This is a genomic window from Haloarchaeobius salinus (assembly GCF_024464185.1).
Taxonomy (GTDB): Archaea; Halobacteriota; Halobacteria; order Halobacteriales; family Natrialbaceae; genus Haloarchaeobius; species Haloarchaeobius salinus.
This window is the reverse complement of the sequence record NZ_JANHAU010000002.1, coordinates 661545-716734: the sequence shown is the minus strand read 5'-3', so window position 1 is coordinate 716734 and position 55190 is coordinate 661545. Positions and strand designations below refer to the sequence as shown.

General features: G+C 66.9%; 53 protein-coding genes and 1 tRNA gene (2 of these 54 cut by a window edge). 21 read left to right on the top strand and 33 right to left on the bottom strand.

Features of this window, described 5'->3' with window-relative positions; all coding sequences use genetic code 11:
- The 11 genes from NO345_RS10245 to NO345_RS10195 form a co-directional block, all read right to left on the bottom strand.
- On the bottom strand, positions 1 to 2729 hold the 5' portion of the coding sequence (locus NO345_RS10245; protein WP_256298902.1) for a type I restriction endonuclease subunit R. 235 nt of this gene lie to the left of the window's left edge; 2729 of the gene's 2964 nt are visible here — the first part of the coding sequence; the start codon lies at positions 2727 to 2729; its stop codon lies beyond the left edge, outside the window.
- A 2-nt stretch (positions 2730 to 2731) separates the two neighbouring features.
- On the bottom strand, positions 2732 to 4012 hold the full coding sequence (locus NO345_RS10240; RefSeq protein ID WP_256298900.1) for a restriction endonuclease subunit S: 1281 nt from the start codon (positions 4010 to 4012) through the stop codon (positions 2732 to 2734).
- Positions 4009 to 5571, bottom strand: a complete 1563-nt coding sequence (locus NO345_RS10235) for a type I restriction-modification system subunit M (RefSeq protein ID WP_256298899.1) — start codon at positions 5569 to 5571, stop codon at positions 4009 to 4011. The genes NO345_RS10240 and NO345_RS10235 overlap by 4 nt, the downstream gene beginning before the upstream one ends.
- 93 nt (positions 5572 to 5664) lie before the next feature.
- Complete coding sequence (locus NO345_RS10230; protein WP_256298897.1) at positions 5665 to 6213, bottom strand: TATA-box-binding protein; 549 nt, start codon at positions 6211 to 6213, stop codon at positions 5665 to 5667.
- A 362-nt stretch (positions 6214 to 6575) separates the two neighbouring features.
- Positions 6576 to 6680, bottom strand: a tRNA-Gln gene (locus NO345_RS10225).
- Positions 6681 to 6853: 173 nt separating this feature from the next.
- Positions 6854 to 7288, bottom strand: a complete 435-nt coding sequence (locus tag NO345_RS10220) for a metal-dependent transcriptional regulator (RefSeq protein ID WP_256298895.1) — start codon at positions 7286 to 7288, stop codon at positions 6854 to 6856.
- 10 nt (positions 7289 to 7298) lie between these two features.
- Positions 7299 to 7793: a ferritin-like domain-containing protein gene (locus tag NO345_RS10215; RefSeq protein ID WP_256298893.1), complete on the bottom strand. Its 495-nt coding sequence runs from the start codon at positions 7791 to 7793 to the stop codon at positions 7299 to 7301.
- Positions 7794 to 7895: 102 nt separating this feature from the next.
- Positions 7896 to 8339: an HIT family protein gene (locus NO345_RS10210; protein WP_256298891.1), complete on the bottom strand. Its 444-nt coding sequence runs from the start codon at positions 8337 to 8339 to the stop codon at positions 7896 to 7898.
- Positions 8340 to 8435: 96 nt separating this feature from the next.
- The gene (gene sufD, locus NO345_RS10205; protein ID WP_256298889.1) at positions 8436 to 9689 is read right to left on the bottom strand and encodes a Fe-S cluster assembly protein SufD; all 1254 of its coding nucleotides are present in this window, start codon (positions 9687 to 9689) and stop codon (positions 8436 to 8438) included.
- Positions 9690 to 9691: 2 nt separating this feature from the next.
- Positions 9692 to 11122 (bottom strand): Fe-S cluster assembly protein SufB, encoded by a 1431-nt coding sequence (gene sufB, locus NO345_RS10200; protein ID WP_256298887.1) that lies wholly within the window; start codon positions 11120 to 11122, stop codon positions 9692 to 9694.
- A 24-nt stretch (positions 11123 to 11146) separates the two neighbouring features.
- Positions 11147 to 12058, bottom strand: a complete 912-nt coding sequence (locus NO345_RS10195; RefSeq protein WP_256298885.1) for an ABC transporter ATP-binding protein — start codon at positions 12056 to 12058, stop codon at positions 11147 to 11149.
- 278 nt (positions 12059 to 12336) lie between these two features.
- Here NO345_RS10195 and NO345_RS10190 point away from each other — a divergent pair, with 278 nt between their 5' ends.
- Entirely contained in the window at positions 12337 to 14535 is a 2199-nt protein-coding gene (locus NO345_RS10190; RefSeq protein WP_256298883.1) for a histidine kinase N-terminal 7TM domain-containing protein, read from the top strand.
- A 48-nt stretch (positions 14536 to 14583) separates the two neighbouring features.
- Here NO345_RS10190 and NO345_RS10185 read toward each other — a convergent pair whose 3' ends face one another.
- Positions 14584 to 17373 (bottom strand): DNA-directed DNA polymerase, encoded by a 2790-nt coding sequence (locus NO345_RS10185; protein WP_256298881.1) that lies wholly within the window; start codon positions 17371 to 17373, stop codon positions 14584 to 14586.
- Positions 17374 to 17516: 143 nt separating this feature from the next.
- Between NO345_RS10185 and NO345_RS10180 the strand changes: the two genes are divergently transcribed.
- From NO345_RS10180 to NO345_RS10170, 3 genes are all read left to right on the top strand, one after another.
- Entirely contained in the window at positions 17517 to 17699 is a 183-nt protein-coding gene (locus tag NO345_RS10180) for a DUF7331 family protein (RefSeq protein ID WP_256298879.1), read from the top strand.
- Between the two features lie 61 nt (positions 17700 to 17760).
- On the top strand, positions 17761 to 18147 hold the full coding sequence (locus NO345_RS10175; RefSeq protein ID WP_256298877.1) for a DUF7322 domain-containing protein: 387 nt from the start codon (positions 17761 to 17763) through the stop codon (positions 18145 to 18147).
- 24 nt (positions 18148 to 18171) lie between these two features.
- On the top strand, positions 18172 to 18600 hold the full coding sequence (locus tag NO345_RS10170) for a DUF7346 family protein (RefSeq protein ID WP_256298875.1): 429 nt from the start codon (positions 18172 to 18174) through the stop codon (positions 18598 to 18600).
- A 5-nt stretch (positions 18601 to 18605) separates the two neighbouring features.
- Here NO345_RS10170 and rad50 read toward each other — a convergent pair whose 3' ends face one another.
- The 3 genes from rad50 to NO345_RS10155 all read right to left on the bottom strand — a co-directional run bounded on the left by rad50 (position 18606) and on the right by NO345_RS10155 (position 23761).
- Positions 18606 to 21311 (bottom strand): DNA double-strand break repair ATPase Rad50, encoded by a 2706-nt coding sequence (gene rad50, locus NO345_RS10165; RefSeq protein WP_256298873.1) that lies wholly within the window; start codon positions 21309 to 21311, stop codon positions 18606 to 18608.
- Positions 21308 to 22675, bottom strand: coding sequence for a DNA double-strand break repair protein Mre11 (gene mre11 / locus NO345_RS10160; protein ID WP_256298871.1), 1368 nt, complete (start codon positions 22673 to 22675; stop codon positions 21308 to 21310). Before mre11 ends, rad50 begins: the two co-directional genes overlap by 4 nt.
- Positions 22676 to 22744: 69 nt before the next feature.
- On the bottom strand, positions 22745 to 23761 hold the full coding sequence (locus tag NO345_RS10155; RefSeq protein ID WP_256298869.1) for an arsenic resistance protein: 1017 nt from the start codon (positions 23759 to 23761) through the stop codon (positions 22745 to 22747).
- A gap of 203 nt (positions 23762 to 23964) precedes the next feature.
- Between NO345_RS10155 and NO345_RS10150 the strand changes: the two genes are divergently transcribed.
- The 3 genes from NO345_RS10150 to NO345_RS10140 all read left to right on the top strand — a co-directional run bounded on the left by NO345_RS10150 (position 23965) and on the right by NO345_RS10140 (position 26345).
- Entirely contained in the window at positions 23965 to 24534 is a 570-nt protein-coding gene (locus NO345_RS10150; RefSeq protein ID WP_256298867.1) for a DUF7409 domain-containing protein, read from the top strand.
- A 162-nt stretch (positions 24535 to 24696) separates the two neighbouring features.
- A complete protein-coding gene (locus tag NO345_RS10145) occupies positions 24697 to 25488 on the top strand; it encodes a class I fructose-bisphosphate aldolase (RefSeq protein WP_256298865.1) in 792 nt (263 codons plus the stop codon).
- Positions 25485 to 26345 carry a class 1 fructose-bisphosphatase gene (locus NO345_RS10140; RefSeq protein ID WP_368407865.1) on the top strand — a complete coding sequence of 287 codons (861 nt, stop codon included), beginning with the start codon at positions 25485 to 25487 and terminating at the stop codon, positions 26343 to 26345. Before NO345_RS10145 ends, NO345_RS10140 begins: the two co-directional genes overlap by 4 nt.
- Before the next feature lie 52 nt (positions 26346 to 26397).
- Here NO345_RS10140 and NO345_RS10135 read toward each other — a convergent pair whose 3' ends face one another.
- The gene (locus NO345_RS10135; RefSeq protein WP_256298863.1) at positions 26398 to 26721 is read right to left on the bottom strand and encodes an ArsR/SmtB family transcription factor; all 324 of its coding nucleotides are present in this window, start codon (positions 26719 to 26721) and stop codon (positions 26398 to 26400) included.
- A gap of 275 nt (positions 26722 to 26996) precedes the next feature.
- Between NO345_RS10135 and NO345_RS10130 the strand changes: the two genes are divergently transcribed.
- Positions 26997 to 27314 carry a hypothetical protein gene (locus NO345_RS10130; protein WP_256298861.1) on the top strand — a complete coding sequence of 106 codons (318 nt, stop codon included), beginning with the start codon at positions 26997 to 26999 and terminating at the stop codon, positions 27312 to 27314.
- A gap of 95 nt (positions 27315 to 27409) precedes the next feature.
- Positions 27410 to 29146 (top strand): acyl-CoA carboxylase subunit beta, encoded by a 1737-nt coding sequence (locus NO345_RS10125; RefSeq protein WP_256298860.1) that lies wholly within the window; start codon positions 27410 to 27412, stop codon positions 29144 to 29146.
- Between the two features lie 341 nt (positions 29147 to 29487).
- On the opposite strand, the gene NO345_RS10120 is transcribed toward NO345_RS10125, so the two are convergent.
- Together NO345_RS10120 and NO345_RS10115 are read right to left on the bottom strand one after the other, a co-directional pair.
- Entirely contained in the window at positions 29488 to 30066 is a 579-nt protein-coding gene (locus tag NO345_RS10120; protein WP_256298859.1) for a PH domain-containing protein, read from the bottom strand.
- Entirely contained in the window at positions 30063 to 30716 is a 654-nt protein-coding gene (locus NO345_RS10115; protein WP_256298857.1) for a PH domain-containing protein, read from the bottom strand. The genes NO345_RS10120 and NO345_RS10115 overlap by 4 nt, the downstream gene beginning before the upstream one ends.
- 208 nt (positions 30717 to 30924) lie before the next feature.
- Here NO345_RS10115 and NO345_RS10110 point away from each other — a divergent pair, with 208 nt between their 5' ends.
- Positions 30925 to 31617: a J domain-containing protein gene (locus NO345_RS10110; protein WP_256298856.1), complete on the top strand. Its 693-nt coding sequence runs from the start codon at positions 30925 to 30927 to the stop codon at positions 31615 to 31617.
- Here NO345_RS10110 and NO345_RS10105 read toward each other — a convergent pair.
- From NO345_RS10105 to NO345_RS10090, 4 genes are all read right to left on the bottom strand, one after another.
- On the bottom strand, positions 31614 to 32222 hold the full coding sequence (locus tag NO345_RS10105; protein WP_256298855.1) for a toll/interleukin-1 receptor domain-containing protein: 609 nt from the start codon (positions 32220 to 32222) through the stop codon (positions 31614 to 31616). The genes NO345_RS10110 and NO345_RS10105 overlap by 4 nt on opposite strands.
- A gap of 31 nt (positions 32223 to 32253) precedes the next feature.
- On the bottom strand, positions 32254 to 32709 hold the full coding sequence (locus NO345_RS10100) for an HNH endonuclease (protein WP_256298854.1): 456 nt from the start codon (positions 32707 to 32709) through the stop codon (positions 32254 to 32256).
- Between the two features lie 74 nt (positions 32710 to 32783).
- Positions 32784 to 33428 carry a triose-phosphate isomerase gene (tpiA, locus tag NO345_RS10095; protein WP_256298853.1) on the bottom strand — a complete coding sequence of 215 codons (645 nt, stop codon included), beginning with the start codon at positions 33426 to 33428 and terminating at the stop codon, positions 32784 to 32786.
- Positions 33429 to 33520: 92 nt separating this feature from the next.
- Complete coding sequence (locus NO345_RS10090; RefSeq protein ID WP_256298852.1) at positions 33521 to 33919, bottom strand: YlbF/YmcA family competence regulator; 399 nt, start codon at positions 33917 to 33919, stop codon at positions 33521 to 33523.
- Between the two features lie 158 nt (positions 33920 to 34077).
- Here NO345_RS10090 and NO345_RS10085 point away from each other — a divergent pair, with 158 nt between their 5' ends.
- From NO345_RS10085 to NO345_RS10075, 3 genes are all read left to right on the top strand, one after another.
- Positions 34078 to 34584: a hypothetical protein gene (locus NO345_RS10085; RefSeq protein WP_256298851.1), complete on the top strand. Its 507-nt coding sequence runs from the start codon at positions 34078 to 34080 to the stop codon at positions 34582 to 34584.
- A 72-nt stretch (positions 34585 to 34656) separates the two neighbouring features.
- Complete coding sequence (gene dph2 / locus NO345_RS10080) at positions 34657 to 35694, top strand: diphthamide biosynthesis enzyme Dph2 (protein ID WP_256298850.1); 1038 nt, start codon at positions 34657 to 34659, stop codon at positions 35692 to 35694.
- Positions 35695 to 36108: 414 nt separating this feature from the next.
- Positions 36109 to 36393 (top strand): DNA-directed RNA polymerase subunit L, encoded by a 285-nt coding sequence (locus NO345_RS10075; protein ID WP_256298849.1) that lies wholly within the window; start codon positions 36109 to 36111, stop codon positions 36391 to 36393.
- A gap of 26 nt (positions 36394 to 36419) precedes the next feature.
- On the opposite strand, the gene NO345_RS10070 is transcribed toward NO345_RS10075, so the two are convergent.
- Positions 36420 to 37208, bottom strand: a complete 789-nt coding sequence (locus NO345_RS10070) for a hypothetical protein (protein ID WP_256298848.1) — start codon at positions 37206 to 37208, stop codon at positions 36420 to 36422.
- Positions 37209 to 37320: 112 nt separating this feature from the next.
- A complete protein-coding gene (gene hisF, locus NO345_RS10065; RefSeq protein ID WP_256298847.1) occupies positions 37321 to 38136 on the bottom strand; it encodes an imidazole glycerol phosphate synthase subunit HisF in 816 nt (271 codons plus the stop codon).
- 93 nt (positions 38137 to 38229) lie between these two features.
- Between hisF and NO345_RS10060 the strand changes: the two genes are divergently transcribed.
- Together NO345_RS10060 and NO345_RS10055 are read left to right on the top strand one after the other, a co-directional pair.
- Entirely contained in the window at positions 38230 to 38448 is a 219-nt protein-coding gene (locus NO345_RS10060; protein WP_256298846.1) for a DUF7550 family protein, read from the top strand.
- Between the two features lie 64 nt (positions 38449 to 38512).
- A complete protein-coding gene (locus tag NO345_RS10055) occupies positions 38513 to 38965 on the top strand; it encodes a VOC family protein (RefSeq protein ID WP_256298844.1) in 453 nt (150 codons plus the stop codon).
- 18 nt (positions 38966 to 38983) lie between these two features.
- Here NO345_RS10055 and NO345_RS10050 read toward each other — a convergent pair whose 3' ends face one another.
- Complete coding sequence (locus NO345_RS10050; protein ID WP_256298842.1) at positions 38984 to 39877, bottom strand: 1,4-dihydroxy-2-naphthoyl-CoA synthase; 894 nt, start codon at positions 39875 to 39877, stop codon at positions 38984 to 38986.
- A 397-nt stretch (positions 39878 to 40274) separates the two neighbouring features.
- On the opposite strand from NO345_RS10050, the gene NO345_RS10045 reads away from it, so the two are divergent.
- Entirely contained in the window at positions 40275 to 41228 is a 954-nt protein-coding gene (locus NO345_RS10045) for a DnaJ domain-containing protein (RefSeq protein WP_256298840.1), read from the top strand.
- A gap of 4 nt (positions 41229 to 41232) precedes the next feature.
- Here the strand turns inward: NO345_RS10045 and menD are convergent, their stop codons facing one another.
- The 3 genes from menD to NO345_RS10030 form a co-directional block, all read right to left on the bottom strand.
- Entirely contained in the window at positions 41233 to 43008 is a 1776-nt protein-coding gene (menD, locus tag NO345_RS10040; RefSeq protein WP_256298838.1) for a 2-succinyl-5-enolpyruvyl-6-hydroxy-3-cyclohexene-1-carboxylic-acid synthase, read from the bottom strand.
- 7 nt (positions 43009 to 43015) lie between these two features.
- Positions 43016 to 44359 (bottom strand): isochorismate synthase, encoded by a 1344-nt coding sequence (locus tag NO345_RS10035; protein WP_256298837.1) that lies wholly within the window; start codon positions 44357 to 44359, stop codon positions 43016 to 43018.
- A gap of 235 nt (positions 44360 to 44594) precedes the next feature.
- Positions 44595 to 45191, bottom strand: a complete 597-nt coding sequence (locus NO345_RS10030) for a sulfite oxidase-like oxidoreductase (protein WP_256298836.1) — start codon at positions 45189 to 45191, stop codon at positions 44595 to 44597.
- Between the two features lie 184 nt (positions 45192 to 45375).
- Here NO345_RS10030 and NO345_RS10025 point away from each other — a divergent pair, with 184 nt between their 5' ends.
- The 3 genes from NO345_RS10025 to crcB all read left to right on the top strand — a co-directional run bounded on the left by NO345_RS10025 (position 45376) and on the right by crcB (position 46458).
- Positions 45376 to 45597, top strand: a complete 222-nt coding sequence (locus NO345_RS10025) for a ribbon-helix-helix domain-containing protein (RefSeq protein WP_256298835.1) — start codon at positions 45376 to 45378, stop codon at positions 45595 to 45597.
- Between the two features lie 112 nt (positions 45598 to 45709).
- Positions 45710 to 46099 carry a fluoride efflux transporter FluC gene (locus NO345_RS10020; RefSeq protein ID WP_256298834.1) on the top strand — a complete coding sequence of 130 codons (390 nt, stop codon included), beginning with the start codon at positions 45710 to 45712 and terminating at the stop codon, positions 46097 to 46099.
- Positions 46096 to 46458, top strand: a complete 363-nt coding sequence (gene crcB, locus NO345_RS10015) for a fluoride efflux transporter CrcB (protein ID WP_256298833.1) — start codon at positions 46096 to 46098, stop codon at positions 46456 to 46458. Before NO345_RS10020 ends, crcB begins: the two co-directional genes overlap by 4 nt.
- Here the strand turns inward: crcB and NO345_RS10010 are convergent.
- From NO345_RS10010 to ppsA, 4 genes are all read right to left on the bottom strand, one after another.
- Positions 46455 to 47072 (bottom strand): YqaA family protein, encoded by a 618-nt coding sequence (locus tag NO345_RS10010; protein ID WP_438266763.1) that lies wholly within the window; start codon positions 47070 to 47072, stop codon positions 46455 to 46457. The genes crcB and NO345_RS10010 overlap by 4 nt on opposite strands.
- A 26-nt stretch (positions 47073 to 47098) precedes the next feature.
- On the bottom strand, positions 47099 to 48172 hold the full coding sequence (gene mfnA / locus NO345_RS10005; protein ID WP_256298832.1) for a tyrosine decarboxylase MfnA: 1074 nt from the start codon (positions 48170 to 48172) through the stop codon (positions 47099 to 47101).
- A gap of 351 nt (positions 48173 to 48523) precedes the next feature.
- Positions 48524 to 48841 carry an RPA12/RPB9/RPC11 RNA polymerase family protein gene (locus tag NO345_RS10000; protein WP_256298831.1) on the bottom strand — a complete coding sequence of 106 codons (318 nt, stop codon included), beginning with the start codon at positions 48839 to 48841 and terminating at the stop codon, positions 48524 to 48526.
- A 387-nt stretch (positions 48842 to 49228) separates the two neighbouring features.
- The gene (ppsA, locus tag NO345_RS09995) at positions 49229 to 51538 is read right to left on the bottom strand and encodes a phosphoenolpyruvate synthase (protein ID WP_256298830.1); all 2310 of its coding nucleotides are present in this window, start codon (positions 51536 to 51538) and stop codon (positions 49229 to 49231) included.
- A gap of 181 nt (positions 51539 to 51719) precedes the next feature.
- On the opposite strand from ppsA, the gene NO345_RS09990 reads away from it, so the two are divergent.
- Together NO345_RS09990 and NO345_RS09985 are read left to right on the top strand one after the other, a co-directional pair.
- Entirely contained in the window at positions 51720 to 52820 is a 1101-nt protein-coding gene (locus NO345_RS09990; RefSeq protein ID WP_256298829.1) for a pyridoxal phosphate-dependent aminotransferase, read from the top strand.
- A 122-nt stretch (positions 52821 to 52942) separates the two neighbouring features.
- Entirely contained in the window at positions 52943 to 54163 is a 1221-nt protein-coding gene (locus NO345_RS09985; protein WP_256298828.1) for an ArsA family ATPase, read from the top strand.
- 41 nt (positions 54164 to 54204) lie between these two features.
- Here NO345_RS09985 and nirK read toward each other — a convergent pair whose 3' ends face one another.
- Positions 54205 to 55190, bottom strand: the 3' portion of a protein-coding gene (nirK, locus tag NO345_RS09980) for a copper-containing nitrite reductase (RefSeq protein WP_256298827.1). 100 nt of this gene lie beyond the right edge of the window; the window shows 986 of its 1086 coding nt (coding positions 101-1086); the start codon falls outside the window, past its right edge; its stop codon occupies positions 54205 to 54207.

Genomic DNA, 55190 nt, shown 5'->3' with positions numbered 1-55190 from the left:
ACGTCTTCGACCGCGTGATAGAACGACAGGTCCGTCTCGTCACGCAGCCCCTTGCTGCGGGCCGCCTTGTCGCGCGAGCGAATCTCGTCCATCAGCGAGCGCAGCTCCTCGATTGTTTCGCGCTCGCTGTGGCGCCCCTCACGGTACTTCTCGATGAGCTCCTCGAGCCGCTCCCTGAGCGACCCGTACTGGACCGGATCCTCGTCGAACCGGACGTTGATCTCGTGCTTGATGGCATTCTGCATCTCACTCGCCCGGGCTTCGTCGCTCTCTAGGTCTTGAAGTCTCGCATCGAACTCGACCTCGTCCATGATGGAGACCGGCTCCTCATTGATGATCTCGATGCCCTGCGAGCTGATGTGGTCCTGGATGAGCTTTCGGACCTTCGCCCCAGCGCCCTCCAAGTTCATCGTGTCGTCACGGTAGCGCTCCTTGGCCTTCCCGAAGATGGTGCTGAGCTGCTCCAAGTCCTCGCGATACGGATTCGCCATCGGGTCCGGCAGAACGATGTCCATCAGCTGCGAGAACCGCTTGAACGCGTTCTTGAACTCGATCCGGCGGTCCTCCGGCTCGAGCGACTGAACACACTTCTCTACTTCATCGAGGTCGTCGAAGAACGAGATGGCCTTGCTGTGGGCGGCTTCAAGCTCGGGCTGCTTGTCCTTCAGCGGCACCATCGCCCGCTCGACGTCCTTCGCGCTGAACATCGAGAGCGCCTCCTTGAGCTCGTCGGAGACGCCATAGTAGTCGATGATGAGCCCGTGGTTCTTCTCCTCGAACGGCCGGTTGACCCGAGCGATCGCCTGCAGGAGGCCGTGCTCGCGGAGCGGCTTGTCGAGGTACATCACCTGCGCAATCGGCGCGTCGAACCCCGTCAGGAGCATATCACAGACAATCAGCAGTTCGACCTCGCCGTTCGGGTCGACGAACGACTCCTTGTACTGGCTCTTCTCCGAGTCCGACGGCGTCCACCGCTTGATGTGCTCGGGGTCGTTGTGACCCTCGGAGACGACCACACGAGACTCCGGCCCGTTGAGGCCGTCCAGCGTCTCCTTGTACCGAATCGCTGCCTCCTTGCTAGTGGTCACGACCATCCCCTTGAACGGGCGCGCGATCTCGTTCTCGTAGTGCTCGATGATGTCCAAGGCCACCCGATCGATGCGCGCTTGCGCCTCAGCGAGGTCTTGCGAGCGCGCGTAGCGCTTCTGAATCTCGGCCTTCTCCTCGGGACTCTTGTCCGAGAAGATGCGGTCGAACAGCCGGTCGAGCGTCTCACCCTCAAGATGGATGTCGGCGAGTCGGCCCTGATATAGAATCGGAACGGTCGCACCGTCCTCCAGCGACTGGTCGATCGTGTACGTGTCAATGTAGTTCCCGAACGTACGGCGGGTGTTACGCTCGTCCTTCTCGATCGGCGTTCCCGTGAACCCGACGTAGAACGCGTTCGGGAGCGCCGTCCGCATGTTGTTCGCGAATTGCTTGTCCTGCGTGCGGTGGGCCTCGTCAGCCATCACGTAGATATTCTCGTTATGCGAGAGCACCGGGAACTCGTCGTCCTCGTCGTCGGTCGTCTGGAACTTGTGGATGAGCGTCGTAATCGTCTCGCCGGCGTCGTAGCTCAGGCGCTCCCGGAGATCTTCGACGCTCTGGGCTTTCTTTGGGTTCGGGAACCCGCAGCGCTGGAACGTCGCGTGAATCTGGTCATCGAGCGCCCGCCGGTCGGTGACGAGCACCAACGTCGGGTCGTCCTTGAGGCGGCGCAGCTTCAGCGCGAGGAACAGCATCGTGAGCGACTTCCCCGACCCCTGGGTGTGCCAGACGACGCCCCCGTTGGCCTCGCGCGTCCCGCGCTTGTCGATCCGTTCGAGCGCCTTCCGGACCGCCCGGTACTGCTGGTAGCGAGCGACCATCTTGATCGTCCCGCTCTGGCGCTCCTCGAACACCGTGTAGTGCCGGAGCTGGTCGAGCAGGCGCTCGGGCTCGAACAGCGCATAGAGCATGCGATACTGGTCCGGGAGGTAGCCGTCGAGATCGAACAGCTCGATGAGCTCGTCGTCCTCCAGCGGGTAGGCGTCACGCCAGGGCTTATACTGGTCCTTCGGCGTCCGGTACGTCCCCATCACCGCGCCCTCCATCCAGGTGGCGACCGAGAACTGATTGTACCGGAACAGTTCCTCGGCGCCCTCCGACTCACCGTCGCGCTCGTTCTGATAGCGCGTGATCTGATCGAGCGCCTCGGACTTCGGTTCAGGAATCAGCGGGCTCTTGCACTCGATGACCCCGAGCGGAATCCCGTTGACGAACAGCACGATGTCTGGCTTGACAATTTCGACAGGGCCCTCAACCCGGAACTGGTTGAGCGCAAAGAAGTCGTTTTTCCCGGGGTTCTCGTAATCGATGTACTGGACCGTCTGATGTTGCTTGCCGTGGCCCCGGTCCTGCTCGACAGAGATGTGGCGAACAAGCTTCTCGTGAATCTGCTCGTTCTCGTCCATCGTACTCGTACCAGCGACCTGCTGGATCTCCCGGACGGCCTTGTTCAGATTGTTCTCGTCAAGCCACGGATTCAGACGGTTGACAGCATCGCGAAGTCGAGGTTCGAGCACGGCCGAGGACTCCGTCTCGCGGGGGTCAACCCAGGTTGTCTGTTGTTGGTCGACGACCTCCCAGCCGATTCGCTGGAGGGTGTCAAGGGCGGGTCGTTCCGACTCAGCGTACTCGTTGGGCATACCTAGTTAAATCTCGTACGAATCTTTCCAGTTAGTAGGTCTTGCATCAGTCCACTCTTAAGATCTTCTAGCTTTGACTTCCGCTCTTTTTCTTCTTGCGTCTTCATTTTCGATTTTTCGATAATATCACCGATCTTCTTTTGTTCCTCAATAGGTGGAACCGGAAGCCGAAATGCCTCGAAGTCTGTTTTTGTTATATGTACTTGGCCTGCTGACCCTCCAACCATTGTTTTTAACAACTTTAGGTGCTGGTTTAGAGAATATGCAAAGAATCTTTTGTCGAGTTCTGATTTAGCACGAAGGTTATAAATATGCTGATTAAGATAAGCTCTCTCGCCCGACCAAATATATGCGCCAAGTGAGGTTTTAATATTTCCTGCCCAACAGAAGAGTAAGTCGCCTTCCGTAACGTGGTATTTTTTGTCAACATCGAAATCTGCGTAATTGGTTTCTGCTTTTGCATCGGGCCTTAGGTCTTGAATCCTAATTATTTGAGTCCCTTCTTCGGCCCACTCTTCTGTCTTGAAAGCACGTCCATTCACTGCGTTGAATAACTGGCCACAGGATTTCATCTCCCAATGCTCCGGAATCTGTAGTGATCGGGGACCGATCTGAACCTCTTGGGTAGAATTCTTAGAAAAGCCTTCAATCAGGAGATCCTGCATCAGTCCCTTCTTCAGTTCTTTTGTCTTCTTGATGATCTCGATTGTTTGCTGAATTTGCTCGTCGACCGTCGAGAGGATTTCAGCGATCCTACGCTGTTCACGGAGTGGTGGGTACGGAATTGAGAACTTGTTCAACTTGTCGCTTGACAAGTAAGCGATGGTCGTACCAGTGGACATTCGTTGTAAATCTTCACTGCGATTCCCGAGAGCATAATACAGGTATTCCGTTTCAATCGTCTCAGAAGGGACGATTCCTGCAAAAGTCTGATTGGATATTAGTTCGCGTTCAGTAATTGCACAAACCCCCATATTCCCGCTACAGGAACACATTAGTGTTCCCCGGGGGAAGACGCTTAGATTCATATCCCGGATAGTTTCTTGAGTTACTCCCTTCCCTGAGTCTGATTCAGCAATATATTTTCCCTCAAGATCCTCAATTCGAATCCATGGAATCTCACCATTGAGATCCTCAGGTTTGTCTCGCTGCGGGTAAATAACATCCTCAGAAATTTCATTTATAGATTTTATATCCCAGTCAGACGGAATGTATTCCTCATTTGGTCCCCAAGACACCTTTTGATAATCTTCTCTGACTTGTTGGTCTGGAATCCAATTCATTGGTACTCTAACTCCTCCATGTACTGCTGAAGCTCCTCGTCGGTCTTTCGACGCTCCTCAGCCAGTTTGTCCAATTCCCGAAGCTTCTCGCTCACGTCGATCGGTTCATCAGGTTCGGTAGTATCGATGTACCGCGGGACATTCAGATTCCAGTCGTTTTCCTCAATCTCTTCCATATCGACCAGCCGACTGTGGTGGCCCTCCTCACGGCCTGCCAGGAACGTCTCTGCAATATAATCTACGCCCTCGTCGGTGAGCTGATTCTGATTTGAGAGTTCTTCAAATACCTGGACTTCTGACTCCCGAAGGGTCTGGTCCTCGGCGTAGATGAAGTGGACCTTGTCCTCGAGTTCTTCGGGCTTGTCCTTATTCAGGATGAGGATACAACCCGGCGAGCCTGTATTGTAGAACAGATTCTCCGGTAAGGCAATAACAGCCTCAACGAGGTCGTTCTCCAGCACCGGTTTGCGGATTTTCTTTTCCGAGCGCGAGCGGAACAGCACGCCGTTGTCCATGACGACACCCGCCTTTCCGGTCTCGTTGAGCGAAGCGATCATGAGCTGAACCCACGCCCAATCGCCGCGGTTCGACGGCGGGAGGCCGTACGGGAAGCGGTTGTACGGCTCGTTGTCCTCCACCCAGTCCTTGCTCCATTCCTTCTGGTTCCACATCGGGTTCGCGATGACCCGGTCGAACACCTCTAGTTCGTCGTGTTTCGTGACGCGCTTGGGCTCGGTGATGGTATCGCCCTTCTCAATCTTCGCGTCGTACAGCTCGTGGAGCAAGACGTTCATCTGGCCGATCGCCCACGTGTTCAGGTTCTTCTCCTGGCCGTACAGCGAGATGTCGGTCATGTCGCCGCCCGACTCACGGATGTGCTCGGCGGAGTAGATGAGCATCCCACCGGAGCCACAGCAAGGGTCATACACACGATGGCCCGGCTCCGGATTCACGCACTTAACGATCAGCCGGACGACCTCGCGCGGCGTATAGAACTCGCCGCCCTTCTTGCCGGCGTCGTCGGCGAACTCGCGGATGAGGTATTCGTAGGCTCGTCCGAAGATGTCAGGGTCTTCGAGATCCGCGTTCCGATAGCGGTGCTTCGAGAAGTGCGAGACGAGATCGGAGAGTAGTGAGTCGGGCAACCGTTCTTTGTCGTTGAAATCGACCGTAGTGAGCACGCGGTCAGCGATGGGATCGTTCTCGTCTTCGACCGCCGCGAGTGCCTTGTTCAGCGCCGCGCCAACGTCGGTCTCCTGAGCCTTGATGTGGTTCCAGCGAGCGCGTTCAGGGATCCAGAACTCCTCGTGGAGGTCCCGGTCGTCCTTGGCAGTCTCGACTGGAATCCCGAGGTCCTCAGCGACCTCTTCGGTCTCCTCCTCGAAGCGGTCGTTGGCCCGCTTGAGGAACAGCAAACCGAAAATGTAGTTCTTGTAGTCGGCCGAGTCGATGCTTCCTCGGAGCTTGTCCGCGGCCGCCCATAGATGTTTTTCGAGAGTGGGGAGTGTGAGTAGATCTGGTCCCGTTCCAGGTAGCGTTGCCTGGTCGTTTTCAGCCATAACTCAATCATCACCCCCGCACATATAATAGCAGCGTCCCAGTGATTGAACACGCATAGCGGTCTTCGAATATTCTCTGTGGAAGACCTGCAATCACACGACCGCCTGAATCCTACTGGCCATGTTTTCGATCGCCTCTGAGACAGCTTGGCGGTCAGTAAGTCCGGTACAGAGTAGCTTCCCACTCGAAAAGACGAGCATGACAAACTCGGAATCGCGGTAGATCAGTGCGGGGAACTGTTCTGGTTCGTACTCTGTGCGTTCCATGCCGAGTTCGATTGTCAGTGCCTCAAGAGAGAAGTTAAAGCCAAGATCGGCTGACGCGACGATATTGCTCACATCGACCGCGGGCATATACTCAAACTCCAGCAGCTCGCGCATCACGTTGTTAACTTGTTCGACGACGGTCTCGAAATGTTCGACTGACTTGCAACCCGCAATCGAGCATCGCCCACTCCGATAGAACGCGACGTAGGTCTCATCCGGTGGGAAACGAGATTGGAGCCAGTGGTTTTCGGCTGGTTCGTAGGTAACGCTCGTGATTTCGTCTCGATCCGCGAACGTCTCCGTTAGCGCCGCCAAATCAAGCTCTTGCTGGTAGGTAATCGTCCCGACGACGTTAGCGAGCTCAAGCTCCGTCACTACTAACAGTAAAAGGCATCGAGTATTAAGTTGGCACATTTTGTGAGAAACTTCTGCTGAATTCACGACCTTCTAATACAGGTGCTTGCCGTACGCGTGGCCTGGTCCTAGACGTGAGAAGAACGTAAACGCCGTCCGGATTCTGTCGGGGGCCTCTCGGCTACCGGCCAACGCTTTCTCGCTGGATCGCGCTGGCTCCATCGTGCTTGCATTCCCTTTGAGGGGCACTGATGCCTACCGGCGGCGGAACGTTTCGAGGGCGAACGAGGAGCAGCCGCGAGACGTGGCGCGCTGCGACGGGCCGCGATACCAACCGGCCGTTGGGTACATCTGCCGCTCAAGGATTCAAACGCCCGAAATAATAGTCCCGGGCGGATTCGAACCGCCGTCATAGGCTCTCCTCCGCAAATGGACGGACTCCATCCACGTCCAAAGGCCCATATGATTGGCCACTACACCACGGGACTTCGAATTGGCGTAGGCGATGGCGATACAATAAGATTATCTTTCAGTCGGTGGCTTCGACGCCGGCACCGCGCCGGATTCGCCCCGTCGGTGTCAGGTCCGACACAGCGTGAGGACGTAGTCGCGTTCAGGTGCGTCACGTCGGACGCGCCAACCGAGTCCGAAAAAACCGCCCTCAGTCCGCGTGCTCGCCGACGCCGACTTCCAGGTAGCAGCACTGGTCGGCCTCGGCGTCGAAGCAGTCGGGGCACTCGTCGCGGCGGTCGATGATGGTGTCCAGCCGTTCGGCGACGGTGTCGTCGATGACGGCCTCCAGCGCGCCGGCCTCGCCGCGGTAGTCCTCGACCTCCAGGACGTTCGCGAGGAACCGCTCGATGATGCAGTAGGTCTGGAGCGCGTCCTCGGCGCGGACGATCCCATCGTCGGTGAGCGTCGCGCCCTTGTACTTCTCGTGGTCGACGAGCCCGCGCTCCTGGAGCTTGCCGACCATCTCGTTGACGCTCGCGGGGGAGACGTCGAGCATGTCCGCCAGCGCACCCGTCGCCGCCGGCCCGTCTTCCATCCGTTGCACCAGGTAGATCGCCTTGAGGTACTGGTCTGCGGTGTTCATCGGTGGGTCCTCACGCTCGTCGCTCCATCATTTCGGTGACCTCCTCGACCCCCTCGGCCTCCTCCTCGCGGATCTGCCGGAGGGTCGTGAGTACGTGGTCGCGGTCGATGCTGAACTCGCTCTCGCTGGCCTCGATGGCCTCGATGAGGTCGTCGTAGAACTTGTACGCCGTCTCCTCGTTGCAGAGCTGGTCGTACAGCAGCCCGTCGAAGTCCTCGGGTTTCGTCTGGGCGTACTGCGCCTCGACCAGCTTGTTGATCTCCTCGTACGGGACCGTCTCGGCGTCCAGCTCCTCGATGAGCGTCTCGAGTCGGCTCCGGTGCTCTGCGGACTCCTCGGCGGCGTGTTCGAGCAGGTCGCGGACGTCGTCGTCGACGCCCTGCTCGTCCTCGAAGGAGTCCAGGTGATGGTACGCGCGGGATTCGACGACCTCCTCCAGCACCGCCCCGATCTGCAGGAGACGGGCGAGCTGGTGGTCGGTCGCGACGCGCTGCCCCAGGCTCATGAGGGAACGGTAGAGAGCCGGTCACTTAACGCTCTCCCTCTCCAGTCGACGAGCTCCTGGATCGACCGGTCGCGTCGACGAGCCGCGTGCTCGGTCGTCGAGTCAGTCGTCGCCGAGGGCGCCGGTGACGGCGTCGTAGGCGTCGCGCTTCGCGACGTCGGAGTCGCCGCTGTCGGGCAACAGGTCCGGGTCGCCGTCGTGACGTCCGACGAGGTGCAGATGGAGGTGTGGAACGGACTGGTAGTCGGTACTGTCGTTGAGGACGGTCACGCCGTCGAACCCCGGTTCGTTGCGCTCGCCGCCACGCATCCGGGTCGCGAGGTCCTGCACGTGCGCCATCACGTCCCCGAGGACGTCCGCCGGGACATCGAACAGCGACTCGTAGTGGCCTTTCGGAATCACGAGCACGTGCCCTGGCGCGACCGGGTCCAGGGGCGAGAACGCGAGCGTCCCCGACCGCTCCTCGCCACCGTCGCGGTCCTCGACGACGAGCGCGTCCGCCTCCCCCGCGACGATGTCGCAGAACACGCAGTCGGTATCGGGCATACGCTGGTCGACGAGAAGGACCCATCTCAAGCTGCCGGCAGTGTGCGAAGGAACCGCAAAGAGAGACGAGCGCGGCGGCCGGACGCGGCGAGCGTGTTACTCGCGCAGCCGTTCGGCGACGAGCTCTTCGATGTCGTCGCGGAGTTCGTCGACGGCCACCTCGTCGAGCACGGGCACGAAGAAGCCCTCGACGAGCATGTTGCGGGCGCTGCGCGGGTCGACACCGCGGCTGGTCATGTAGAACAGGTCCTGTGCGTCGACCTGGCCGACCGTCGCGGAGTGGCTGGCCTCGGTGTCGTGGTTGTTGATGATGAGCTTCGGGGAGGCGTCGGCCTCGCTGTCGTCGGAGAGCATCAGCGTGTTCTCGCGCTGGTAGCTGCTGGTGTTCCAGGCGTCGCGACCGACGTCCTGGACGCCCTCGTAGACGGAGCGCGCGCGGTCGGCGAGCACGCCGCGGGTGACGAGGTCGGCGGTAGTGTGCTCGGCGCGGTGCCAGACCCGACTGTTGATGTCGAAGTGCTGGTCGTGGTGGCCGAAGAACGCGCCGACGATGTGGCTCTCGGAGCCGTCGCCGTCGAGCGTCGTCTCGACCTCGCTCTTGGTCAGGCGCGAGCCCATGTTGCCCTCGATCCAGTTGACCGTGGCGTACGTGTCGGCCGTGCCCCGCTTGAGCGTGTAGTTGTACGTCTCCTCGTCGAGGTTCTGGAGGCTCCCGTACTGGACGTGGGAGTTCTCGCCGGCCGCGACCTCGACGATGCCGCTGTAGTAGCGCTCGCCCTCGACGCTCGCGGCTTCGCCGCTCGCATCCGAGGCGCTTCGCGCCTCGCTACCCCCAGTCGACTGGCGCTCGAGGATGGTGACCGAGGCGTTCTTCTCGGTGACGACGAGCGTGTAGTTGAACAGCGAGCGGCTGTTCATCGTCGTCCGGATCTTCACGTCCTCGGCGTCGACGCCCTCGGGCACGTAGACGACGGTGCCGTCGGTGAACAGCGCGGTCGAGAGCGCGGTGAGGAAGTTCTCCTCGGGGTCGACGACGCTCCCGAACTGCTCCTCGATGAGGTCGCCGTGCTCGGCGACGGCCTCGCTCCACTCGAGCACCTCGACGCCGTCGGGCTGCTCGCGCTCCTTGTCCTGGGCGGCGTTGAGTGGGTCGACGAAGCCCTCGAAGTCGAGGTCGGTGAGGTTCGTCCACGTGCGCCCGGGCGTCTGGATGACGCTCGGCATGTCGAGGTTGTCGAGCGCGTCGAGTGCGGACAGGCGCGTCTCCAGCAGCCACTCGGGCTCGTCGAGCTCGGCGGAGATCTGCTCGACCTGGTCTCGTGTGAGGTTGGCGTGTACCTGTGTGCTCATGGTTATCCGAGGCTCCCCTCCATCTCGAGTTCGATGAGGCGGTTGAGTTCGACCGCGTACTCGATGGGCAGCTCCTCCGTGATGGGCTCGATGAAGCCGGCGACGATCATCTGCTTGGCGTCGTCGTCGTCCAGCCCGCGGGACTGGAGGTAGAAGACGTCCTCGTCGCCGATCTTGCCGACGGTCGCCTCGTGGGCGACGTCGACCTTCGACTCCTGGATCTCCATGTACGGCATGGTGTCCGAGGTGGACTCGTTGTCGAACATCAGCGCGTCACACTCGACGGACGTGGAGGAGTTCTCCGCGCCGTCGGCGATGTGGACGAGGCCGCGGTAGTTCGTGCGGCCGCCGTCCTTCGAGATGGACTTGGACTCGATGGTCGACTTCGTGTCGGGCGCGTTGTGGTACACCTTCGCGCCGGTGTCGATGTTCTGGCCCTCGCCGGCGAACGCGATGGTGATGTGGTTGTCCGTCGCGCCGCGGCCCTTGAGGATGGTCGCCGGGTAGAGCATGGTGGCCTTCGAGCCCATGCTGCCGGAGACCCACTCCATCGTCCCGTTCGCCTCGACGATGGCGCGCTTGGTGTTCAGGTTGTAGGTGTTCTTCGACCAGTTCTGCACGGTCGAGTACTGGACGTGGGCGTCCTCGCCGACGAACACCTCGACGCCGCCGGAGTGCAGGTTGAACGCGGAGTACTTCGGGGCGGAACAGCCCTCGATGTAGTGGACCTCCGAGTTCTCCTCGGCGATGATGAGCGTGTGCTCGAACTGGCCCATGCCCTCGCTGTTCATCCGGAAGTACGCCTGGATGGGCATGTTGACGGTCGTGTCCTCCGGCACGTAGACGAACGAGCCGCCGGACCAGACCGCGCCGTGGAGCGCCGCGAACTTGTTGTCGCTCGGGGGGACGCACTTCGTCATGAAGTACTCCTTGACGAGCTCCTCGTGCTCCTGGACGGCCTTATCCATGTCACAGAAGATGACGCCCTTCTCCTCCCACTGCTCCTGCATGTTCTGGTAGACGATCTCGGACTCGTACTGCGCGCCGACGCCCGAGAGCGCCTTGCGCTCGGCCTCGGGGATGCCAAGCTTCTCGAACGTGTCCTGGATCTCCTCGGGGAGCTCGTCCCAGTCGTCCGCGCCGCCGCGGGTCTCGATGTCCGGCCGGATGTACGGGACGATCTCGTCGATGTCGACCTCCGAGAGGTCGGGCTGGCCCGGCCAGTCGGTCGGCATCGGCATCTGCTGGAACTGCTTCAGCGCCCGCAGGCGGCGCTCGTACATCCACTCGGGCTCGTCCTTGTCCTCCGAGATGAGACGGATGGTCTCCTCGGTCAGGCCCTTCTCGGTCTGGAAGGCGGACTTCTCCTCCTTCTTGAACTCGAACCGGGCTTCGGTGTCGGTCTCTTTGAGGTGGTCTTGATCGGAACTCATGATTGTGTTGTATATCGGGGGTGGTTACGCGGTGCCGTAGACCTCGTCGCGGACCCAGTCGTAGCCCTCGTCCTCGAGCTGCTCCGCGAGCTCGGGGCCGCCGGACTTCGCGATCCGGCCGTCTATCATGACGTGGACGTGGTCGGGTTCGACGTAGTCGAGGATGCGCTGGTAGTGGGTGATCTGCAGGATGCCGGTGCCCTGCTCGTCGCGGAGCGCGTTGATGCCGTGGGAGACGTCCTGCAGGCGGTCGATGTCCAGCCCGGAGTCGATCTCGTCGAGCACCGCGATGCTCGGTTCGAGGATGGCCGCCTGGAGCACCTCGTTCTGCTTCTTCTCGCCGCCGGAGAAGCCGGCGTTGAGGTAGCGCTGGGCGAACTTCGCGTCCATGTCCAGCTGCTCCATCTTCGCCTGCAGGAGCTGCTGGAACTCGGCGACGCCGACCTCGCCCTCGTCCGCGGGGCCCTCCATCGGGGAGGTGTCGTAGCCGGCCTCCTCCTCCTCTTCTGCCTCCTCGTCGTCGTCCTCGAAGAGCTCCTCGCGCTCCTCGAGCTTCGCGTTGAGGGCGGTGCGGAGGAAGTTCGTCATCGTGACGCCCTCGATCTCGGCTGGGTACTGGAAGCCGAGGAAGATTCCGAGGGCGGCGCGCTCGTTGGGTTCGAGGTCGAGCAGGTCCCAGGTGCGCTTGTCCTCGGGGATGTCGAAGTCCTCGCCGAAGTCACCCTGTTCGAGGTGGAGCAGTACCTGCCCGTCTGTCACCTCGTAGGCCGGATGTCCGGCGACGATCTTCGCCGTCGTCGACTTGCCGGAGCCGTTCGGGCCCATGAGGGCGTGGATCTCGCCGGATTCGACCTCGAGGTCGACGCCGTCGAGGATCTTCTCGCCATCGTCTTCTGCAACGCTCGCGTGGAGATTGTTGAGTTCGAGTTTTGCCATACTGGCTACCTCTTCGTGTTCTAGCGAAAGGGTGTCGGCCCCATAATCCTTGCGTATTCCCGTGTCTCTGATTCGCATATCGGAAAAAATTGTTCACGATAATAGAACAGGATGCGGGAGTGGCTCGAGCCAGCGGTGGACGACCCCCATGTATCGGTTGGCGGTGATTCCGGGCCCGTCGTGGGCAGAATCTTTATATTTCAGGCTTCGGATACAAAGAGTCGAAGCACAGCCGTGCCGGACCACATCCGACCAGCCAGCGACCCGCCGTTACGCACATGGTGACGGTCGCGGCCGTCGCCGTCACGGCCGTCCTCGTCCTCTCGGCCACCATCACAGCGGCGCTCGCCGTGTTCGCCTACCGAAACCGCGACGTCCCCGGCGCACCGCCGTTCGCGGCGCTGATGGTCCTGCTCGCGAACTGGACGCTGACCTACGCGGTCGGCATCAACCTCGCGGACCCGTTCTGGCGACTTGTCGTCCTCCGGGTCCAGTGGGTCAGCAACGCCCTGCTGAGTGTCACACTCCTCCTCTTCGTGCTGGCGTACACCGGCCGGGACGGCTTCGTCTCTCGCCGGAGCGTCGCCCTGATCTGTGCGTTCCCGGCGCTCGTCCTCGTCGCCGTCTGGACGAACCACTGGCACCACCTCGTCTGGTCCGAGCAGGCGATCACGTTCGTCGACGGCATGGTCATCCTCGTGCCCTCGTACGAGCCACTGTTCTGGGCGTACCTCGTCTACGTCTACGGCCTGGAGGCGATCACCATCGCCCTCGTCCTCCAGCTGGTGTACCGGTCCGAGCACCTCTACGCGGACCAGTCCATCCTCCTGCTCGTCGGCATCACCACGCCGTTGCTCGCGAACGTCGTCGAGGTGTTCCTCCTCGACGGGGCCGTCGCGGTCGACTACACCCCAATCACGTTCGCCATCAGCGGCCTGGCGTTCGGCTACGCGCTGTTCAGGCGACAGCTGTTCGACCTCGTCCCGGCGACGCGGCTGCTCGGCCGGCGCACCGCCGTCGGTCAGCTCGACGCCGGCATCGTCATCGTCGACACCGACCGACGGATCGTCTACTGCAACGAGGCAGCGGGCGAGGTCTTCGACGTCGCCCCCGCGGAAGTGCTCGGTCACCCCATGCGGACGGTCGTCGACGAGGACGCCATCGACTTCGACGCCGACGACGCCCTCGCGGAGATCACGCGCGAGGACCGCACCTACGAGATACGCGTCTCCGAGGTCACCGACCGGCACGGTACGCTCCTCGGCCATACACTGGTCGTCCACGACGTCACCGCGCGCAAGCGTCGCGAGCGCGAGCTCGCGAGCCAGCGCGACGAACTCGCCAGAGTCAACGACCTGAACGCCGTCATCCGGGGAGTGAACCAGGCCCTCGTCTCGGCGCGGACGCGCGAGGACGTCGAGCACGCCGTCTGCGACCGTATCGTCGAATCCGACCGGTACCGCCAGGCGGCCATCGCGGACGCGGGGACCTGGCGCGGGGAGAGCGACCGCTGGACCGTCGCGAGCGACGGCGGCCTGCCCGAGACGGTGCCACCGGACATCGACCGACCCGGCATCTGGGACGACACGGCCACTTCGGACGACGCCGAGACCGACGACCCCCCCGTCCCCGAACTCGGCGACGGCGACGACGGCGTGTGGGTGATCGTCCCGCTCGTCCACGGACACACCGTCTACGGAGCACTCGGGCTCTACACCGACCGTAACTCGGTCGGAGAGCGCGAACGGACGATCCTCGGGGAGCTCGGGCGGACGATCGGCCACGCGATCAACGCCGTCGAGACCAACCAGCTCCTCGCGGCCGACACCGTGGTCGCGCTCGAACTGGCGAGCGAGACGGACGACGACCCCCTCGTCGCGGCGACGGCCGACGGCGACGTCGCGTTCGAACTCGCGGCGATCGTCCCCGGTGGGTCGGGGGCGACCGCGTACCTCCGCACACGCGACTGCGATGCCGAGACGGCGACGGCCGCACTCGCCGACACCGGCACCGGCGAGGCCAGGGTCGTCCGTTCCGGGGTCGAGGGCCTGGTCGAGTGGCGGGTGACCGGCGACGCACTCCTCGGGTCGGTCGTCGACCACGGGGCGAGCATCCGACACGCGGAGGCGGCCGACGGCGTCGCCCGGTACGAACTCGACATCGCGTCCCACGACTCCGTGCGGACGCTCGTCGAGCACCTCGAGGCTAGATTCCCGGAGGCATGCGTCCGGAGCAAAAGCGAACGGGAGTCGGCGCTCGAATCGGCACGGGGGCTCTCCGAGGAGCAACTCTCCGAGCTGACCGACCGCCAACGCGAGGTACTCGAGGTCGCCTACCGCGCCGGCTACTTCGAGTGGCCGCGGGATTCGAACGCCGAGGAGATCGCCGAGACGCTCGACATCAGCTCCGCGACGCTCCACGCACACCTCCGAAAGGCGGAGGAGCGAGTGCTCTCGGAGCTGTTCCAGGAGCCGTGAGTCCCCCAGTCGACCGCCGGGGTGCCCGTCACGGGCCCTCCGGCCGCGTCACATGAAACTGCCGAGCCCGGTCTGCTCCTGGCCGGTCTTGACCTCCTCCCAGGAGATGCCGAGCGCCTCGATGACCCGCGCGATGGGACCCTTCAGCGTCTTGTCGAGCATCTTGTCGTAGTCGACCTCGAACTCCTCGGGGATCTGGTCGGCGTAGTCGAAGCAGATGACGTCCTGCTCGCGCTTGAACTCGCCGTAGCGGTGGTCACGCTGGGGGTCGAACTCGCCCGCCGCCTCCAGCTCCTGGAAGTAGTCCGGGTGGACCTTCTGCAGGTAGAGCCGCTTCGGCTTCGAGCCGCGGTCGAAGTTCGTCCCGAACAGCAGGTTCGCGTACTTCGCCCCGCGGACGTGGGCCGTGTCCGTGTCGTAGTTGTCGAGGCGCTTGCCGATTCCCCCCGGGATGGCGATCTCGTCGTAGCTGTACTCGCCCGCCCGGAACCGCTCGATGACGTCGTGGATGTACTCCGTGATATCGGATTCGGCGGCACCCCGGACCACCTTGTCGATGACCTCGTGCTGGACCTCCTTCGTGATCGGCGCGATGTCCGAGCGCTTGTACTCGAAGCCGGTGATGTCGATGTCGTCGACGTGCTTGCCCTCCTTCCAGATGATGTGGCCCGCGTACCGTTTCTTCTTGCCCGCCTGGAAGAACCGCCGGTAGAGCTTCTCGAACTCGATCTGGAAGCGGTGCCCCTCGCCGCCGTCGATGTCGACGTTCAGTTCGTCCTCGGCGAAGGCGTCGTAGGAGTCGTTGATGTGCTCCTCTATCTCGAAGGACTGCTCGATCGCGGCCTCGGGCGAGACATCGTTCCCGAGCTCCAACATGACGGAATCAGTGTCACCATAAGCAACCTGATAGTTAATTTCGTTCGCTGCCTGCTCGGTAAACTCGATGACCTTACGCCCCGTTGCGGTTACAGCCGCTCCCATCTCCTTATCGTAGAGACGGAACCGGTCCCAACCAAGCACCCCGTACAACGAATTCATAATAACCTTGACAGCTGCCTGCTGCTGGTCGTACCGCTCGTAGTCCTCGGTGTCGGGGTCGTGCTGGTTCCGCAGTTCCTTCTTCGCCTCGCGCTCTTCCAGCAGCTCGTCGACCATCGCCCGGATCATCCCGTCCTCGTCCTTGCGGAAGTGGGTGCCGTTGGGGGCGCGGTAGGTGTCGCCCTCGAACGCGTCGGGGTCGACCTTCGTCTCGGGGCTGGCGTTGATGGTCACCATGCACATCGGGTAGAGCGACTTCAGGTCGAGTACGGTCACCATCTCCTTGACGCCCGTGATGGGGTCGAACACCGCACCACCCTCGTAGTCCTCGGACTCCTGTTTCCCTTTCGAGGGGAGCGCCCACTCGCCGCTGACCTTCTGGAGGACGTACATGTCCACCGCGTCGCCCGCGGTGGGGGCGTCCTCCAGCTTGCAGCCGACGAAGGTTCTGACCTCGTCGTAGAACGAGATGATGTCCTGCTTGCGGTCGATCTCGACGCAGAGCTCCACGTCGCGGAGGTTGTACTCCAGCAGGCGGGCGGGGTCGTTCTCCCAGAGGTCGCCGATGTCGCCGGTGTATCGCTCCTTGCCGGCGTCGAGCTCCGTCTCGCCGACGGCGTCCAGCCGGTAGGAGTCGAGCTCGGTGAACTGGCGGCTCTTGTAGGCGTACAGCAGGTCGAAGACGACGCGACCCTTCACGTTCGGGCCGCCCCAGCCCGAGCGCCAGACCTCGTTCACGCGGGAGAGACGGTCCGGGCGGATGTCCTGCTCGTGCATCCTCGAGTCGAGCACCTCCAGCCGGTCGAGGAAGTACGGCGCGTCGAAGTCCTCGAAGTTCCAGCCGGTCATCACGTCGGGGTCGGTCTCGTCGATGTAGTCGAGGAACGCCTCGAGCATCTTCCGCTCGGCTTCCGCCTGGTCGTCACCGTCGAACACCTCGACGCGGAGGTCCAGCTCGCCCTCGATGGCGTCGTAGTCCGGGAGTGCGTCGGGCGCGTCGCCGTCGTACTCGTCGGCGATGGCGAGCCAGACGACGTACTCGTCGTCGTAGGAGTCGTGTGAGGTGAGACAGATGATCGGCTCCTCGCCGTCCTCGGGGAAGCCGTTGCGGTCGTCGACCTCGATGTCGAACGTGTTGACGCGCGGTTCGGCGGTCAGGTCGGTCGCCTCGACCTCCTCGTGGGGCACCCGGACGGTGCCGCTCTCGCCGCGGCGGTCAGGGACCGTGATGCCGCTGTTGATGCCCTTGTCGATGAGGAACCGGTTCGGGAACAGCACGTCGGCCTCGTAGTGGTCGAAGCGGTCGCGGATGTTCCCGACGTCCCGCGGGGTGCGCCCGAAGATCTTCGTCAGGCGCTCGCCGCGGATGCTCTCGAACGGTTCGCCGTCGTCGTCCGTCTCCTCCCAGCCGGTGATGACGTCCTCGTCCTCGAGTTCGGACTCATCGAGCGAGTCGGTCGGTGCGTAGAAGTACGGCTGGAAGCCGAACACCATCACGTGCTCGGCGGTGCCCTCGGCGGTCCGACCGAAGACGTGCATCACGGGCTGTTCGTGCTCGCCCGACCCCTCCACGGTGTAGTCGACCTGCATCACGGAGAGCGAGACGGTCCCGTCGGGGTCGGGGAACAGGGCCTCGTCGGCCTCGACGAAGTCGGCGTTCTCGAGACCCGGCGTGGTGACGGCCTCGGCCTCGGCGACGAGGTCGGACTCGCTCGGTCCGGCTTCCCCGCCGTCGGTGGACCCGCCGTCGCCGAACGCGCCACCGAGTGTCAGCTGTTCGGAGTCCCCTGCATCGGTCATTGGAGGCGGTTCGGGGGCAGCGATAAAAACGTCGGTGGTTCGCACCCCCACGAGGGGGAGCCACCAGCCCGCACCTGTCGGTCGGGTCGGAATTCCCCGCGGCAACAAGACATATACCCTGTTACTGTCTACCACCGTCTGAGGTGACCGGCTTGTCCGACCACGCAACGCAAACTGACGGACGCACGGCCGATAGAGACGAGATTGACGGCGTCGAGTCCATCGAGACATACGAGACCGACGATGGCACCGTATTCTACGACGCCGAGAACCCGCTTGCGTGGCTAGAGGCCGGAGAGACGTTCTCCCTCCGAGAGCACGCCTGAGCCACTCAACACACGACACGAACGAGCAACCCTTTTCCTACCGCCGACCGAACAGCGACGCGTGCTGGAGGACGAGAAGGGGCCGGGCGAACCCAATCCAGAGGAGGACCTGCCGGACTACGAGGAGGAACTCTCGCCCTCGATACGGATTCCGGAGGCCCCCTCGCCACCGTCGACAGCGGACGTCGACGCACCGGCGGGGCTCCAGCGGAAGTTCTGGGTGCTCGTCCTCGTCTTCAACGGCGCGCTCCTCGGCGTGAGCCTCGGTGCGATGTACGTCGGCTTCCGTGGGGACTGGACGCTGGGGAGCCGGCTGCTGGCCGGCGGCCTCGTCTGCTTCGGTTACGGCGTCTTCCGGCTCCGGACGTGGGACCTCCCGACGGGTGACGGGAGCAGAGACACCACCGGGGACGGCGACCGGGACCCGAGCGACGACGACAACGACTAACCCCCTGCGCTCGAACCTCGAGCCATGCGAACGGTCCGCGACGATGACGGTCGGCTGTTGCTGGTGGTCAAGGAGTCCGGCGGGTCCACGCTGGTGCGTGATCCGGAGACCGGTGCCGAGGAGTTCAGACCGAACGACGGCCTCGCCACGGTCGACGACGAGTCCGCGCTCGCCGTCGCCGCCGGTGCCGTCCCGCCCGCTGTTCGCCGGATCCTGAGCGCCACCCACGACGACCGCTCGCTCGGCCTGCTCGTCGAACTCGTCGACCGCGAGGCCGTGGCTGTCCGTGAGCTCCTCGCCGACTACGACCTCTGCGAGAGCGACCTGCTCGGGCTGCTGACCGAGTTCCGCGCCGCCGGCCTCGTCGAGGAGGCCCGCATCGCCGGCGAGCGCGGCTACGCGGCGACCGAGCTCGCGGCGGACGGCGTCACGGCACTCCGCGAGGACGAGTAGGGCCGTCAGTCGAGCCCGGGGATCGGCCGCTCGCCCCGGCTGACCGTCGCCCGGTTCGTCGTCGGGTCCTTCTCGACGTGGACCAGCGAGTCCGCCGCGCCGACGAGCTCCTCGTCGTGGCTCACGAGGATGATCTGCTCGACGCCGTACTCGGTGCGCATCGTCTCGACCAGCGTGAGCAGCTGCGAGACGTGCCCGGAGTCGAGGAAGACGGTGGGCTCGTCGAGGATGAGCGGCGGCATCGGTGCCGCGCCCTCCACACCTTCGGAGAGCAGCCGGTAGATGGCACAGCGCAGGCTCAGGTTGAACAGCGCGCGCTCGCCGCCGGAGAGCTGTTCCGGGTCGAGCGTCTCGCCGTCCTTCTGGTACACCGTCAGCTCGTAGTCGCCCGACAGCTCGATGTGCGAGTACGAGTCGTTCTGGTACACCAGGTCGAACGTCTCGTTGAGCATCCGTTCGAGCGTCTCGACGTTGCGCCGCCGGAGCTCCGCACGCAGGTCGCTGTACATCTCCTGGAGGTCCTGCGCCTCGTCGTACAGCGATTCGAGCGCATCGACGCGCTCGGCGACGGCGTCGCGCTTCTCGCGGAGCGACTCCAGCTCCTCGATCTCGTTGCGGACGCCACCGATGCGGTCGCGAAGGTCCGCCTCCTCCGATTCGAGCGTCCCGAGCGCCTCCGTCGCCTGCTCGAGGTACTCCTCGGCGCGCTGTTTCTCACTGCGAGCTTTCTCGACGCGCTCCTCGTCGACCTCCGACTCGAGCTCCCGTTTGCGCTCGCGCTTCTCGGCGAGGCGCTCCCGGCGTTCCTCGTTGAGCTCCGCCTTGCTCGCGCGCTCGTCGCGCAGTCGCTCGACCTCGGCTTCGACCGAGTCGACGTCGCCGAACAGCTCCGAGAGCCGCTCCAGCGTCTCCACGGTTGCCTTCACCTCGGCACGCTCGCCGTTGGCCTCGCCGAGGTCGCTCCGCAACTCGTCGGCTGCCTCGCGGGTCGAATCGGCCTCCTCGCGCTTCCCCTCGGCTTCGGATTCGAGCTCGTCGGCCTCCTCGCGCAGGTCGGCAGCACGCTCGCGCTTCTCCGCGACGTTCTCGGCCTTCTGCTCGCGGAGCTGCGCCAGGTTCTCCCGGTTCTCGCGCAGGCTCTCGACCTCGCGCTCGGCGTCGCGGAGGGACTCGGCGCGCTCGATGCGCTCGTCGAGCGCCTCGATCTCCGCCTCGAGTTCGTCGAGGTCGTTCTCCTTCGATTCGAGCTCGGAACGGTCGTCGTCCAGCGAGTCGACGTGGGGCGAGCCGTCGACGGGCTGACCGCACTCGGGGCACTTCCCCTCGTCGAGCAGCGCCTCGCCCTCCTCGATGCGGTTCCGGAGCGTCTCGACCGCTGTCCGCAGGTCGTTGGCCTCCTCGCGCAGTTCCTCGCGCTCGTCGCGGAGGGTTTCGAGGTGCGAGTCGGCCGCGCCGAACTCGACGGGCGCGTCGTCGAACGCCTCGCGGTGGCTCTCGATGTCGTCGTCGAAGCCGTCGAGCTTCTCGCGCAGGTCGTCGAGGTCGGCGTCGGCCTCGTCCGCGTCGGTCTCGAGTTCCTCGGCTTCGGTGCGTTTCTGCTCGGCCTCGTTCGCCAGCTCGTCGGCGCGCTCGGCCAGCCGGTCGGCCTCGTCCGATTTCGTCCCGATCTCGACCGATAGCTCGTTGATGCGCTCCTGCAGTTCCTCGGCCTCGGCTTCGAGTTCGTCGAGCCGGTGGTCGACGAGCGCCGGCGTGTCGTCCGCGTCGATGCCGGCGTCGTCGGGCAGGTCGCCCGCGTCGGGCAGCTCGATCTCGCCGCGGAGCTCGTCGCGTTCGTCCCGCAGGTCGTCGCGGTCGGCTCTCCGGTCGGCGATTTCGGACTTCAGCTCCTCGCGCTCGCGCTCCGTCTCGGCGATGGCGTCCTGTAGCTCGTCCACATCGGTCGCGACCGCGTCCAGTTCCTCGCGCTTCTCCTCGTGGTCGTCGAGGACGGCCTGGGCCTCGTCGCGGGTCGACTCCGCCTCTTCGACGTTACCCTCCAGCCGCTCTCTCTCGCTCCGGGTGTCGTTCAGCTCGCTCTGGAGCTCGTTGAGCCGGTCGTGCAGCCCCTTCGCCTCCTTCTCTTCGACCTGCTCGTCGAGGCTCTCCTTCCGGCCGCGGGCGTTGTCCAGCACGTCGTTCACCCCGAGGCGGGCCTCGCTGGCCCGTTCGCGGTACTCCTCCAGCTTGCCGAGCTGCAGGAGGTCGTCGATGATGTCCTGTCGGGTGCTCGGGCTCGCGTGGATGAGCTTGTTCACCTCGCCCTGGCGGACGTACGCGCAGTTGACGAACGCGTCGGCATCCATCCGGAGCAGGTTCGTGATGGCCGCATCGACCGAACTCGGCCCCTCCCAGGAGGCGTCGCCGCCCTCCAGCAGGCAGTCGTGGGAGACGCGGTCGCCGTAGTCCTTCAGGCCGCGTTCGAGGTGGTAGTCCGTGCCGTCGTGGCGGAACCAGAGCTCGACCTCGCACTCCTCCTCGCCGGTGCGGATGACGTCCTCGCGCGTGCCCGGGATGGCCGCCGAGCCGTACAGCGCGAAGAAGCAGGCCTCCAGCAGCGAGGACTTCCCGCTGCCGTTGACGCCGTGGACGACGGTGACGCCGCGGTCGAGACGCAGGTCGGCGTCACCGTAGCACTTGAAGTTCGAGAGGCGGACGCGGTCGACCCTCACAGGAACTCCTCCATGGAGGACTGCGAGTCGGTTCCGGCGGCCTGTTCGTCGGCGTCATCCGCGGGTTCGTCGGGCGTGCCCTCGCTCCCGGTGGCCCCGTCGGATTCGGCGCGCACCGTATCACCGCCGTCCGTCGACGCCGGCTCCGAACCCTGTGGGTCGTCCTCGCTGCCCTCGTCGGTCGACTCGTCCGCGACCGGGTCGTCGACGGCCACGTCGTCAGGGGCATCCTCCGCCGCGGGCTCCGCGTCCTCGAACGCCTCGAGGTCGCCGTCGTCGACGATGCGCTCGATGCGCTCTTTCACCGAATCGCGGACGTTCGAGTCGGCGACCTTCGAGGCGCGGACCGTCTCGTCCACGTCGCGGGCGGCCTGGCTCAATCCTAACTCTCGGACGCGCTCGCGGACGGCCTCGTCCGGGTCCGCGAACGTCACCTCGACCTCTTGCTCCTCGTCGAACTCCCGGCGGTCGTTCACCCGCGCCACCAGCGCGCCCCGGTCGATGGCCAGCTCCTCGACCGGCGCAGGGGAGACGGGCTCGCCGTCGCCAGTCACGGTGACGACGACGACGGCGTCCTCGCAGTCGTGCTCGCGTACCGCCTCGCGGACGCGCTCGACGCCCTCGCCCTCCTTCAGTTCGACGTCGACGAACCGGAACGAGCGCGTGTCCGGGATGCCCCGGCGGCTGATGGCGACCGTCCCCTCCTCGGTGGCGACGAGGTTGTAGCCCCGGTCGTCGCGCTCCGTCGCACTCGCGCGTTCGGTCGACCCACAGTAGGTGACCCACGTCCCGTCGACCTCCTCGACGCCCGGCGCGTGGTTGTCGCCGAGCAGCAGCGCGTCGAAGTCCACGGTGGATTCGGTGAGCAGGCGCTCGGTGTCCCAGTCGGCGTGTGCGAACGGCTCGAACAGCCCGTGGCTCACCAGCATCGCGTAGTCGGCGTCGTGGTCGGCGAACTCGTACTCCAGGTCCTCCCGACGCGACCGCGGGACGAAGTCCAGCCCGTAGAATGCCGTGTCGCCGACGACGTGGGGGGTGGCGTCCAGTCTGGTGGCGAGCCCGAGGTCCTCGAACAGGTCGAGCCACTGCCCGTCGCGCTTCCCCTCGTGGTTCCCGACGACCGCGAGGAACGGGATGTCGGCGTCTGCGAGGTCCCGGAGCGCGGCGACGGTCCCCTGCAGGTCCCGCAGTCCGGGGCGTCGGTCGTGGAACAGGTCGCCCGCGTGGACGACCGCGTCCACGTCGTCCTCGACGGCGTCCGCGACCACCCGCTCGAACGCCCGGAGGAAGTCCCGCTGGCGCTCGGGCGAGTGGTACTGCCGGTATCCGAGGTGGGTGTCGGCGGTGTGGATCACCCGTGTCATACCCACCCCTATCGCCTCCCCTGTTATAGACGTTCGGTGGGCGGGGCGGAAGTGGTCGACGGGCGGCAGTCAGTCCCCGGTCCCGCCCTCGACCACCGTGCCGGACGCGAACGAGTCGGGGACCAGCCACGCCGGGACGACCCGTGTGAGGACGACCATCCCCGAGAGTTCGACCAGCGTCTGCGTGACGACGACGGCCGGGACGAGTTCGTAGCCCGCCGGCAGCGCGAGCGCAAGCGGGAGGACGACCAGCGAGTTCCGCGTGACGGACGTGAACACGAGCGCCCGACTCTCGCCGACGTCCATCCCGAGCAGCCTCGCCACCAGCCGACCGACCAGCGGCATGACCACGAGGAAGGCCACGTACACCGGGACGACCGTCGCGACACTGTCGAGAGAGTCCCGAACCCGCGGGAGCTGCGAGCCGATGACCACGAACAGGGTCAGACCCATCATCGGCACCGGCAGCCAGCCCATCGCGTCCCGCCAGCGTGCGGCCCGCCTCGACCGCTCCGACCGCTCCGCGCGGAACTCGGTCGCCCACGCGAGCAGCAACGGCAGGGCGATGATGACGACGAACGCCTCCACGAACGGCCCGGCCTCGACGAACTCGGCGACCTCGGGGCCGACGAACAGCCAGAGGTAGACCGGGAGCAACAGCAACTGCACGAGCATCAGCGCCGGCGTGGCGGCGGTGATCTGCTCGGCGTCGCCGCCGGCCAGCTCGGTGAACGTGATGACGTAGTCGATACACGGCGTCAACAGGACCATGAGCGCGCCGACGACGAGCACCGGCTCGTCGGGCAGGAACCGAGTGAGCGCGAAGGCGACGACCGGCACGACCAGGAAGTTCGTCCCGAGGGCGGCTGCCATGAACCGCCGGTTCCGGAACGCACGACGGATGCGGACGAACGGGATCTCCAGGAACGTTACGTACAGCAGCACCGCCAGCACGGGATAGATGGACGCTTCCAGCACCGGGCTCGCGCTCGGAACCCCGAGACCGATGGCGACCGCGAGGAGGACGGCGACGGCGTAGACGGCGACCTGGTTGTGTTGCAGCCACCGTTTCGAGAGTCCTGTCATGCGTGGCGCTTCGAGGTGGACGAGTCATCTCCGGGAAGGGCTGCCGTCGGTAAAAAGCGCCCGAACTCCGGGGATGCGACGGGAGGGACCGCACGGATCACGAACTGCAAACGACACGCAGCCGAACACTCACAACCAGTTCCACGAATCACGGCCGGCACGACAAGATTCAAGACCGGTGCTGGCGAGAACAACAGTGACGGATGGGCACGAACGACGGTGGCGAGGAGCTGGTAGCGGACGCCGAGACGCTGGCCGGCCTGGACGGGGTCACCCCGGTCGCGGCGGCCCAGCTCACCGATGCAGGTGTCACGGCGAGCGACGTGGCCGAGAAGCGGGTGACGTACACGGACCTGGTCGAGGCGGGCGTCGAGCAGGGCGTGGCGACCGACCTGCGCCGCGAGTACTCGCTGTCGTGGTCGTCGACGCTGGGCGACGGGCTGGACGAGCGCGCGGAGTCGATGGGTGGGCTGCACGACGACGAGCGCGACTGGGTGGCGGCCTCGACGAGCGACTGGGAGGAGCTCGGCGTGCGGGAGTACGACCCGGTCGAGCGCGAACCCGTCGACGTCTGGGCCGACCGGGAGCGCCCGACGCCGGTCGAGACCGTCGTCGACGGCTGGGTGGCCGACCAGCTCGCCGACGCCGGCATCACCTCTGTCCGGCAGCTCGCGTGGGTCGACGCGGCGGCGCTCGCGAACGCGCTCGAGGTGAACGTCATGCAGGCGAGAACGTGGCGGTTCTCGGCGCGCGAGGCGTTCCAGCGCGAGTGACGGAGTCACCGGAATATTTACTACCGCTGTAGTGTGTTTTCGCCGAGCCTCCAGCGGCGACGAGTGGTCGGTAGCAGCCCTCTCCGGCCAGCTCGTGCGTTCGTTCGATACCCCGTTCCGAACACCACGCTTTAATAGGCGCTTCGGCGAACTTGGAACCGAATGCGACCCATCGACGACTCACCCATCGTCCGCGACGGAAAGGTACTGATCCTCGCGATGGACCACGGGCTGGAGCACGGCCCGGTGGACTTCGAACCGGTTCCCGAGACCATCGACCCGTCGACGGTGTTCGACGTGGGCACACACGACGCCGTGACGGCGATGGCCGTCCAGAAGGGCGTCGCCGAGGCGTACTACCCCTCCTACGAGGACGACGTGAACCTCCTCATGAAGCTCAACGGCACGTCGAACCTCTGGATGGGCGAGCCCGACTCGGCCGTGAACTGCTCGGTCGACTACGCCGTCGAGGAGTGCGGGGCGGACGCGGTCGGGTTCACCCTCTACGGCGGCTCGAACAACGAGATCGAGATGGCCGAGGAGTTCCGCGACGCGCAGGAGGACGCCCGGAAGCACGACGTGCCGATGGTCATGTGGTCCTACCCGCGTGGCCAGGGCCTGAAGAACGACCGCGACCCCGAGACCATCGCCTACGCGGCCCGCCAGGCGCTCGAACTGGGTGCCGACGTGGCGAAGGTCAAGTACCCAGGCTCCCCGGAGAACATGGAGTGGGCGGTCGACGCCGCCGGGAAGGTCAAGGTCGTCATGTCCGGCGGCTCGAAGACCGACGACTACGCGTTCCTCAAGCAGGTCGAGGGCTGCATGGCCGCGGGCGGGAAGGGCCTCGCCGTCGGCCGGAACGTCTGGCAGCGCGAGAACCCGCGCGAGATCCTCGACGCCCTCGAGGCCGTCATCTACGAGGGGGCCTCCGCCGAGGAAGCGCTGGACCGATGATGCAGGAGGGAGCGTCCGACACGACGGTCGACGCCGTCGTCGACGCCATCGCCGAGACCGCCCCGGAGATCCGCCAGGGCCTCGTCGGCCGCCGCGGCACCGTCGACGAGGAGAACCCGAGCGGCGACGAGCAGGTCGAGGCCGACGTCTGGGCCGACGACCTGCTCGAACAGCGGCTGTCGAGCATCGACGGCGTCGGCCAGTACGCCAGCGAGGAGCGGCCCGACATCGTCGACTGCGGCGAGGGCGTCGCCGTCGCGGTCGACCCGCTCGACGGCTCGTCGAACCTCAAGTCGAACAACGCGATGGGCACCATCTTCGGCGTGTACGACGCCGAACTCCCCGCGCGCGGCGAGGACCTCGTCGCCGCCGGCTACGTGCTGTATGGCCCGGTGACGACGATGCTCGTCGCCCGGGACGACACCGTGATAGAGTACGAGCTCTCCGGTGACGAGCGCGGCGTCATCGAGCGCGACGTGACCATCCCCGACGACCCGGTCGTCTACGGCTTCGGCGGGCGCGTCCCCGACTGGCCCGCCGACTTCGCGGCCTACGTCGACGAGGTCGAGGACGAGCTCAAGCTCCGGTACGGCGGCGCGATGATCGCCGACGTGAACCAGGTCGTCACCTACGGCGGTGTCTTCGCGTACCCCGCCCTCGAATCCGCCCCGGACGGCAAGCTCCGGCTCCAGTTCGAGGGTATCCCCATCGGCTACGTCGTCGAGACGGCGGGCGGGGCCTCGTCAGACGGGAGCCAGTCGCTGCTCTCCGTGGAGCCGACGGAGCTGCACCAGCGCGTCCCGGTCCACGTCGGCAGCGAGGAGTACGTCGACCGGCTGGAAGCCGCGCTGGAGTGAGGTTCCGGCCCCAGTCGCTCTCGTCCCGAAGGAGCGCTTCTCTCGTCAGCAATCAGCGGTCCTCGTCGACGAGGTCACGGCGGTACGTCACGTCGATGGTGAACCCGCCGTCGCGGAGCTGGAAACAGACCTCGTCGAGGTTCGTCGCGTAGGTCTTGAAGTGGTTGCCGTGCTCGTCGACGCGCTCGTGCTCGACGACGAGGTCGTGGTTCTGCAACACGTCGAGTCGGCGGTAGATGGTCGCCTCCGAGGCGTCACAGCGGTCGGCGAGCTCCTGTGCGGACAGCTCCTCGACGGAGGTGAGCGCGAGGATTCGTCGGGCGTCGGCGCGCTCGAACACGTCGAACAGCGTGTCCGCGTCCCACTCGTTGGACACGCCGGAAGCGTGGCACCACAGAGACAAAAAACGTGTCCGTTCCACGGCAGCTTCATCAGGTGAGAACGCGGCCGTCCTCGACGGCGACACTCGGTTGCCCAGACAGACGGGAACGTCGGTGTGACGCGAGGGATTCCGCGGGTGAACTCGCTGTGTTGACGACTCACGAACAGCCTTCGAGAGACTATTCCCCCGATATCACCTTCTCCGAGCTTCACGAAGCCGGAATAGGCATCACTCCCTTTCCCGTGGAATCGGCTATGTTTCTGTGAACGATGACCGAGAGCTTCCACGGACAGGCCGGCACGGAATCACGGGAGCGCATCGACCTCACCCTCGAGAAGGAGACGCTGGTACAGCTGGTCGGTCGGTACAGGTGGACGAGCCGTTGGCTGGCGCTCCAGGTGTTCCTGCTCGCGTGGACGGTGACCGTCCCGTTCCTTTGGCCGGACGGGCAGGAGTTCGCCGGCGTCGTCTTCGGCATCGGACTGACGCTCACGATCTTCGTCGCGATCACGGGACTCGTTGTCGGGGCGGTGAACGTTGCCCGACGACTGTCCAGCACGGTCCGACACGCAGACATGAAGACGTAACCCGGCAGTCGACGGCTCGCAGCACCCCCCACCCGGCAATCCTCGCGGCAACCGAAAGGGAAACCTTTCTCACGAAACCCCGCGCACCCCGAGACATGAAGGTGCGCATCAGCGAGGGCGCGTCGGCCGAGGAGGCGTCGGCCATCGCGGCCGCGCTCGCCGAACACGTCGGGGACGACGTCGAGGTGTACGTCGGCCGGAGCGACGAACCCGCCGCGACCCACGACGCTCCGGAAGACGCGGACGAGACCGACGTCCCGGAGGAGTACGAGAACCTCGGCCCGACCGAGCGCGAGGAGCTGCTGCTCGAACAGATCGAGGAGATCCTGGCGGGTGGCCCCGCGAAGTACAAGGACACGCTCCACGAGGAGAACAAGCTGTTCGTCCGGGACCGCATCGACCTGTGGTTCGATGCCGACGATGACGACGACGCGTTCCTCTTCGAGGACGGCCGCTTCGCGGAGTTCGACGCCGACGACAAGCTCCCCGCCGACGGCCTCATCACGGGCGGCGCGACGTTCGAGGGCCGCGACGTCCACTTCATGGCCAACGACTACACGGTCAAGCGCGGCTCGATGGCCGCCAAGGGCGTCGAGAAGTTCCTCCGGATGCAACAGCGCGCGCTGAAGACCGGCCGACCAGTCCTGTACCTGATGGACTCCTCGGGCGGCCGCATCGACCAGCAGACCGGCTTCTTCGCCAACCGCGAGGGCATCGGGAAGTACTACTACAACCACTCGATGCTCTCCGGGCGCGTCCCGCAGGTCTGTGTGCTGTACGGCCCGTGTATCGCCGGTGCGGCGTACACGCCCGTCTTCGCGGACTACACCGTCATGGTCGAGGGGATGTCCGCGATGGCCATCGCCTCCCCGCGGATGGTCCAGATGGTCACCGGCGAGGACATCTCGATGCAGGAGCTCGGCGGCGCACGGATGCACGCCGAGGAGTCGGGCAGCGCCGACCTCGTCGCCGAGAGCGAGGAGCACGCCCGCGAGCTCGTCTCCCAGCTCGTCACGTACCTGCCGGACAACTCGGACGAGAAGCCGCCGCGTGCCGAGGCGACGCCGCCCGCGAGGTCGCCCGAGGGCATCGACTCCGTCGTCCCGCAGGAGCCGAACAAGGGCTACGACATGGAGCGGGTCATCGAGCGCATCGTCGACGAGGGCAGCTACTTCGAGCTCAAACCCGACTACGGCAAGGAGATCATCACGGCCTACGCCCGCATCGACGGCCGGCCGGTCGGCATCGTCGCCAACCAGCCCGCCCAGCGCGCCGGGGCCATCTTCCCCGACGCCGCCGAGAAGGCCGCGGAGTTCATCTGGAAGTCCGACGCGTTCAACATCCCGCTGCTCTACCTCGCGGACACGCCGGGGTTCATGGCCGGCTCGCAGGTCGAGAAGGACGCCATCCTGGAGAAGGGCAAGAAGATGATCTACGCCACGTCCTCGGCGACGGTCCCGAAGCAGTGCGTCGTCGTCCGGAAGGCCTACGGCGCTGGCATCTACGCCATGTCCGGTCCCGCGTACGACCCCGAGTCGACCATCGCGCTCCCCTCGGGCGAGATCGCCATCATGGGGCCCGAGGCGGCCATCAACGCGGTGTACGCCCGGAAGCTCAACGAGATCGACGACCCCGAGGAACGCGCCCAGCGCGAGGCCGAGCTCCGCGAGGAGTACCGCGAGGACATCGACGTGCGCCGGATGGCTAGCGAGGTCGTCATCGACGACGTCGTGCCGCCGTCGTCGCTCCGGACCGAACTGGAGAACCGGTTCCGGTTCTACGAGACCGTCGAGAAGGACCTCCCGGACAAGAAACACGGCACGGTCCTGTAGCCCGAACGGGTCGTTCGAGTCGGCAGGGCCGTGCTACGGCCCCGTCGAACCATCCCGTCGACCGGCGGTATCGGAGCCATACATAGGTTATCGACGCCCGTAGAAGGCCTGCCCGAGGACCGCGACGACTCGTCGACCACGACCGTTTCGGCCGTCGGGACAGGTAACGCGGCGGACCGTCGATCCGCCGGTTCCCCCCTCAGGGAGGGAAGATTCATCGTCCCCACGGCGACGCCGACTGCGTCGCCATCTCGACACTGCGGGCCACCCGACCCCATCCACACCATCCAGTCGTCTCTCGGGCGGCCCGCAGATCCCATCTGTCACGTCCCGATGCGGTTCTAGCGGGACGACCGTTCGTACCGTTCTGCCGCCCGTCTCAGCCGTCGTACCTCCGCGAGCACCGCCTGCCACTGCTCGACCGTGCCCGGCAGCTCGTCGTCGTCCCCGTCGAACGCCTCGCGCTGGTCGAGCACGAGGTTCTGGACGGAGCGCGGGTCCTCGATGTTCCAGAACCGGAGCTCGGTCCCCATCCCGCCCGCCGTGTCGACGGAGACCGTGCCGTGGCCGAACAGGGTCCCGAACACGCCCTGCTCGTACGAGCTGTTCTGGACGCTCTCGAAGCCGACGGCGAGCACGTCCCGCGAGAGCACACCCTGCTTTCGGTAACAACGGCGATTCGTCACGACGAACTCGACGTTGCTGATCCAGACGTACGCGAGCACCGGCGGGACGACGCCGAGCAGGGCGACCGGCCACACCGGTACCGGGAACGTGTCCGGCGCGAGCAGGGCCATCCCTGCCGGAACGACGACGATCACCAGCCCGACGAACAGCGCCGGGATGATGCTCTGGATCCGGGGCGAGGCCTCCCAGAGCACCGCCTCGTCGTCCTCCAGCGTGAGCCAGTCGCGGCTCATCGTCCGTCCGGGTCGTCACCCGGACCGTCGGCCGCCGTCCCCCGGGACGTGCCCTGCCGAGGCTGGCCAGCGCCGTCGGGGGTCTCGCCGCCGCCATCGTGTCCCTCGATGCGCTCGAACGTCTCGCGCATCGCCCGCAGCTCGGTGAGGATCTCGTCCAGCACCTGGCCCTTCTCGGGTTCGTCCTCGGGGCGGTCGCTGCCACGCCGGTTCTCCTTGATGAGCCGGTTGATGCGCTCCTGGACCGACTTCGGGTCTGCGACGGACTGGAACTGCATCTCGACGCCGGAGCCGCCCGCGGTCGAGATGTCGACGTTGCCGTAGCCGAAGTAGTTCCCGACGACGCCCTGGCTGAACGAGATGTTCTGGACCTTGTCGAAGTCGACGCGCTGGACGTTCCGCGAGAACACGCCGGACTTCGTGTAGAGGCCGTCGGTCGTGACGACGTACTCGGTGTTCTCGCGCCACAGGTACGCGGCGACGATGATGGCGATACCGACGAGCAGGATGATGAGTGGCACCCCGAAGATGAGCGCGGGGACGATGCTCATCGGATGCGGGTTGCCCGACCAGATGATCTCCTCGTCCTCGTCGAGGCTCAGCCAGTCGAACTCCGAGCCCCCTCCGTCCGTCGAATCCGTGGCTGTCATAGCTCCGACTTCTATCGCACGGAAGAAATAGCTACTGTCGTTGCCTCGCTCTCGGGTCGGCGGTCGACACCTCCCCAGTTCGCCCGCGCTCACATTTGCGTTCACTGTCAGTTCCCCCACGACGGGCCACCTCACCGACGGGACACCGGCCGGTTTCCTTCCACGAAGGCTGAACACTAATATAGGATGAATCCGTTTGACCCATTCGATGGCTGTGGTCGAACGACACGCCTGTGAAGGCTGTGACCGCGAGTTCTCCCTCGACAACCTCCATGCGGTCACGATGCCGGGTGGGTCGCGGGCCGTCTGCTGCCCCGAGTGCCGCGAGTACGCGGAGACGGTCGGCGACAACGGCTCCGACATCGACCAGCGACGCCGCGAGTGCGACGGCTGCACCGAGGAGCACCTCGTCTCCGAGCTCGAGGAGGTCATCCTCTCCGACGGGACGAGCGTACTCTGCTGTGCCTCGTGTGCCGAACACGCTCCGTCGAGCGGCGACGGCTCCGACGCCCGCCGTCAGGAGGAGAACGAGGCGGAGACGGCGGCCGAACTCGAGTCCAAGGAACCCTCGAAGGCGAGCCGCCAGCGCAACCTCTGCCAGCAGTGCAACGACTGGTACTCCATCGAGCTCTACCGCGTCGTCACGGTCGACGACCGCACGGAGAAGTTCTGTCCGGACTGCATGGAGCAGGCCCGCGACGACGGCATCGTCAAGGACGTCCGGATGCGCCGGGCCGAGGCCTACGAGGTGCTCGGTGCGTCGGGCTTCGAGGACGCCGACGACCTCCGCGACGCGTACATCAGCCGGGTCAAACAGGCCCACCCCGACCGGGCCGACGGCTCGCGAGCCGAGTTCAAGCGGGTGCAGGCCGCCTACGACCGCCTGCAGGACGAGTTCTAGACCGGGTCCTCGCGGCGCACGTAGCCGAGCGTCGCCGGGTTGAAGAAGTACCCCGCGTCGCACTCCTCGCAGGTCGCCACCAGCGCCTGATTGTGGTCGTACATCTGCCAGAGCTTCTTCTGGGTCTCCCCGATGTCGAGGGTCACCGCCGTACCGCAGCTCTCGAAGTTACACGGGAAGCGGACGAACCAGTTCGGCGTCGAGAGGGTACCCAGCGGAGCGAGCTCCGACCGCAGTCGACAGAGCAGGTTGAACACCGACACGTCCATCTCGTCGGGGTCGAGCTCGACTCGCTCGTGACGCTGGAGGTAGCCGTCGGGCTCGACACCCTCGGTGTACAGCGGCAGGATAGGAATCCCCTTGGCGACCGCGTAGCCGATCTCCTGGTTCACCCAGCCGTTCGTCGCGCCCTCGTCGCTGAGGACCGCGACGAGCAGGTCGCTGTTGGCGAGCCTGCCCTCGAGGTCCTGCCGGCTCCGACCGGGCTCGATCTCCTCCAGCGCGATGTGGACGTCGAGGTACAGGTTCTGGACCGTCGAGAACAGCTCCTGGACGAGGTCGATATCCGACGGCGCGTGGGAGACGAACACCTGCTCTTCGGCCATGGCGGTACCTCGCTGGTCGGCTACTAAATCCTTACCCACGGTCGTGGACGCGTTCGTGACAGATCGGACAGAGCGCGACCACGTTGTGGACGTGTCGGTGCCCGCCCGTTGCGACGGGGACGACCGCGTGCAGGTGGAGCACGTCGCCGACGACGAGCGCCTCGCGCACCCCACACCCCCGGCAGCGACCGTCGTCGCGGTCGATCACGCGGTCGCGGTCGACCGGGAGCCCGCCGCAGTCCGCCCGCGAACCGCCCTCGGTCCGGTCGGCGGCACAGTCCGGACAGAGAGCGATGGCGTTCCACTCGTGGTCACACTCCGGGACGATGGCTCGTTCGCTGGCACCGTCGTCACCGCAGTTCCGGCAGACGTCGGGCGACAGCGCTGGCTCCTGCCGGCGTCCGATACCTCCCACCTCGGCGATTGCGCGGGCCGCCGCGTCGACGTTCACCGACGCGAACTTCGTCACCCGTTCTCTCGCACCCATCGGGCTTTATTCCAACAGCTACTGACTTAATTATTTTCATCGTTGTCACGTACAACCGGAATGTGGTTGCGAGTTCAGAGCGGTTCGACGAGGTCGTCGAGCGCGGCCCGCGGGTCGTCGGCCTTCGCGACGCCCGAAGCCAGCAGGACGCCGGACGCGCCGAGGTCCGCCGCCGCGGCGAGGTCCTCGCCCGTCGAGATACCGGCCCCGCAGAACACGTCGACGTCGGGGTCGACCGCCGCCGCGGCCGCGACCGCGTCCTCGACGATGTCGGGGTCGGCCTGGCTGACGGGCGTGCCGGTACCGATGAGCTCCGGCGGCTCGACCGCCACGGCGTCGGGACCGAGCGCGGCCGCCGCGCCGACCTGCGCCGGGTTGTTCGCACAGACGACCGTCTCCAGCCCGGCGCGCTCGGCCGCCCGAACAGCGCCGTCGAGGTCCGCGAGCTTCACGCGGTACTCCGAGTGGTTGACGAGCGTGCCCGTCGCGCCGGCGTCGGCGACGGTCTCGGCGAGCGTGTGGCCGGTCCGACTCCCGGGTTCGACGGGGTCGACGTGCTGGCCCCAGGTCTCGACACCGGTCTCCGCCACCGCCTCGAGATGGGTCGCCTGCGGTGCGACGCCGATGCGGACGCCGCTGTCGTCGGCCGCGTTCGCCGCCGCGGTCGCGACCTCGACGGGGTCACACGGGTACGCCTTCAGGTTGACGAGGACGAACATACCGGAACCGGGTTGCGCTGCGACCAAAAGCGTGTCTCTTCCGGCCACTACTCGTCCGACCGAGATCACGCACCGGCGAAGAACAGCCTCGACTAGTCGTTACAGCAGCCACTCGCCTCGTCGGCGAAGTCCAGGCCGAGCTCGGCGGAGATGGTGCTGTTGACGCGCTCCAGCCGGGCGTCGAGCTCGTTCTGGGCCTCGAGGTACTCCGCCATCACGGGGATGTCGTGGAGCTCCTCCTGGGTGTCCTGGAGCTCCTCGAGGTCCTCCTGGGACGCCTGACCGGTCTGGCGCGCGAGCATGAACTCCTGGCGCACCTGCTCGAACTCCTCGATCTTCGCCTGTGCCTCCTCGCTGGCCTCGACGGCGGCCTGGGCCTCGTCGAAGCGCTCGTACTCCGGCAGGTCACGGAGCGCACGGCCGAGTTCGCGCGCTCGCTGCTCGACGGAGTCCGACGCCTCGGTGCTCTCACCACTCGTCTCGATGCTCATGCGCACCGATTGGGAGTGGACGTGTTTCAACCTGCCGGAGCATCGACGTTCTCACGGTCCTTCGCGTCTCGACCGCGCTAACGGCACGTTAAACGGTCTGAACGAACGTTGAACGGAATGAGCACTTGATGTATGCACGGTCCGGAGTGCAAGCTACGATGTCACGCCGGAGCCCGACGGTACTGGTCGCCGCCGAGGAGGAACTGACGCGCGAACGCTACCGGGCGGCGCTCGACGGCGGCCCGTACGACGTGGTCGCCACCGGCGTCCTGGACGAGGTGCTCGCGACGGCCAAGCGGGCGTCCGTCGCCGCTGTCGCCGGCCGGGTCCGGAGCCGCTCGCACCGGGCGCTCCTCGAGACACTCACAGAGCGCGCGCCGGGCTGTGCGCTGGTCTCCCTCGGCGGCGAACGCCCGCCTACGGCCCCTCACGACGCACACCTCGGGGCCCCGGTCGCCCCGGACGACCTGCGCGCGACGGTGGACCACCTCGCGACGCGTGCGGTCTACTTCGAACGGCTCGACGCGTTCGTCGCCGCGGCACGGCGCGCGACGACCACCGACCACAGCCGACTCGCACAGCTCCGCGACGAGACCCGCACCCTCCAGGGCAGCTTCGACACGACCGACTTCGAGGCGGCGTTCCGCCTCGTCGACGTCTCCTGACGGTATCTCGCCGGTTCTCGTGACCGTTCCGAACCGTCGAAGTTAACCGTCCGTGCCGGCTAATCCGGTCCAATGAGCCAGGAATCGTACTCCGAGGGCGACCTCCGGAACACGGGCATGTCCCTCAAGCACGACCGCGAGTGGGACTACGAGCTCGACCGCATCGTCGACGCGGTCGAGGAACGCGACGCCGACAAGGTCGGCCTCCAGTTCCCCGAGGGACTGAAACGTCGCGGCCCGCGGGTCGCCGACGACCTCCGCGAGATCCTCCCCGACGACGTCACCGTCCTCATCTCCGGACAGCCCTGCTACGGCGCGTGCGACCTCGACACCTACCTGATGCGCCGCACCGACGTGTTCGTCCACTTCGGCCACTCCCCGATGAAGGAGTCCGAGAAGATCATCTACGTCCCGCTGTTCTCCAACGTCGAAGTGCTCCCCAGCGTCGACCGCGCCATCGACGAGGAGCTCGAGGGCGACGACGTGGGTCTCGTCACCACCGCCCAGCACATGAACCGCTTCGAGGAGATGCGCGAGCACCTGGAGGACGCCGGCTACACCGTCCACACGCGCAAGGGCGACGACCGGCTCACCCACGAGGGACAGGTGCTCGGCTGCAACTACGCCTCCGCGGACATCGACGCCGACCAGATCCTCTACGTCGGCGGCGGCAAGTTCCACCCCCTCGGGCTGGCGATGGAGCACCCCGACAAGAAGGTCGTCATCGCCGACCCCGTCAACAACGTGCTCACCGTCGCGGACACGGAGAAGTTCATGAAGCAGCGTTACGGTGCCGTCCACCGCGCCATGGACGCCGAGAAGTTCGGCGTCATCTTCTGTACGAAGATCGGCCAGGGCCGCTGGGACCAGGCCGAGGAGATCGTCGACAACAACGACGACGCCTACCTCATCACCATGGACGAGGTCACCCCGGACCGCCTCCGGAACTTCGACATGGACGCCTTCGTCAACACCGGCTGTCCGCGCATCACCACCGACGACGGCCCGCAGTTCCACAAGCCGATGCTCACGCCGCAGGAGTACCGCATCGCCATCGGCGAGGAACCGCTGGACGCGCTGGAGTTCGACACGTTCCACGGGACGTGGTGAGCCGACTCGTTCTCGGTTTCTGAGTCCGATAGTTCTCTCGTTCTCGATATCCGACCAGCCGGCAGGCGCGCGGCTGGCGAGCGTGCCGAGCAACGCGAGGCCGCTCGCTGACGTTCGCGCGAGGGATGAGCGATGGAGCGCTAGCGACTGAGCGAATCGGTTGGGGAGGTCTGAGGTGCGGTGTGGTCGCGGTGGGTGGGACTGAAAGGGGCGGCTCGCTCGACGAACCCCGACGAAGCAAGAACCGCAACGGAGTGAGGACCGCAGCGAGTCGCGGGAGTCGAGCGAGCAGGGGCTTTCTGGCTGTTTACAGTAGGGTCCCAGTTCACGCTGCCCCCGAGAACACCACCAGAAACAGATTCTGCTGCGCTCGGTTCCGAAACCTGTAAACGCGCCGGACGACCACGAAGGCACATGGAACTCACCGTCACGGAGAACCTCGAGCAGGAACTCCGCGTCGAGATCGCAGGCGAGGACCACACGTTCATGAACGTCCTCAAGGGCGCGCTGCTGGAGACGGAGGGCGTCGCCGCCGCGACCTACGACGTGAACCCCGAGCAGTCCGGTGGACAGACAGAGCCCATCCTCACGGTCAAGACCGAGGACGGCGTCGACCCCATCGACGCGCTGCAGGCGGGCGCACAGCGCGTCCAGGAGAAGACCGGCGCGTTCCGGAACGCGTTCGAGCAGGCGGCGTAGGTTCTACTGTTCTCGGGGTCGTCGCGTCAGCAGACCGCGTACGCGGCGTAGATCCGCCCGTCGGGAGCGACGTGGATGTCGACCGCGTGGGCGTCGGTCGCGTCGGTGAGCGTCGTGGAGCCCTCGAGGTCCGCGACGAGCACGTCGAACAGTGCCCCCGCGGCGGCGGATTCGTTCTCGAAGTCGTCGATGGTCGCGCCGCCGCCGTCGGTCGAGCCGAGCAGGAAGATCGCCGGCTGGCACTCCGGCGAGAAGTCTCGCAGGCCGCCGACCACCCTGCCGCCGTCGTAGTCGCCGGCGACCTCGCGCTGGTTGGCGAACGTCGCCATGTCGGCGAGGGTCCCGTCGCGGTCGAGCGCCGACTCGCCGCGCTCGGTGCGGTACTCGTCGACGCGGTCCAGCATCCCACGCTCCACGTCGGAGAGGTTCAGCCCGCCGGCCTCGTCCGCGGAGCCGGGCGCGTCGACGACGCGCGGGCCGTTCAGCGCCACGTCGAGGTCCTCGGGAAGCGGGACGACGCCCGTCGCGAACAGCGCGACGACTATCGCGACGACCAGGAAGAGCGGGACGAGCGGCTTCGCGAGCTGGGCGTAGCCCGGCACCGAGATCTCGTCGTCGATATCGCTGTAGTCGGGGCGGCGCTGCTCGAGGTCCATCCCGCCACAGCGGGGACACGGCGGGTTGTTCTTCGCGGACTGGCGACCGCACTCCGGACAGACCCAGACGAAGCCGGTGTACTCGCCGGCCTCGCTCCCGCACGCGTCGCAGGGGGGCGAGGTCGACCGCGTGCCACAGTCGTCGCACTCCCACGCCATCTACCAGTACCTTCGGTCGCGCAGGAAAGTAACTGCCGGTGGACGAATCGGCGACTGCGTGCGGTTCTCGGGGCACCGGTGGTCGGCGTGGCAGTGCTCGCAGTGCGGCACGCTACAGTCGCACCGGGACGTCGTGCTCGTCGAGGTACTCCTTCACCTCGGCGATGGAGTACTCGTCGAAGTGGAAGATGGAGGCCGCGAGCGCGGCGTCCGCGCCGGCGTCGGTGAACACCTCGTACATGTCCTCCGGGCCGCCACAGCCCGAGGAGGCGATGACCGGCGTGTCGACGGCGTCGCAGACCGCCTTCGTCAACGGGATGTCGTAGCCGTCCTTCGTCCCGTCCGAGTCGATGGAGTTGACGAACAGCTCGCCCGCGCCGCGTTCTGCGGCCTCCTGTGCCCACTCGACCACGTCGCGTCCCGTCCCCTCGCGGCCGCCCTTCACGGTGCACTCGAACCAGCAGGACTCCCCATCGACCTGCGCGTAGTGCTCGCCTTGCTCGTCGTAGCGCCGGCGCGCGTCGACGCTGATGACGATGCACTGGTTGCCGAACGCCCGCGCCCCGGCGTTCACGAGCTCGGGGTTCGCCAGCGCGCCCGAGTTGATGGACACCTTGTCCGCGCCGGCCCGCAGCGTCTCCTTGATGTCGTCGGTCGTGCGGATGCCCCCGCCGACGGTCAGCGGGATGAACACCTCGTCGGCCACCGCGCTCACGGTGTCGAGCATCGTCTCCCGGCCGTCCGCCGAGGCGGTGATGTCGAGGAAGACGAACTCGTCCGCGCCCGACTCGTTGTAGAGCCGCGCCATCTCGACGGGGTCACCCGTGTACGCGAGGTCCTCGAAGTTGACGCCCGTGTAGACGGCGGCGTTGCCGTCCTCGTCCAGGTCCACGTCGATGCAGGGGATGATGCGCTTCGTGAGTCCCATTTCCTACCTCGGCGTTCGTGCGTGGCGGGTTTGACGGTTTCGACGGCGGAAGGGTTCGATAGTTTCAGGTAGGGCCTCGCACAACTCCCGGGCATGAGCGAGGACACCGACAGCGTCGAGGCGGAGCACGACGCAGCAGACGACCACGCGCACGACGACCACGGGCACGGCAGCGACCACTCCGACGAGGAGCACGCGGGACGGGTCACCTCCCCGATGCAGGAGTTCGAGACGAGCCAGGTCGCCTTCGGCGCGGTCGTCATGCTCGTCGGCGTCATCGTCACCATCGGGCTGCCGGTGCTGCTGTCCTGAGCCGACGCGCGGATTCTTCTCTCGCGGAGCAACGGTTAGGGCCACGGCCGTCCGAGCATCTCGTATGGCAATCGACGGCCTCCACCACCTCGTCCTGCTCGTCGACGACCTCCCCGCCGCCGAGGACTACTACCGCGACCTGTTCGACCTCGGCGTGCAGTTCCGCGAGGGGTACCGCGACGGCGAGCCCGGCACCGTCCCCGACCACCTGACCTGGCCCGAGGCGGTCGAGGCGGGCATCGAGCCCTCGATGTCGTTCCTCGGACGCGACGGGTTCTTCCTCGCCGTCGCGGCCGACCCGGCCGAGCACGAGGGGACCGGCCGCGTCGACCACGTCGCGCTCGCGGTCAGTCCCGCGACGTTCGAGCTGGTCGCGGAACGGGCCGAAGAACTGGGCGCGTCCGTCGAGTACAACGCCGACCACCACTGCACCTTCGAGGACCGCTACGGGGTCGAGTGGGAGCTGAACGCGAAGCCACGGCCACCCGGCCGGGCGTTCGACGGGTTCTCGGTCTGAAGAACCGGGACGGCTGCGTCAGTAGTGCCAGTCGTACTCCGAGAAGTCCGGGTCGCGGTTCTCGACGAACGCGTCGCGGCCCTCCTGTGCCTCGTCGGTCATGTACGCGAGCCGGGTCGCCTCGCCCGCGAACGTCTGCTGGCCGACCAGCCCGTCGTCGGTCATGTTGAACGCGTACTTGAGCATCCGCATCGCCGTCGGCGACTTGGAGTTCATCTCCGCGGCCCACTCCAGGGCGACGTCCTCAAGCTCGTCGTGGGGGACCACCTCGTTCACCATCCCCATGTCGGCGGCCTCCTGTGCGTCGTACGTCTTCCCGAGGAAGAAGATCTCGCGGGCCTTCTTCTGGCCGACCTGCTTCGCGAGGTAGGCCGACCCGAAGCCGCCGTCGAAGCTCGCCACGTCCGGGTCCGTCTGCTTGAACTTCCCGTGCTCCTCGCTCGCGATGGTCATGTCACAGACCACGTGCAGCGAGTGCCCGCCACCCACTGCCCACCCGGGCACCACGCAGAGCACCGGCTTCGGGATATGCCGGATGAGCCGCTGCACTTCGAGGATGTGCAGCCGCCCGCCTTTCGCCGCGCTCTCCCGGTCGGCGTCCTCGTCGCGGTACTCGTAGCCCTCGCCGCCGCGCACCGTCTGGTCGCCGCCGGAGCAGAACGCCCAGCCGCCGTCCTTCGACGACGGGCCGTTCCCCGTCAGCAGGACACAGCCCACGTCGGTCTGTCGCTTCGCGTGGTCCAGCGCGTCGTACAGCTCGTCGACCGTCCCCGGCCGGAACGCGTTGCGCACGTCCGGCCGGTCGAACGCGATGCGGACCGTCCCGGACGCCGTCGCCCGGTGGTAGGTGATGTCGCGGTAGTCGCGGTCGATCGCCTCCCACCGCGCGGGGTCGAACAGTTCCGAAACCATGCACGGGGGTGGGGTCGGCCACCGGAAATAGATTCGCTTCCGTGTCCGGTGTCTGGATTTTGCGCTGCAGTCGTGGGACTCGATTCCACCTCGAACTGCCAGATAGCCCCGAGACGCTGGAGTCGGGGGCCTGGCGGGACGACCCGGGAGTCCCGTGCGGTCCCGGGAGCGTCGCCCGTCGGGGCTTTCTGGCTGTTGGTAGAGCCTGTGACTCACACGGGTGGCGGGGCTTCCCGGGCGGTATCGGTCCAGTCGTGTCCCCACACACCGACAACATCCGGACGTCCTGCGGCACCAACCGGTCGCTGGTCACGTTTCGAGCGAGAACGTATCGATAGCAGGAACTGTTTTGGGCGTGCCGTCCCAACGTCGACCAACTTCGGGTCCCCCTGACCGCATGACGGAGACGTTCTACGACGTCCTCGGCGTCGATACCGACGCCACGCAGGACGAGATAACGGCGGCCTATCGCGAGCGGGTCAAGGAGACCCATCCCGACCTGAACGACAGCGCGGACGCCGCCGAGGCGTTCCAGCGCGTCGCCGAGGCCGAGGAGATCCTCTCGGACCCAGACGAGCGGGCGCGCTACGACCGGCTCGGGCACGACTCCTACCAGCGGATGTTCGGCGACGCGGACGGGTGGGGGCGAGCGCGCGAGGAGTCTGGCGACGATGAGACGGGCGACGACAGGCGTGGCCGCGAGCGGGCGACGGGCGACGAGCGGCGGGGCTGGGCGGACGGCACGTACGGCAACCGGAACCGGCGGCAGGAGTACCCCGGGTCGGACCGCGAGGCCGGGGAGGGCAACCGCACGAACCGGAGCTACTACGTCGGCGGTACCGACAGGTCGACAGGCACCACGTCCGCCTCGACCGACGGCGGCGCGACCGCAGGGGAGTCGGGGTTCGACGGCGCGGCCCGGCGGAAGACCCGCGGCCAGGGCGAGCACGTCGCCGCCGACGAGGAGGACGACTGGGACGGCTTCTCCGTCCACGACTGGGACGAGGAGGAGTTAGAGCAGGAGCCAGTCACGGTCAGCCTCTCCCAGCAGTCGCTGGTGCTCGCCGCGCTGACGTTCCTGATGTACCCGTTCCTCGCGTACGTCACCGTCTCGCCACAGCTGAACCCGTTCGTCAACGTCGTCATCGGGGCGTGTACGCTGCTGTTGCTCGGCTACCTGCTGACCATCCCCCGCGTCGCGGTGGTGGGCTTCGGCGCGCTGAGCGTCGGACTGCCACTCGTGCTCGCGTTCGTCGGCGTGAACCTGCTCGCGCCGATGAGCGTGTTCCTCGTCGGGGCCTGCGTCGTCCCGTTCTGGTACGCGATGGCGTTCAGGCACGTCGTCGGCTGACGGGTCAGAACAGGTCGGCCACCGAGTCCGCGAGTCGCTCGCGGACTCGATGGCTAGTGCCGGCGTCGAACGGCACCTCGATGACCTGCGTGCCGTCCATCGCGAGCGATTCCCGATAGGTGTCGGCGAACTCGTCGGGACCGACCCGCTGGAAGGAGAGGTCGTAGAGGTCGCCGGTCGGCGCGAAGTCCAGCCCGTGGGGTGTGACGAACTGCTCGGTGAAGGGCGGGTCGAACTCCTCGATGGGGAGCAGGTGGAAGATGCCGCCGCCGTCGTTGTTCACGCAGACGACGGTCGCGTCGACACCACAGCGCGCCAGCGCGAGCAGCCCGTTCATGTCGTGGTAGTACGCGAGGTCACCCGTCAGCACGACGAGCGGGTCGTCGGTGGCGCTGCCCGCACCGAATCCAGTAGACAGGATGCCGTCGATGCCGCTCGCGCCCCGATTGGCGAGGACGGTGAGGTCTGCGTCCCGCGGGACGCCGAAGCGGTCGGCGTCCCGGACCGCCATCGAGTTCGAGACGAAGACGGTGGCAGGGTCCGGTGCGTCGGCGAGCACGCGGTGAGCGATAGCTCCTTCGGGCGTCTCGTCGGCGATGAACTCCTCGACGTGCTCCCAGTAGCGTGATTCCACGTCGGCGAGGCGGTCGGCGTAGTCGGAGTCGGTAGACGCTCCGACGGCTTCAGCGAGCGCCCGCGCGGTCCTGGTCGGGTCGGCGACGACCAGGTCCGAGCAGACGAACTCGGCGTCGCGCCACTCGCCCATCGGGTCGACGATGACCTGCGGGGCGTCGATCTCCGCGAGCGCCTTCCGGAGGGGTTTCGAGGTCGCCGACGCGCCGAACCGGAGGACGAAATCGGGGTCGAGGTCGAGCGCGTGGACGTAGCCGTCGTAGCCGCCGAGGACCGTCGCGTCGTCGCGGTACCCGACGTGCTCGCCGAAGCGGACGCTGGAGAGCGGGTCCGCGAGGACGGGGAAGCCCGTCGCGGCGGAGAGCGCAGCCACGGCCGCCGGCCAGTCGTCGTCCGCGAGCGTCGCCGGGTCGGCGGGGCCGGCGAGGACGAGTCCCGAGTCGGCCCCGCCGACCGCGTCGGCGAGGTCGCACAGCTCCCCGTCGCCGAGTTCGGGGCGGCCCTGGTGTCGACGGACGTAGGGCGTGCCGTCGGCACCGCGCCCCAGCGCCGCGCGTTCGTCGCCCTCGTGCCAGTTCTCGGGCACGTCGCCCGCGACGGGCGTGGGCTCCAGCGGCTTGCGGAACGGGCAGTTGAGGTGGACCGGACCCGCGTCGCTTCCCGTCGCCTCGGCGAGGGCACGGGCGGCGTCGGTTCGCAGCCGGCGGAGCTTCCGCGGCGTCGGCTCCGGCTCGGGCAGGTCGCGGTACCAGCGCACCGCCCTCCCGTACAGCTTCTCCTGGTCGATGGTCTGGTTCGCCCCGGAGTCCCGCAGCTCGGGCGGGCGGTCGGCGGTCAACGCGAGCAGCGGCACGCGCGCCTGGTTCGCCTCGACGATGGTGGGGTGGAAGTTCGCCGCCGCGGTGCCGGAGGTGCAGACGAGCGCAGTCGGCTCGCCGGTCCGGCGGCCACGGCCGAGCGCGAAGAACGCCGCGGAGCGCTCGTCGAGGTGCGAGAACGCCTCGATGTCGTCGTGGGCGTCGAAGGCGACCGTGAGCGGGGTCGAGCGGCTGCCCGGCGCGATGCACGCCGCGGTGAGCCCGCCGGCTGCGAGCTCGTCGACGAGGGTCTCGGCCCAGAGGACGTTCCGGTTGGGGTACTCGCTCACGGGTGGGTCACTCGAGTTCGTCGAGCAGCGGGCGGTACTTCAGCTGGACCTCGTCCCACTCCTCCTGCGGGTCGGAGTCCGCGACGATGCCGTTGCCCGCGAACAGCGTGGCGCTGCGGCCACCGGCCAGCCCGGACCGGATACCGACGAGGAACTCACCGTCGCCGTCCGCGTCGAACCAGCCGATGGGCGCGGCGTACCAGCCGCGCTCGAACGTCTCCACGTCGCGGATGGTCTCCGCCGCCACCTCGGGCGGGAGCCCGCCGACGGCGGGCGTCGGGTGCAGCGCCCCCACGATGTCCAGTACGTGCGTCTCGCGGTCGAGGTCGACCGTGATCGGCGTCCGGAGGTGCTGGATGTTCGCCAGCTTCCGGACCGTCTGCTCGCCCTCCGAGACCTCGCCGAGCGGCGCGAGCTGGTCGCAGATGGCGTCGACGACGAGGCGCTGCTCGTGCTGTATCTTCGCCGATTCCACGAGTTCGGCGGCGAGGTCGGCGTCGGCCTCGGGTGTGCCACCGCGCCCGACCGAGCCGGCCAGCGCCTCGGTCTCGACGTGCCGGCCCGTGCGCTTGACGAGTCGTTCCGGCGGTGCACCGAGAAAGCCGGCCTCCTCCGTCGGCTGGACGAGGAACCGGTAGCAGTTCGGGTACGTCCGTCGCAGGCGTTCGAGCACGTCCGGCAGGTCCACCACGCCCGCGAGGTCGACCTCCAGCGCGCAGGCCAGCACCACCTTCTGCAGGTCGCCGGCCTCGACGCGCTCGACGGCGTCGGCGACCTGTGCGGTCCAGACCTCCTTCGGCGTCGGGCGTCGAACCTCGGTCACGCCCGGTCGTGTCCCGGCGGGCCGCATCTTCGGCAGGTCCCCGACGGCGTCGACCTCCCGGTCGAGCGCCGTGGCGACGTCGTCCGGGTCCGCGTCGGGCTCGTACCGGTTCACGGTGAGCCACGTGCCGTCGTCGGTCCGCGTGAGCTGCACCTCGGGGAGGACGAACTCGGCGGCGGGGAAGCCGGCCCACGGTGGCTCCGGCTCGTGGTCGTCGAGGAAGGCGAACCCACCCACGAGGCGGGGTCGCGGCGCGTCGGAGTTGGAGCAGTCGGCGTCGGCGAACAGCCCCTCGGCGGCGGTCCGGACCGACTCGAACCGGTCCTCGCCGCTGGCCGTGAGCCGGGCGGCGACCCCAGCGCCCGAAAGCTCCAGCCCCTCGTGGCTGGCCCACTGCAGACGCGGCGGGTCGCGTGCCGCGAGGAAGGCCCGGAAGGAGACGTCCGCGATGGGGCGACTCCGGCTGACGAGTGTGGCGTCCTCGCGCGTCGCGCTCGCGACGCCCGCCTCGCTGCCCGCTCGTTCCATTGCCCCCATCTCAGGGGGCGGTCGTATAAAGGGTGTTCATTATCGGAGGCGCGCGTCCGAAGCCACCTAGGTTTGCTCGGGGTCATACCGGGATCGTGCTGCATCTGAGCCAGCACCGACACCAACTGACCCGTCTTCGAAGAGCTCGATACACATGGATTGACCCCCGATCGAACCGCCGTCTCTCTACTTGAAGGCACCACATCACTTCGCAGAATCAGCGACGTGCCCTCATCTAGCTGTACCGTTCCTCGTTCCAGGGGTTGGCGGTGTTCGAGTAGCCGCGTCGCTCCCAGTAGCCGCGCTCGGCCTCGGTGAGGAACTCGACGCCGCAGACCCACTTCGCGCCCTTGTAGGCGTACTTGTGGGGCGTGACGACCCGGAGGGGGCCGCCGTGGTCCGGCGGGAGGTCCTCGCCGTCGAACTGCCAGGTGAAGAGCACCTCGTCGCGCATGCACTCCTCGAGGGGCAGGTTCGTCGTGTAGTCGTCGAGCGCCGAGAACATGACGTGGGTGGCGTCGTCGTGGACGCCGGCCCGTTCGGCGAGTTCGGGGAAGGTGACGCCCTCGAACTCGCAGTCGAACTTCGACCAGCCGGTGACGCAGTGGAAGTCCTGGCGCTGCGTCACGCTCGGGAGGTTTCGGAACTCGTCGTAGTCGAAGGTGAGCTCGTCCTCGACCGCGCCGGTGACGCGGAACTCCCACGTGTCGGGGTCGAACTTCGGGGTGTTCCCCTTCGAGAGCACGGGGAACTTCGAGGTCTCGCGCTGGCCCGGCGGGAGTCGGTCCTCGCCGTACTCCTCGTAGAGGTCCGTGACGTCGGTGACGCTCATACCCACCATTCGGGGCCGCGCTACCGTAGGGGTGACGGAACCGACTCGGTGAGAACGGGCGGCGTCCACGGGGGCGGGGACCGTCCGAACCGGCCCCCGTGGTCCCCTCGAAACGACCGGTCGTGCACCGGCGCTGCCATCCCCAACAGGCTTAAATACCACATCACCGAAGCCCCTACCACTGATGCCAAAGGTCGAAATCAACATCCCCGAACATCTCGAGATGCAGATCACGCAGATGGTAGAGCGTGGAGAGTTCGTGAACCGCGAGGAGGCCATCGAGGATCTGATCTCGACCGGGATCAAGGCCTACAAGACCAGTGGGCCGATCGACGACGACGAGCCCGGTGGTGGCGGCTACGAGGACGACGGGATGATGGGCCACGAAGACGAGTACGTCTTCTGAACGAGACTCGGGGACGTGTAGAACGGGGGTCGTTGTTCGACAGTTCCACGCGAGCGACCGCGTTCGTCCGAAGTCGGCGGACTTTTGACCCGTGCTGCGACACTCCGTCTCGATGAGCGACGGGACCCATGCACGGACGCTCGCGCTGGTCGCGAGCGGCGGCTTCGCCGGCGCGAACGCCCGGTGGGGCGTCGACCTCGCGCTCGCGGGCGTCCCGACGGGTCTCGCCGGCACGCTCGCCGCCAACGTGGTCGGCTGCGTGCTGCTCGGCTTCCTCGTCTCGCTCGACCGCGACCGCGTCCCCCGCCGGGCCCGTCTCGCCGTCGGCACCGGCTTCCTCTCCTCCTTCACCACGTACAGCACGTTCGTCGTCGGCACGGCGACGAGCGAACCGGCCGTCGCCGTCGGCTACGTCGTGGCGACGTACGCGCTCGGGTTCGCGGGGGTCGGTGTCGGCCGGTTGGCGGCGGGCCGGGTCGGAAGCAGGGAGGTGCCGGCATGAATCTACCAGCCCCACTGCTCGTCGGCCTCGGCGGCGCGGTCGGTGCGGTGGGCCGCCAGCTCGTCTCGGTCGCGCTCACCCGACGCGAGGAGGCCGTCCCCCGCGGGACGTTCGTGGTGAACGTCGTCGGGAGCTTCGTCCTCGCCGCGCTCACCGCGGCCAGCCCGGGTGGCGACGTGGCACTGCTCGTCGGCACCGGGGCCTGCGGCGCGTTCACGACGTTCTCCTCGTTCGGCGTCGCGACCGTCGACCGGCTCGAACGCGGCCGCTGGCTCGCGGCGGCGCTCAACGCGTTCGGGACGCTCGCGGCCTGTCTGCTCGCGGTCGTGGTCGGGTGGGGCGTCGGCCACGCGCTCTAGAGGAACACGAACGCGACGCCGAAGGCACCCATCGTCACGAGCAGCCGGCCGACGCTGCCCGCGAACGTCGCCAGCGCGAACTTCTTGTAGTCGCGTTCGAGCACCGCGAACGCGTAGATGGAGATGGTGTCGGGGAAGAACGGCACCGACAGCGCCATCGCCAGCCCGACGTAGCCGTACCGCCGGGCGAGCTCGACGGACTTCTTCTCGGACCACTCGATGATGTTGAACCGCGAGTTCCGGAGGAACCGGACGACGGGTCCGGACTCCTTGGCCTCCTGTCCGATGTGGAACGCGAACACGCTGCCCGCAGCCTTCCCGACGCCGCTGACGACGATGACGATGGCGTACTCGAGGTAGGTCGGCAGCCCGAGCGCGAGGGTCCCCGTCCTGACCGGGGCGAGGACGACCTCGCTCGGGAGCGGCAGCACGAACGCGATGAGGAAGGAGTAGACAGCGATGATGGCGAGCCCGATGACGCCCGACGCGTTCCGGACCGCCTCGGCCAGCCCGGCGAAGTCGGGGATGAACTCGGAGAGCGGGAGCCAGACCACCGGATCGACGGACAGGAACGTGTCGAGGAGGGCGAGCGACGGGGTCGAGACGGTGGACACTACGTTCGCCTCGGCGGTCCGCCGACCTAAGTGTTAATGTTCGCAGTGGGCTGCAGTCGGTCGACGTCGGCGACGAACGCCTCGAGCACGTCGCGGGTGACGTGGGGCATGCAGACGATGCGGAGCTTGCCGTCCGCGGTCCGGGAGACCCGCCAGTCGGCCTCGCGCAGCGACTCGAACAGCTCGTCCGACATCGGGACCGCGACCAGCGGCAGTTCGGGCTCGACCACGTCGAACCCCCGCTCGGAGAGCGCGTCGGCGACCCACTCGGCGTTGGCCTGCGCCCGCTCGTACTGCTCGCGGTAGCCGTCGGGCCAGAGTTCGTCCATCGCCGCCGCCGCGCTCGCGACGCCCGCACCGGAGCGGGTGCCCGTGAGCGTCGCCTGCTTCGCCGACTCGAGGTACGGCGTGTCGACGGCGAGCGCGTCGAACAGCCCGCCGTCGCGGGCGACCAGCCCGCCCGCCGGGATAGCCGCCGCGCCCATCTTGTGCGGATCGATGGTCATCGTGTCGACGTCGGCGTGCCCGAAGTGCCACTCGTGGTCGGTGAAGGGGAGGACGAAGCCGCCCCAGGCCGCATCGACGTGACAGAGCGCGCCCACGTCGTCCGCGAGCTCGGCGAGTTCGGGGATGGGATCGACCCTGCCGTACTCGGTCGTCCCGGCGACGCCGACGACGAGCGCGGTGTCCTCGTCGCAGAACCGGCGCACTGCACCCACGTCGGCGGTCCAGTCGTCGGTGAGCGGGGCGACCCGGAGCTCCACCGAGAGCACGTCGGCGGCCTTCTGGAACGAGAAGTGCGCGCTCTCCGGCACGACGACGTTCGGCGTGCTCGACACCGCCCGGTTGCGGGCGATGCGCACCGCCTGGATGTTCGCCTCCGTACCACCGCTGGCGATGTAGCCCGCTGGGTCGTCGAGGCCGACGAGTTCGCCGAGACCGGCGATGGCCTCGTCCTCCAGGTCCGCGACGCTCTGGTACGTCGCGGGGTCGCCGGGGTTCGTGGCGAGGAACCGCTCTGCGGCCTCGCGGGCGACCGGGTGGGGTTCCGTGCACATCGAGGAGAGCACCCGGTCGAACGCCTGTGGCTGGCCGCGCATGCCTCTATCTTCGGGTTGTGGAATTTAGGGGTTGCGTTCGCGGGTGAGCGTGGTGGAGTCGCGTCGGTGGTAGATTCAACTGGAGACGGGCGAATCGGCTGTTGAGCGGGTCTGCGAGTCGGGTGGTCTGGGTTACCGAGGAGTCCGAACACTGCCCGTGTTCGGTTCCGTCTCTGGAGATAGCGTGTTCCAACGACGGCTCTCGTGACAGAGGTCGGTGATCGCCTCGAGAACGTCGTGGGAGCCGGTTTGGCGTCGGCGTGTGGCTCCGAGACCGAGTAACCCAGGGAGTTGAGACGCTGCTGTGGCGGTCTGTGCATGTGCCAACGGCGGGGTCCGCGAGATGCGCCGTCAGGACTCGCGCCACTTCTGGCCGCACTCGACGCAGGTGAACAGCCGGACCTCGTAGGAGCCGCCCGGCTTCGGCATCATCTCGTAGTAGGCCCGGTCGCTATCGCAGTCGTCCGCCGGACAGGGCTCCTGCATCGTCTCGGTGGATCCCTGGGTCGCGTCGGCCACGTCGGGTGACCCGTCGTCCCGCTGTCCATCCTGGGTCGTCATCGCCGCTTCTGCTTGCGAGTCCCGTGGCTCCTCGTTCTCACAGGAGCGACACACCCACGTGTCGCCCTCCGTGTGCATGATCGAACCACACCCGTCACAGAATTGCATGTAACGTAGGAGCACACGGTTGTCTGATATATGTGTTAACTTCCGATCCGTCGTGGATTGTCGGTCACCGCTCATACTGACTGTACTGAGTCATCGACGGGGCAACGTCTGAGCGTGCCCGACATCCAGCAACTGGCCACGGGGTGGCGTAGGTACGGCCCAGGATCCCGGGACGAAAGTGGACGTCGGTGTCGGAGTCATCGGACCTGTCGCGGGAATGCTCGCCATCAGACAACTACCAGCCGCTCAGCAGTATCACGAGGGACACCCTCAACCGCTGGCATCGGGCTTTCACCGGCTCTATTCGGACTACAGACACTAGCGGAGTTACCTGCACCGACCGAGACGACGCACCGGAAAACGGACCCCTCGAACCGCCAACCGCGGTTACCGGACCGAGTCGAGCACGAGCTTCTGCTCGGTGCGCTTGACCTCGTGCTGGACGTCGCGGACGGCGTCGATGTTCGCGGAGATGCTGGAGATGCCGGTGTTGACGAGGTGCTGGACCATCTGGGGCTTGGAGCCGGCCTGCCCGCAGATGCTCGTGTCGACGTCGTGCTCGCGGCAGGTCTCGATGGTCTGGCTGATGAGTTCGAGGATGGCCGGGTGGAGCTCGTCGAAGCGGTCGGCGACGTTCTCGTTGTTCCGGTCCACCGCGAGGACGTACTGGGTCAGGTCGTTCGTACCGAAGGAGGCGAAGTCGATGCCGGCGTCGGCCATCTCGCCCACGGAGAGCGCGGCGGCCGGCGTCTCGACCATCACGCCCCAGCGACGCTTGGACGGGTCGATGCCCGCCTCCTCCATCAGCTGACGGACCTGGAGGACGTCCTCGGCGTCGTTGACGAGTGGGAGCATGATCTCGACGTTGTCGTAGCCCATCGAGAACAGGCGACGGAACGCCTCCAGCTCGTGCTTGAACACCTCCGGCCGGTCGAGGCTACGGCGCACGCCGCGGTAGCCGAGCATCGGGTTGTGCTCCTGGGGTTCGTCCTCGCCGCCCTGGAGCTGCCGGAACTCGTCGGTCGGCGCGTCGAGCGTCCGCACCCGGACCGGGCGCGGGTAGAACTCCTCAGCGACGCGCTGGACGCCGTCGATGATCTCGTCGACGTACGCCTCCTCGCCGTGGTCCGCGATGTAGCGCTCGGGCGTCTTGTTGGTCGAGAGGATCATGTGCTCCATGCGGAGCAGGCCGACGCCGTCGGCACCGGTCGCAGCCGCGCGCTCTGCGGCCTCCGGGATGGAGACGTTGACCTTCACCTCGGTCGCGGTCATCGGCTTCACCGGGGCCTGCGGGCGGACCTCCTCGACGGGCTCGCGCTCCTCGTCGGTCTGGGTCTTGCCCTCGCGGATGGTCCCCTTGTCGCCGTCGAGGGTGATCATCTGCCCGTCGTCGAGCGTCGTCGTTGCATCGCCCGCGCCGACGACGGCGGGGACGCCGAGCTCGCGAGAGACGATGGCGGCGTGGCTGGTCATCCCGCCCTCGTCGGTGACGATGCCGGCGGCACGGCGCATCGCGGGCACCATGTCGGGGGTCGTCATCTCGGTGACGATGATGTCGCCCTCGCCGACCTTGTCCAGCTGGTCGAGCTTCTTCACGATGCGCGCCCGGCCGGAGGCGATGCCCGGGCTGGAGCCGAGGCCGCGGACGAGCACGTCGTCGCCACCGCCGCCGTCGGTCGCGCTCGCCTCGCCCGGCGTGTCGCTGTCGATGTCGGGGTCGACGCGCGTCTCGTCGGCCTCGCCCACGTCACCTTCGGCGATGGTGGTAATCGGCCGGGACTGGAGCATGTACACCTCGCCATCGGCGATCGCCCACTCCACGTCCTGCGGCGTCTCGTAGTGCTCCTCGACGGTGATGCCGAGCTCGCGCAGCTCGGCGAGCTCGTCGTCCGAAAGCACGCGGGCCTCGCGCTGGTCGGTCGGCACCTCGACCTCGGCCGTGTGGCCCGTCTCGGGGTCCTTTATCATCTGCACCTTCTTGTCCGCGACGGTCACCTCCTCGACCGTGCCGGAGTCGCGGTCGAGGTGGTAGTTGTCGGGGGAGACGCTGCCGGAGACGACGGCCTCGCCGAGCCCCCACGCGGCCTCGATTATCATCGTCGCCGCGCCGGTCGACGGGTGGCTGGTGAACATGACGCCGGACTTCTCGGCGTCGACCATCTGCTGGACGACGACCGCGATGTTCACGTCGTCGTGTGCGAAGCCCTGCTGGGTGCGGTAGTAGATCGCGCGCTGGGTGAACAGCGACGCCCAGCACTCGCGCACGCGCTGGAGCAGGTCCTCCTCGGTGACGTTGAGGAACGTCTCCTGCTGGCCCGCGAACGAGGCGTCGGGGAGGTCCTCCGCGGTCGCCGAGGAGCGCACCGCGACGAACGCCTCGCCGTCGCCGACGTGGCTGTAGGCGTCGAGTATCTCCTCGCGCAGCTCGTCGGGGAACTCCGCTCCCAGGATGAGTTCGCTCGCGCGCGCCTCGGCCTCGGCGAGCGCCTCGGTGTCGTCGACGTCAACGTCGACCGCCTCGAACAGTTCCTCGTCGATGCCTGCCGCCTCGATGAACTCCCGGTACGTCTCAGCCGTGACGACGAACCCAGGAGGCACGGGGAGCCCTGCACCCGTGAGTTCGCCCAGGGACGCCCCCTTGCCACCGACCGATTCCAGGTCGTCGGCCCGGATGTCGTCCAGCCAGAGTACTGCCATTCGTATGCGGAGACACCCCGGCACCGTTAAAGAAGATTCCGGGAACTGGCGGTCGATTCTGACTCGGTGTCGAGTGAACGTTCGTGCCGCGGGGCAAGTGTTGCCTTCGTAATGCCCTCCCTACCACAGCCGGTCCGTCGGACCCGAAAGAAAGACCCACTCGGGCGTCGACTGGCCGACCATGGAGTACGAGAAACCGCTCTTCTTCGAGATCATGTCGTACGCGGTCCACGCCGACCGCGACGTGGTCGACATGGTCAGTGGGAACCCCGACTGGGAGCCGCCGGAGCCCCTGCGCGACGGCCTGCGCGAGTACGCCGACTTCGACCAGTCGGAGTTCCAGTACGCGCCCTCGGAGGGCCTGCGCGACCTGCGCGAGGAGATCGCCGCACGCCGGGGCGTCGACGAGTCACAGATCGTCGTCACGAACGGCGGCGGCGAGGCGAACTACCTCGCGATGGCCCGCGCGCTCGAACGCGGTGCCGGCGACGAGGTCATCCTGACGGACCCCGTCTATCCGTACTACCCCGGCAAGACCTCGATGCTCGGCGGCACGCAGCGGTTCGTCCCGACCGACGACGACGGCACGCTCGACCCCGCGGCGGTGCGCGAGGCGGCCAGCGACGACACCGCCTGCATCGTCGTCAACTCGCCGAACAACCCCACGGGCGCGGTCTACCCCGAGGAGACCATCCGCGAGCTCGTCGCCGTCGCGGAGGAGCACGACGCCATCCTCGTCAGCGACGAGGTGTACGACCACTACGACCGCTCGGGCCGCTTTTCGAGCGCGCTGTCGGTCGACTCCGACCACCGAATCGTGACGAACTCGTTCTCGAAGACGTTCGCCATCACGGGCTTCCGCGTCGGCTACGCCGTCTTCCCCGAGGAGCACGTCGAGGCCGCGAAGGCCCGGCACATGCTCGTCAACGTCGCCACCACGCGCCCGGGCCAGCACGCCGTCCTCCAGGCGCTCCGGCACACCGACCCCGCGTACCACGAGGCGAACCGCCAGCTCCTCGCCGACCGCGTCGACACCTTCACCGACGCGCTCGACGAGGCCGGCGCGGCGTACACCGAGCCCGACGGCGCGTTCTACGTCATGGCCCGGTTCGACGGCTACCCCGGCACCATCGCGAACACGAAAGCACTCATCGACGACGCCGGCGTCGCTGGCATGCCCGGGGAAGCCTTCGGCGAGGCGTTCGACGACTGGTTCCGGTTCGCGCTCGTCACGCCCCGGGTCGAGGAGGCCGCCGACCGGCTCGCCGAGCGGTTCGGGTGAGGCTATCCCAACAGGTGGGGGAAAGAAGATGCGTCCCGTTTCCCTCTCTCTCTCACTGCCTCCGGCCCACAACCGATAGCGGGACCGATGAGTACACAAGTCGTCGGCCGATACCCGGGCGCATGAGCGACATCAGCGTCGACCCGGTCGACGAGGTCGAGGACGCCGACGACGCGAGCGCGGACCACGCCGAGGAGACCACCCACCCGGCCGACGGCATCGAGGTCGACGCGGTGGACGAGAATCTCGACGAAGCGACGACGGACGCGCTGGACGGCGTCGACGCCCCCGAGTACGTCCTCTACGGCGGGAAGGGCGGCGTCGGCAAGACGACGATGGCGGCCGCGACGGCCCTCGCCAGCGCGGCCGACGGGACGCGCACGCTCGTCGTCTCTACGGACCCGGCGCACTCGCTGTCGGACACGTTCGAGACGGAGATTCCAGCGGAGCCGACGCGCATCCGCGAGGAGATCCCGCTGTTCGCCGCCGAGATCGACCCCGAGCAGGCGATGGCGGAGGGGGAGGCGCTGTTCGGCGGCGCGGGCGGTGGGCAGGATGGCGACCCCTTCGGCGACGACTCCGGCGCGGGGCCGATGGCCGGCGACGACGCGATGGGCCAGGGACCGATGGGCGGCCTCGGCGACATGCTCGGCGGCGACGGCGAGGACCCCATGAGCTCGATGCTCGGCGGCGCGATGCCCGGCGCGGACGAGGCCGCCGCCATGCAGCTCTTCCTGGAGTACCTCGACGACCCGCGATTCGACCGCGTCGTCGTCGACACCGCGCCGACGGGCCACACGCTCCGCCTGCTCGAACTCCCCGAGGTCATGGACACGATGGTCGGCCGCATCGCCAAGATGCGCGAGCGACTCAGTGGCCTGATGGGCGGGCTCGGCGGGATGTTCGGCGGGGGCGACGAGGCGACCCAGCAGTCGCCCGACCTCGACGAGCTGGCCGACCGCATCGAGCGCCTCCGGGCGGTCCTTCGCGACCGGAACCGGACCGACTTCCGCATCGTCATGGTGCCCGAGGAGATGAGCGTCTTCGAGTCCCGCCGGCTGCGCGCACAGCTCGCCGACTTCGAGATCCCGGTCGGGACCGTCGTCGTCAACCGGGTGATGGAGGACCTCGCCGACGTGACCGACGCGGTCGACGCCGACGAGTTCGTGAAGCCGAACCTCGCCGACTGCGAGTTCTGCCAGCGCCGCTGGGACGTCCAGCAGTCCGCGCTGGCGGAGGCACAGGAGCTGTTCCGCGGGACCGACGTGCGCCGCGTCCCGCTGTTCGCCGACGAGGTGCGGGGCGAGCGGATGTTGAGGATCGTGGCCGCCTGTCTGGACTGAACGCGCTGCGAGCAGAAACCGAGCGGGCGTTCACCGCCGCCCTACGCCGGCTCCGGGTCGAAAACCGTCGTATCCTCGGGACCCTGGACGTCGATGACGGCGAGACAGCCCTTTCTGGCCACGCGGCTGAGCGCGTGGTCGACGAGCTTGACCGGGCCGGGAACCGGGAACGACATCGTCGCGACGGCCGAGGAGCCCGGTAGCACGGGCGTCGTCTGGACGAAGCGGTCCGGCTGGCTCGCCAGCGCCCCCTGCTCCCAGACCTCGTCCCAGACGCTGCCGATGGGGTGGAACGAGGAGGTGAGGTTCGGGCCGCCGACCGCGTAGAACAGCCGGACGGTCTCGCCCGTGTTCACCTGCATCTCGTCGTAGCCCTGCGGGCCGATGGCGTACTTCTGGCCGTTCATCAGCACGTACGTCGGCTCCTCGGCGGCCATCGCCTCGAAGTCGAACTCGTGGTGGCCCTCCTCGCCGGCCGCGCCGGTCGTGTAGAGCTCGTGCTGGCCGAGGTAGAACTCGTGGTCGACCGCCGGGAGACCCTCCTCGGGCTCGACGACGATGAGGCCGAACATCCCCGCCGAGATGTGGTAGTCGACGTTCGCGACCGCGCAGTGGTAGACGAACGCACCGGGGTAGGTGACCCGGAAGCGGAGTCGGGCCTCCTCGCCGGGGGCGACCGTCGTCGCCTCGGCACCGCCGCCGGGGCCGCGGGCGGCGTGGAAGTCGACGTTGTGGACCATCGAGTTCGCCTCGTTGTTCCGGATGGTGAGGTCGATGGTGTCGCCGACGCGCGCCCGGACCATCGGGCCCGGGATCTGCCCGTCGAAGGTCATGTACGTGAACGTGACGCCGGGCTCGACCTCGGCGGTGACCTCGGTCGTCTCCATCTCGACCGCTACCGTCGCGGGTTCCGTCCGCGTGATCGGGGCGGGGATGTCCCGCGGGTCGGCGGCGACGCGGTCGACGTCGACCGCCGCGGCCGGCGAGAGCGATGCCGGGCTCCCCAGCTCGTTCTCGACGACGGAGA

Excerpts from the sequence above, each read along its gene's own strand:
- crcB (WP_256298833.1), top strand. The coding sequence starts at position 46,096 with ATGAATCTACCAGCCCCACTGCTCGTCGGCCTCGGCGGCGCGGTCGGT.
- NO345_RS10020 (WP_256298834.1), top strand. The coding sequence starts at position 45,710 with ATGAGCGACGGGACCCATGCACGGACGCTCGCGCTGGTCGCGAGCGGC.
- NO345_RS10045 (WP_256298840.1), top strand. The coding sequence starts at position 40,275 with ATGACGGAGACGTTCTACGACGTCCTCGGCGTCGATACCGACGCCACG.
- NO345_RS10035 (WP_256298837.1), bottom strand. The coding sequence starts at position 44,359 with ATGGAACGAGCGGGCAGCGAGGCGGGCGTCGCGAGCGCGACGCGCGAG.
- NO345_RS10235 (WP_256298899.1), bottom strand. The coding sequence starts at position 5,571 with ATGGCTGAAAACGACCAGGCAACGCTACCTGGAACGGGACCAGATCTA.
- mre11 (WP_256298871.1), bottom strand. The coding sequence starts at position 22,675 with ATGACACGGGTGATCCACACCGCCGACACCCACCTCGGATACCGGCAG.
- NO345_RS10115 (WP_256298857.1), bottom strand. The coding sequence starts at position 30,716 with ATGACAGCCACGGATTCGACGGACGGAGGGGGCTCGGAGTTCGACTGG.
- NO345_RS10070 (WP_256298848.1), bottom strand. The coding sequence starts at position 37,208 with ATGGCGTGGGAGTGCGACGACTGTGGCACGCGGTCGACCTCGCCCCCC.
- NO345_RS10170 (WP_256298875.1), top strand. The coding sequence starts at position 18,172 with ATGCGAACGGTCCGCGACGATGACGGTCGGCTGTTGCTGGTGGTCAAG.
- sufB (WP_256298887.1), bottom strand. The coding sequence starts at position 11,122 with ATGAGTTCCGATCAAGACCACCTCAAAGAGACCGACACCGAAGCCCGG.
- NO345_RS09990 (WP_256298829.1), top strand. The coding sequence starts at position 51,720 with ATGGAGTACGAGAAACCGCTCTTCTTCGAGATCATGTCGTACGCGGTC.
- NO345_RS10150 (WP_256298867.1), top strand. The coding sequence starts at position 23,965 with ATGGGCACGAACGACGGTGGCGAGGAGCTGGTAGCGGACGCCGAGACG.
- NO345_RS10240 (WP_256298900.1), bottom strand. The coding sequence starts at position 4,012 with ATGAATTGGATTCCAGACCAACAAGTCAGAGAAGATTATCAAAAGGTG.
- NO345_RS10030 (WP_256298836.1), bottom strand. The coding sequence starts at position 45,191 with ATGAGCGTCACCGACGTCACGGACCTCTACGAGGAGTACGGCGAGGAC.
- ppsA (WP_256298830.1), bottom strand. The coding sequence starts at position 51,538 with ATGGCAGTACTCTGGCTGGACGACATCCGGGCCGACGACCTGGAATCG.
- NO345_RS10195 (WP_256298885.1), bottom strand. The coding sequence starts at position 12,058 with ATGGCAAAACTCGAACTCAACAATCTCCACGCGAGCGTTGCAGAAGAC.
- NO345_RS10105 (WP_256298855.1), bottom strand. The coding sequence starts at position 32,222 with ATGGCCGAAGAGCAGGTGTTCGTCTCCCACGCGCCGTCGGATATCGAC.
- NO345_RS10155 (WP_256298869.1), bottom strand. The coding sequence starts at position 23,761 with ATGACAGGACTCTCGAAACGGTGGCTGCAACACAACCAGGTCGCCGTC.
- NO345_RS10000 (WP_256298831.1), bottom strand. The coding sequence starts at position 48,841 with ATGCAATTCTGTGACGGGTGTGGTTCGATCATGCACACGGAGGGCGAC.
- NO345_RS10050 (WP_256298842.1), bottom strand. The coding sequence starts at position 39,877 with ATGGTTTCGGAACTGTTCGACCCCGCGCGGTGGGAGGCGATCGACCGC.
- NO345_RS10110 (WP_256298856.1), top strand. The coding sequence starts at position 30,925 with ATGGCTGTGGTCGAACGACACGCCTGTGAAGGCTGTGACCGCGAGTTC.
- NO345_RS10120 (WP_256298859.1), bottom strand. The coding sequence starts at position 30,066 with ATGAGCCGCGACTGGCTCACGCTGGAGGACGACGAGGCGGTGCTCTGG.
- sufD (WP_256298889.1), bottom strand. The coding sequence starts at position 9,689 with ATGAGCACACAGGTACACGCCAACCTCACACGAGACCAGGTCGAGCAG.
- NO345_RS10025 (WP_256298835.1), top strand. The coding sequence starts at position 45,376 with ATGCCAAAGGTCGAAATCAACATCCCCGAACATCTCGAGATGCAGATC.
- NO345_RS10125 (WP_256298860.1), top strand. The coding sequence starts at position 27,410 with ATGAAGGTGCGCATCAGCGAGGGCGCGTCGGCCGAGGAGGCGTCGGCC.
- NO345_RS10210 (WP_256298891.1), bottom strand. The coding sequence starts at position 8,339 with ATGCCCGATACCGACTGCGTGTTCTGCGACATCGTCGCGGGGGAGGCG.
- NO345_RS10220 (WP_256298895.1), bottom strand. The coding sequence starts at position 7,288 with ATGAACACCGCAGACCAGTACCTCAAGGCGATCTACCTGGTGCAACGG.
- NO345_RS09985 (WP_256298828.1), top strand. The coding sequence starts at position 52,943 with ATGAGCGACATCAGCGTCGACCCGGTCGACGAGGTCGAGGACGCCGAC.
- NO345_RS10145 (WP_256298865.1), top strand. The coding sequence starts at position 24,697 with ATGCGACCCATCGACGACTCACCCATCGTCCGCGACGGAAAGGTACTG.
- NO345_RS10090 (WP_256298852.1), bottom strand. The coding sequence starts at position 33,919 with ATGAGCATCGAGACGAGTGGTGAGAGCACCGAGGCGTCGGACTCCGTC.
- NO345_RS10215 (WP_256298893.1), bottom strand. The coding sequence starts at position 7,793 with ATGAGCCTGGGGCAGCGCGTCGCGACCGACCACCAGCTCGCCCGTCTC.
- dph2 (WP_256298850.1), top strand. The coding sequence starts at position 34,657 with ATGAGCCAGGAATCGTACTCCGAGGGCGACCTCCGGAACACGGGCATG.
- NO345_RS10060 (WP_256298846.1), top strand. The coding sequence starts at position 38,230 with ATGAGCGAGGACACCGACAGCGTCGAGGCGGAGCACGACGCAGCAGAC.
- NO345_RS10190 (WP_256298883.1), top strand. The coding sequence starts at position 12,337 with ATGGTGACGGTCGCGGCCGTCGCCGTCACGGCCGTCCTCGTCCTCTCG.
- tpiA (WP_256298853.1), bottom strand. The coding sequence starts at position 33,428 with ATGTTCGTCCTCGTCAACCTGAAGGCGTACCCGTGTGACCCCGTCGAG.
- NO345_RS10100 (WP_256298854.1), bottom strand. The coding sequence starts at position 32,709 with ATGGGTGCGAGAGAACGGGTGACGAAGTTCGCGTCGGTGAACGTCGAC.
- hisF (WP_256298847.1), bottom strand. The coding sequence starts at position 38,136 with ATGGGACTCACGAAGCGCATCATCCCCTGCATCGACGTGGACCTGGAC.
- NO345_RS10140 (WP_368407865.1), top strand. The coding sequence starts at position 25,485 with ATGATGCAGGAGGGAGCGTCCGACACGACGGTCGACGCCGTCGTCGAC.
- NO345_RS10085 (WP_256298851.1), top strand. The coding sequence starts at position 34,078 with ATGTCACGCCGGAGCCCGACGGTACTGGTCGCCGCCGAGGAGGAACTG.
- NO345_RS10130 (WP_256298861.1), top strand. The coding sequence starts at position 26,997 with ATGACCGAGAGCTTCCACGGACAGGCCGGCACGGAATCACGGGAGCGC.
- NO345_RS10055 (WP_256298844.1), top strand. The coding sequence starts at position 38,513 with ATGGCAATCGACGGCCTCCACCACCTCGTCCTGCTCGTCGACGACCTC.
- NO345_RS10075 (WP_256298849.1), top strand. The coding sequence starts at position 36,109 with ATGGAACTCACCGTCACGGAGAACCTCGAGCAGGAACTCCGCGTCGAG.
- NO345_RS10185 (WP_256298881.1), bottom strand. The coding sequence starts at position 17,373 with ATGACCGATGCAGGGGACTCCGAACAGCTGACACTCGGTGGCGCGTTC.
- mfnA (WP_256298832.1), bottom strand. The coding sequence starts at position 48,172 with ATGCGCGGCCAGCCACAGGCGTTCGACCGGGTGCTCTCCTCGATGTGC.